We start from the raw sequence: 57,671 nt of genomic DNA, 5'->3' as shown, positions 1-57,671 counted from the left end.
ATCGTTTGAATGAAACGCGGGGCTGTATTTGTGAATAGCTTCAATAAAAGCAGCAGCATGCTCCGGATCTACTTCGGGGTGAATTCCATGCCCCAAATTGAACACATGGCCAGTACCTGAACCATAGCTTTGTAATATGCTTTGTACTTCTTCCTCAATCCGCGCTGGTTTCGCATACAGTACGCTAGGGTCCATATTTCCCTGCAGCGCGACTTGCCTACCAACACGAGCTCTGGCATCGGATAAATCGGTGGTCCAATCCACACCCAGCGCATCGGCACCGCTGGCAGCCATAGCTTCCAACCATTGCCCACCATTTTTGGTAAATAAAGTAACCGGCACTTTGCGTCCGTCGGCTTCCCGCGTAAGACCCGCTACAATTTTCTCCATGTAAGCCAGAGAAAATGCTTTGTAGTCACGTGGTGATAAAACTCCCCCCCAGGTATCGAATATCATGACCGACTGCGCACCTGCGGCAATCTGCGCATTTAAATACTGAGTAACGGACTCAGCCAGTACATTCAGCAAGGTATGCATAGCTTCAGGATCAGCAAACATCAGTTGCTTCACCTTGGAGAAGTTTTTGGTGCTGCCACCTTCAACCATGTAGGTCGCCAGTGTCCAGGGACTTCCGGAGAAACCAATAAGTGGCACACTGCCATTCAGTTCGCGACGAATAGCGCGCACAGCATCCATCACGTAACCCAGCTCGTCTTCCATATCGGGCACAGCCAGATTTTTAATAGCAGCCATGCTGCGAACCGGGTCTTTAAATTTTGGACCTTCGCCAGCCTCAAAATATAAACCCAGACCCATAGCATCCGGAATGGTCAAAATATCACTGAAGAGTATAGCGGCATCCAGGTCGAATCGACGTAACGGTTGCATGGTCACTTCACAGGCCAGTTCAGTGTTACGGCATAATGACATAAAGTCGCCAGCCTGACCGCGCACTTCTTTATATTCAGGTAAATAGCGCCCAGCCTGACGCATCATCCAGACGGGTGTGCGATCAACAGGTTGTTTTGCCAATGCACGAAGGTAACGATCATTTTTAAGCGCCGGAGCGGTCATAGCGAATCCAATTATTTATCAACATCAATGCCCGGCATTTTATCAGTCCACAGGCATTGGCTCCATGAAAACTTATGCTTACCTCTTTTGAGATAGGTCAATCAACGTTCTTGCTATGGTCCCTTCCGGCGGAATATTCGGAAGGCTGTCAAAAGCAAACCAGTCGCCTGTCACCAATTCGTGCGGATCAATATGCAATTCGCCTTCTGCCCAGTCTGCAGTGTATCCCATCATTAATGAATGAGGGAAAGACCAGGGCTGGCTTAAATGGTACTGAATGTTCTTAACGCGGATACCTGCTTCCTCATAAACCTCTCGCTCTAATGCCTGCTCCAGACTTTCGCCGGCTTCAACAAACCCTGCCAGTATAGAGTGCAACCCAGGCTTATGCCGCTTACCCTGAGCCAGTAAAATTTTGTCACCTTTGCGAATAGCCACGATAATGCATGGCGACACGCGCGGGTAACAACGGTGCTGACACTGGTTACAATGCATCGCCAGCTCCCATTCAATGGTTTGCATGCGGGCACCGCAGCGGCCACAAAAGCGATGAGTATTCAAAAAGTCGCTGAATTGCCGGGCTCTGCCTGCCATCGCAAACTTTTCCATGTCATCCACGGTAAGTAATTGCCGTAAAGGCACGAACTCACCACCAATGAACTGCTCATCCATATAGTCAGCCATGACCAAATAACAGCTACGCTCCCGCAGTTCTCCTATTTCCACTACCCGGTAGTCATTTAAGTCTGGAAAGCTCAGATCTTGCAGGCAGCCAAAAGGGACTTCTCCGCTGTCATCCAGAAAAAGATGGTCAGAGCTCACCACAAACCACCAGGCAGGTTCATCACCCGCCGGTTTTGAATACAAAGTCGCCATATTAATCCCGCGTATCAAATGCGTTTGGTTTTCTGTAAAATCAGTTGAGTTCTAATGCTTCTGAATTTACATTAGGTACTGAAACTATAGACGGAGAGTATCATGTTAAGCCGTAATGAGCAGGCAAAAAAGCGCTGGGGCGGCGCTCATAAAAGTATCGACCTATGGCTATCCGAGCGCCAGGACTTACTGGTGAATTACTTTAAACTTGCCGCGCTCCCGCCTTATGAAAGCATTCGCTCGGGCTTACCCGACGTCACTGATATCCGTAACTTTTGCGGTCAATTAGTCGACTACGTATCGAGTGGTCATTTTGAAATTTATGACCAAATTGTGCGCGAAGCTTCATCTCAGGGAAACTCAGTTGATGATTTGGCTGATGAGTTATTCCCTTTAATTTCTGACACAACCGAAATAGCGTTAGATTTTAACGATAAGTACGGTGAGATAAGCTCAACTGACCACTGTGAAACCTTCGATAGAGATTTATCGGCACTTGGTGAAGCATTGGAATTAAGAATGGAGTTTGAAGACAAACTTCTCAACCATTTAGACGAGCATAATTTAATAACAGCTTAAGCTGACTTTTATTGAATTTATAAAAACGCCGGTAATTCGCCGGCGTTTTTGTATAGATGAAAACTCAACTGAGCTTATTCGGTATCCGGTTCGTCTTTTTGTACGTTAAGTAATTCAACGGTAAAAATCAGCGTTGAATTTGGTGGGATTTGACCATCACCCAATTCACGATCTCCATATGCAAGTTCAGACGGGATCACAAAACGGTACTTAGCACCTTCCTTCATCAACTGCAGACCTTCAGTCCAGCCCGGAATAACTCGGTTTAGCGGAAAAGATGTAGGCTCGCCACGTTCATAGGAGCTATCAAAAACTTCCCCATTAACCAACGTGCCTTCGTAATGAACTTCTACCATATCGGTTTCGGATGGACTAACACCGTCACCCTCTTTAAGAACTTCATACTGAAGACCTGAATCCGTTGTTTGAACACCTTCTTTTTTCGCGTTCTCGGCTAAATACGCTTTACCTTCTTCCGCCGCTTTCTTACCCAATACGTTTTGACGTTGCTCCATAACTTCTTTGCGCATAGTGTTCAGGATTTTTTCAGCTTCCTCATCACTTAACTGAGGATCACCTTTAACCGCATCCACAAAGCCAGCAATAACAATATCGCGTTCCAGCATGAAATCCGCTTCTTCCTGACGTTCTAAGTTACGTGCAATAAACCCGCCAACAGAAGAGCCTAGAGCGTAAGCCTGCTTGTCTTTGTCTGTTTTTAATTCCGTATCATTCGCCGGAAATTTTTCTTGTGAGCAGGCCGCCAGTACCAGCGCGATAGCTGAAATAGCTAACGGCTTCATCAGTTGTTTCATCGTTTTCTCCAATTATCGTCTTGCATCCTTTCGGACTATGCCATAATAGTGTTATCTAACAGAACCATACTACACAACCACAAGGAACTTGCCTATGCCTTTTCTTAAGCTCTGCGGTGCGTTTATTTTGCTGGTTGTAATTACCGGTTGCCAACCTGCACCGGAAAAGGTCAAGAAAACGATTCACGCTGAAAACGGCACCTACGCCGCTGATATTTCCGACGACGGAAACTATAGCCTAGTCTCTACAGATGAAACTGGTTTACTGCTGTGGCCACGTTATGCCACCAACGCCAAGTACCAATGGCAGCATAATGAAAACACCGTCTCTCAGATTATAGACGTTGATATTAGCGCCGACGGGGAAGTGGCGGTTGCAGCATCGCGTAAAGAATTCTCCATGTGGGATATTAATAACGGCGAAAATCTGGGGTTCTGGCAAATAGGTTCAGGCGAGATACAAAAGCTGGTGGTCAGTAAAAAAGGTGGAACGGTGGTGCTTGGAAAGCAAGACGGTACACAGGTTGCTTTCAACCCCGCCTCGGGTCGACGTATTGAATTTTATGGGCATACCGAAAGTATTAATGTTCTTGATATTTCGCCCAATGGTTTTTATGTTCTAAGCGGTTCAAACGACCATTCGGCTATACTGTGGGATACCCGGAGCGGGCAAATTGTGCACCGTTGGCCACTGGAAGGGCGGATCACACAGGTTGCTCTGCACCCTGATGGTCACTTCGCGTTTATCTCAGATGCAATCGATAATTCGATTATTCACTCACTACCAGATGGCGAAATTGCCTCAAAACTTAAATTCATAGAGCGCCATAAAATTTTTAGTGCTGCGCGTTTTAGCGCATCCGGTGATTATCTCATTACCGGCTCGCCATCACGTCAAATTGCAATCTGGGACACCTCGACAGGAGAAGAGCTCACGCACTGGCGGGTAGATTTACGCGACGGAGGACGTCCCAGCAACGCTGCGGTGTTAGCCGTCGTCTTTGATGAAAAACAGCAACAGGTCATTAGCGAGAGCTCTGCCGGTCTTGCTGAGTGGTGGAATATTGATTTAACAGGTAGTAAAGAATGACAGTAGAGAAGATAGAAGCACAATTAACTAATCTGGAAATGCAGTTAACATTCCAGGAAGACACTATTCATTCATTGAATAAACTGGTTACTGAGCAGACTCAGCAAATGAGTGAAATGCAAAAGCAAATTCGCTGGTTAGGAAAGCGCCTAAAACAAATGCAGGAGAATCAGTCGACTGACTCAGATCCGGCAGACGAACCACCCCCTCCTCATTATTAAAGCGTTGGGTTTACCTTGACCTTAGTAAATCAGGTCAGTATAACAACTGTTCTTATTTAGTTTGCGAGAATGTTATGTCATCAAAGCACCCGATTATTGCCGTTACCGGTTCATCAGGAGCAGGAACAACCACCACAGGTCAGGCCGTACGCCATATCTTTCGTTCGTTAGATGTGAGTGCAGCGTTTGTGGAAGGTGACAGCTTTCATCGCTACTCCCGCCCTGAAATGGACTTGGCTATTCGCAAAGCTCAGGAACAGGGTCGTCATATCAGTTATTTTGGTGCCGAAGCCAACGACTTTGACCGGTTAGAATCGTTATTCCGCTCTTATTCGCAAACCGGCAACGGTAAAGTCCGTCGCTATTTACACAGCTTTGATGATGCGGTTCCTTATAACCAAATGCCCGGTACTTTCACGCCCTGGGAAGAACTGCCTGAAAGTACCGATGCACTTTTCTATGAGGGCTTGCATGGTGGTGTTTGCGGAGACGGCTACGATGTAACTCAATATGTTGATTTATTAATCGGTATGGTGCCCATTGTTAACCTTGAGTGGATCCAGAAATTAATTCGCGATACCTCGGAGCGGGGGCACTCACGTGAAGCGGTTACCACCAGCATTATTCGCGGCATGGAAGATTACATTCACCATATTGTTCCGCAGTTTTCGCGTACTCATATCAACTTCCAGAGAGTACCTACGGTTGATACGTCCAACCCTTTCAGCGCCAAGGATATTCCATCACTGGACGAGAGTTTTGTTGTTATTCGTTTTCGCGGTATTAAGAACGTCGACTTCCCATATTACCTGCAGATGATAGACGGCTCGTTTATGTCACGTACCAGCACCCTAGTTGTGCCCGGTGGGAAAATGGCCTTAGCCATGGAGCTTATTCTGACACCGCTGATTGAACAAATTATGGAAAGGAAAAACCAGGTTCGCCGTCAGGTTGACTGGATATCAAGTAAGTAACTACTCACCAACTAACCAGCGACTGTGAAAGTTGGCACCTTTATCCTGAGCCAGAGTCTTGCACAACACGGGTAACAGATGCTCGCTGTCCTGTACCACGCCATAAGGCGGATTAACCCAGAGAAAGCCACAGCCGTGAAGCCCTTTACGCTCATCATTGGTGCGTATATTCAGCTCCATGATCAGAGTCTTAGGCAGATCCGACAAAGCGCCAACGTCGCGATGAAAAGCCGCCGTTTTCAGCTCATCTTTAATGGGATACCAAACCGCAAAGCTGCCGCTTTTCCAGCGTTTTAAGCCCTGTTCAAGCGCGCTGACCACATCGTCAAACTCCGTGGTGTTTTCAAAAGGCGGGTCAATAAGTACCAAACCACGCTTTTCAGCCGGGGGCAGTTGCGCACGCACAGCCTGATAACCGTCCATAGGAGCCAGTATTTGCACTTGTTTGTGTCGCCCCAAGGGGGTGTTTTTAAGAGTCTCTGCGTCTTCTTTATGCAGTTCACAAACAACTAACCGGTCATTTTCGCGTAAAAATTCAGAAGTTATGACCGGTGAACCGGGGTAATACCGAAGCTTATCCTGCTCTTCGTTTAATTGACGCACGGTGCTTAAGTATGCGGCGGCTAAAGGCTCTTCAGCTGAGTGCTCAGCAAAACGAACAATGCCCTGCTCAGCTTCAGCAGTTCTTATTGCCTGATCGCCTTGCAAATCGTAGTAGCCGATACCACCGTGGGTATCGAGTACAAAGTAGGGCTTATTCTTTTGCTGAAAATACTCTAGCGCCCGCGCCAACAGCAAATGCTTAAAAACATCGGCAAAATTGCCAGCATGAAAAATGTGTCGATAATTCAAAGATCAGTCGTCTTGTTGAGGGGATTCAATACGGTAACTGTGGGTAATATTAACCGAAGCTTCCAGCATCTTAGCCACCGAACAGTACTTGTCGGCTGACAGTTTCACCGCACGCTCTACGTGCTTTTCGTTGATATCGGTGCCCACGACCACGAACTCCAGGTGAATGTCGGTAAAAACCTTTGGTACTGAATCGGCACGTGTCCCTGACAACTCACAATAGCAGCGCTGAAAGTTCTGCTTAGCTTTTTGCAATATGCTGACCACATCAACCGATGCGCAACTTCCCGCAGACATTAGCACCATTTCCATAGGGCTGGGCGCCTTGCCCGGGCTGTCACCATCCATAACCACTTGATGACCACTACCTGAGGTAGCCACAAAAGTCATGTCCTCTACCCAGGTGACCTTTGCATTCATGCTATTTGCTGACATTGAAGATCCTTGCTGAACTCAATAAAAGACTACAGTCGGTAACTTTGCAGACGCTCATCGAAAAGGTTTTTTACCAGACCGACAAACTCGTTAATGAAGGCTTCCTGCTGCGGAGTCGGGTGTGTATCCAGAACTTTCGATAACACCTCTTCTAAATCGTAAACGATAGCATCCGTTTCCCGGACAATATCCAGCCGCACAGCCTCATCAAGCTCATTCTGCTCAAACACTGCCATCATGCTTTCTGACAAGCGCTCTTCCATAAAGTCGCGCAAAGTGTAATCCGCAGTTCTTGCGCTGCTACTTTGTTCAGTGAAGACCGGTAACTGACCTGTCAGGTACTGGATTAACTCAATGTATCCGTCTGTTTCAACTATCATCTGTTTCTCTTTGTCACGCGGCCAGGCAACCCATACGTTGCCCAGCCACTAAACTAGCACAGATTGCGATTAAAATTTAAGCCCTGGTGCTAAACTCTCAGGTAAGCTCATGCTGTCAGCTTCCACAGAGGCGACCGGATACGCGCAATAATCCGCCGCATAATACGCACTAGCGCGATGATTACCGCTTGCGCCAATACCACCAAAAGGTGCGGCACTGCTGGCACCAGTAATCGGCTTATTCCAATTCACAATACCTGCACGAATGTGTTTAAAGAAGTAACGATAGGTTTGTTCATCGTCACACAATACACCAGCAGACAAACCATAACGCGTGTTGTTCGCTTCTTTAATAGCCGCATCGATATCTTTAAAACGATACACTTTCAATAATGGTCCGAAATGCTCCTCGTCCGGTAAATCTTCAACTCCGGTTACATCCACAATACCCGGAGTGACAAAGCCTTTCTTCGAATCGGTCTGCTTCATACGAACTAATGACTTAGCTCCTTTATGTAACAGCTCATTCTGTGCATCGACCATTTCGCCCGCAGCTTTAGCAGAAATCATGGCACCCATGAATGGCTGTGGATCAGCTTCGTAGTCGTCGACCAGAATATTCTCAGTCACTTCAATGAGGCGTTCCAGTACAGCACGACCTTGCTCAGAATCTTCGATGAACAAGCGACGTGCACAAGTGCAGCGCTGACCAGAAGTGATGAAAGCCGATTGCACAATATTGTGTACCGCTGCATCAATATCAGCCACATTAGTCACCAACAATGGGTTATTACCGCCCATTTCCAGTGCCAGAATTTTATCCGGACGACCGCCAAATTGTTTATGTAGCAGGTGACCGGTATTTGATGAGCCGGTGAAATACAGACCATCAATTTGTGGATGCGCTGACAATGCTTTACCGGTTTCCACTTCACCCTGAACCAGGTTAAGAACGCCCGCTGGGATGCCTGCTTTTTCCCATAATTTCACGGTTTCCTGAGCCACCATAGGGGTCAGTTCACTTGGCTTGAACACCACGGTGTTACCCGCAATAAGTGCCGGTACAATGTGCCCGTTAGGCAAATGCCCCGGAAAGTTGTAAGGGCCATAAACAGCGACCACGCCGTGCGGCTTGTGGCGGATAAAGGCTTTTGCACCCGGCATGTCGTTTTCAACGGTACCGGTGCGTTCATGGTAGGCTCGTTCTGAAATAGCCACTTTCCCCATCATAGCGCCCACTTCGGTACGAGTTTCCCAAATAGGTTTACCGGTTTCTTTGGCCATGGTACGAGCCAGGTGCTCTTTATTTTCTTCCAGCAATTCAGAGAATTTTTGGCAGATAGCCAGGCGTTCTTCAACACTGCGGCCAGACCAATCCGGAAATGCCGCCCGTGCTGCCAAAATGGCTTTTTCAACCTGAGTTTCACTGGCAGCTTCGCCACTCCAGATAACTTCGTTTCGTGCTGGATCAATCGATTTGAACAGCTGGCCTTCACCAGCTTCCCAACAACCGTCTATAAATTGAATACTGTTCGTCATACAAATACTCCTGCTTAGAGTGCAACAATGCGGGCTTCATCGCCGCTTTCTAAATGCATTGCCTGGGCTTGTTCTGTCGTCAATATGAGTTCGTCTGCACCTGCTGGTAAAGACAGTTTGGTTGCGCGGAAGTTCTTCAGTTGCGTGTTGCAGACAATATGAGGAATACCTTCATCTTCCGCTGTAGATCCGCTGACAGTTACCGTCACTAAACGACTGTTACGGACACTATTAAGATTACACACTTCGGCTTCAACCGTTGGCCCTGCGTCAAATATATCGACGAAGCCTCTGAACCGGAAACCTTCCGACTCCAGCAATTTCAGTGCCGGGCGGGTATTGTCGTGAACTTTACCGACAACCGCCTGCGCTTCCTTACTCAACAAGTTGGTATAAATAGGGAAGCGTGGCATCAATTCAGAAATAAAGACTTTATCACCAATGCCGCTTAAGTAATCGGCTTTAGGAAAGTCCATCGAGAAAAAGTTCTCTTCCAGCCAGTTCCAGAATGGCGAATCCCCATTTTCATCTGAAACACCGCGCATTTCGGCTATTACCCAGTCGCTGAAACGCTGTTTAAACTGCGCTAAAAACAGCATACGGAAACGAGATAAAGTACGTCCGTTCATATTGTGCCGGTAGGGTTCACGCAAAAATAGAGTGCATAGCTCAGAAACACCTGTGTAGTCATTACACAAGGTTAAGGTTTCCAGCGCATTATAAATATTAAGCTTTTCTGAATGATGCACAACTTTACCCAAACGGTAATGCCAGAAGGCTTCATTCAAACCCACCGCAGCTTCAATACCACTGACACCTGCAATAGTACCGGTTTCGGTATCTTCCATAACAAACAGGTAGCTTTCATCGCCCGGTGTTTCAACGGTGTCTTTAGCGAATGCTTTTTGCGCCGCATTAATGCGGCGCTCCAGCAGCGACTGGTCTACCGGTAAGGAAGTAAAACCATGACCGGATTCAATCGCGCACTGATATAACGCTTCGTAATCTGACGGCTTAATGGGTCTGATTAGCAACATAAAACAGCCTCAGTTATTGACCGACGACCTGAGCAACAGCTTTTTCAAAGCGCTGCAGGCCTTCTTTAATGTCTTCTTCAGAAATAACCAGTGACGGGGTAAAACGCACCACATTAGCACCGGCAATCAGTACCATCACGCCATGCTCCTGACCGGCCAGCAAGAAGTCGCGCGCACGCCCTTCGTACTCTTTATTCATTGCCGCGCCAAGTAATAAGCCCTGACCTCGAATTTCGCTGAACACGTTATATTTTTCGTTAATTGCGGCCAGTTGCTCTTTGAACCACTGCTCACGTTGCTTCACGCCGTCCAGCGTTTCTTTCGTATTCACAACATCAAATACCGCTTCTGATACAGCACATGCCAGTGGGTTACCGCCGTAAGTACTACCGTGAGTACCAGGTTTAAGATGCTCAGCAATTTCCGTTGTTGTCAGCATAGCGCCAATAGGGAAACCACCGCCTAAAGCCTTGGCTGAAGTCAGAATATCCGGCGTTACGCCCAGCTGTTCATAAGCATAGAGGCTACCGGTACGGCCAAAGCCTGTTTGTACTTCATCAAAAATCAATAACGCGTCGTTTTCATTACACAGTTCACGTACCGCCTTCACGAATTCCACGTCAGGGCTTACTACGCCGCCTTCACCTTGCAATGGCTCCATCATTACCGCGCAAGTTTTGTCGGAAATCAGTTCCTTAAGCGCGTCGATGTTGTTGTAATCCACATGCTCAATAGCACCAGGTTTTGGACCAAAACCGTCAGAGTAGGCTGGCTGGCCACCCACGGTTACGGTAAAGAAGGTGCGTCCGTGGAAACCTTTGGTAAAAGCAATAATTTGTTGCTTATGCTCACCGTGCTTTTCAATTGCCCAGCGACGCGCCAACTTTAATGCCGCTTCGTTGGCTTCAGCACCTGAGTTAGCGTAGTAAACGCGATCAGCAAAGGTGGCTTCGGTTAATTTCTTCGCCAGACGAATTGCCGGTTCGTTGGTAAAAACATTACTTAGATGCCACAACTTCTGGCTCTGTTCCTGTAGGGCTGACACCATCGCTGGGTGGCAATGACCAAGACAGTTCACAGCGATACCACCGGCAAAGTCGACATACTCACGACCTTCTTGATCCCAAACACGAGCACCTTCTCCTTTAACTGGAATCATCGATGCCGGGTTGTAGTTTGGAACCATTACATCATTAAACATTTCACGGTTTACTGTCTTATTGTCTGTCATTACTCTCGTCCTTATCGCCTTAGCGAGTTAACAAAGGTGTCAACAAATTCATCTCTAAAAGTAGCCGGCTATTATGCCAAAATTTGTGCAGTTTGTCTGTGATAATTCGGTTATAAATCCCTAATCCCGAGGGTTTACGCTTTTCTTGCATAAGATACGAATAGTTATGCTAATGCATACTGAAACCATGAATCTTTAGTCATTATTTTTTAGGTCACGAAAATGTTTTCTCCGAATTAACATTTAAGTACGCAGAATTACATTGATCTTTAACTGGTGTTAATTTAGCCTGACTTATTGAATAAATGTTCGGCAACAGAAGACGTTATGGAAAATCAGACTCCGCCCCTGAACGCCTCATCTCAACCACAGTTAAAGCTTACCTACTTACGTCCGGGCGACGTAATTGATGTTGAGTTTTCTTCGGCGACCAAGGTGCGCACCAAGCTTCAGGTTGTGGGCTTTGATACCGGTAACTATTTATTGTTAAAACAGCCGAATCCACGCACTGACGGCAGCTATGCCGATGTGTTATATGAAGGCAACCCGGTTATTGTTCGCTTGGTTTTAGAGGGAGAAGCGGGTGAATGCCTGGCGTTTAAAACAAAGATCCGGGCCGTCTCAAATATCCCGTTCAGGTTGCTGTATCTGGATTATCCGAAAGAAATTGAGAATCGCGCACTACGCGCACAGCGGAGGGTTCGAACACACATTCCAGTCGATGTTACTGCTGACGGCAGCCAGACTAACACTAAAAAGAAATTGGCCAGTGGTGTTATCGTCGATATCTCTTCTGCCGGGTGTCGAATTGTGTTTAAGGCGCAGAACCAGACAGGTAATGTCACTCATATGAATATAAAAATCAGTATTGGCTCGGGTTCTCAGAAAGAGCCTCTGACTCTTTCAGGTCAAATTATGAATCAGCGCAAAGAGCATGGAATGATAAGTGTTGGCGTGCGCTTCACTGACGAGGAAGCGCATATCGGTAAAGTGTTCGAGCATTTATTAATCGACACCGAGTTTGAGTGCTGACCTCTCTATTCCGGCACGACAATTGGCGGGCGTTTTAAGCTCACATTGTGCAAGCGAGCAACAGTTTCTGACGTTATTGAATGCTTATTGAGTAGATGTTTACCCTCTTCCAGACTGGCAAGGTCCACTTCCCGCAGCATTCTGAATTCGCAATAAGCATTAGCTTGGGCTAAGGCTTCCGCGTATTCAGATTCATAGCCTTTGTCTTTCGTTTTGCTTTGCGTAAAAGCCAATAAGTGTTTGCTTACCGGAACACGCTTTAACCCCCAGCCTTCAGCAACCAGATAGCTCACGTCTTTATCCTTTTCCAGCATTAAGTCGCGTAGAAAGCGTTCGTCCGGAGTTAAAGTGACAATAGTATTGTGGCGCTCGGGTGACTTATCGTTAACGCTTTGCATAGCGAATTCGCGCTGCACATCATCAAATAAACGCAAATACAGCTTGGTTAAGGCAATTTTTCCCAGCTCATGGAACATACCAATGGTATAGGCTAGAACCGGATCTCGCAGGTTACGCTCTACCGCAATATTGTGTGCAGCAATAGCCGTACCCAGCGAATGCTCCCAAATTTTGCGGCGGAATAAGGTGAAGGGTTGCGTTGCCGGCGGCAGCCAGTTTTGCATAATATAAGCGGGAGCCAGCAGGCGTAGGTTTTCGGTGCCCACAAAGCTCATGGCTACCCTAAGGTTATCAATTTTCACCTGCTTATTCCGGTCGATAAACGGTGGTTGATTGACCGTACGGATTAACCCCGTATGAAACCAGTCCATACCTTGCACAACGGATTCAATCCGGCGCATAGAAGCAGCTTTCATGCTAAGCGTATCGAGCAATTCAGGTAGCTTTTCAGGTAATGGGATCAAGCGTTCGCGAATGTAGTCACCATCTTCGATGCTTTTCAACGCACGATGATAAATCTCTTCATGCAATTCATCGGAAATACGATCGGCGTAACGTTGGCGCGCTTGCGCTTTACGGTCGCGCTCTTCGTAATTCAGACGCTCAACTTCTAAAAGCTTACGTCGCTGCTCATGCTCTTCGTCGTCGGTACCATCTTCTTTTGAGCGAGTTTTACGCGCAAACGGAAAGCTTATCAGATAGTTGATAAAGCGTTTTTCTAAGCGCAGGGCGGGATCATTACTACCGCCTTCTGTGGTACCCGCAAAAAAGTGGAACATGTTACCTCGGTATTAGCTGAACTGCGGCAGTATTATGTTGAATAAGCAGAGAAAATACTACTTACTGATTATCGTATATAACGTAAAAAATTCGCTAACAGATTATGTCCTTGTGCTGTCATCACAGACTCGGGATGAAACTGAACACCAAACAGCGGCAAATGCCGGTGCCTTATTGCCATAATCTCGCGCTGGCCTTTTTCGGTTTCTGTATCGGCATCAATGACAAAATCTGTTGATAAGCTTTCAGGAGAAACAACAAGGGAATGGTAGCGGGTCACTTCTAAAGGGTTATTTAGCTGTCGGAAAAGTCCCTCGCCGGAGTGTTTAATCACACTGGTTTTTCCATGCATAACTTTTTCTGCCCGAATAACATTTGCACCAAAAACCTGCGCCAATGCCTGATGACCAAGACACACACCTAATATTGGCAGTTTAGTCTGAAAGTGCTCAATAGCAGCTAAAGATATTCCCGACTCGTTGGGAGTACAGGGGCCAGGTGATATAACAAGTGCTTGCGGTGCTATCTGCTCTATGTCGGTAAGGGTTAATTCATTATTCCTGAAAACACTAACGTCTTCGCCTAATTCCCGAAAGTAGCGTGCAAGGTTGTGAGTAAATGAATCAAAGTTATCAATTAAAACAATCATACTGCTAGGACAGCCGCTCGCTTAGCCAGTCTTTAAAATGGACTGGCCGGGCGAAGTAGAACCCCTGCAATAAATCAGCGCCATTTTCTTTCAGTAATTTAACCTGAGTTTCAGTTTCTACGCCTTCTGCTACCGAGGAAACCGATAGAGATTTAGTCATATTCAGCATAGCCAGCAGCAGCCCCATATGTTTGTCATTCACCTCTGCGAGCTGAACAAACTCCCGGTCTATCTTTAGCTCGCCTATTGGCAGTTGCTGAATGCGCATGAAATTAGAATACCCAGTCCCAAAGTCATCAATAGAAAATACGACGCCGAGCCCGGCAAGCCGCGACATTGTTTGCTCGACTATTTCAGGGTCAGCTAACAGTAAGTTTTCAGTAATTTCAATGGTCAGTTGATTCAGCGGTGCATTTTGTTCGGCAAATATTCTTTGTACCGTCTCGACATAGTCGTCTTGTAAAAACTCAATTGGACTGACATTCACCGCTATACGATCATTAAGCCCTTTATCGCTCAGCTGCCGCACAACGAAAGCGACCTGACTCAACAATTCTTTAGCCATAGGAATAATCAGCTTAAAACGCTCCGCAATTGGAATAAATTGATCTGGAGGAATGATCTCTCCGGCTTCGTTGCGCCAACGCATTAGAGCCTCTGCACCATGAACAACACCGTTGGTATCCACTTTAGACTGCAACCAGCATTCGAACTGCCCTTTACCCAAAGACGCTCGTAAGGCCACTTCGGTTTCGGCATCGGTTACAACCGAGTTAGATATTTCAGCTCGGTGTACCGCAACTTTATCCCGGCCGCTATGTCGTGCATTAGACGTTGCCGTATCGGCCTGTGACAGCAGTCCGGAAGCATTTTCATCACCTCCACTTAAACTGACATCGACACTTGCGGTGAGATAATGCGTCTGGAATGCCGTTTTAAACGGCTCGCGCAGTACGCCGTGCAGCTTATCAATAATAGCCAGACTGGTTTCGGTAGAGTCCTGCATAACCCCCACCCAAAATCTGTCACCAAGATCTCTCGCTATCCAGCCCGAATCGCCAATAGTTTTTCTCATTCGCTGTGCAATTAACTGAATAACACGATCACCTTCCTCGTGTCCGTGAATTGTATTAACGCGATTAAAGTAGTCAATATTAACGGCTGCGACAGCAATGGGTAACTGACTTTCAATACGTTTCTCAACCAGATCAAGAAAACGATGACGATTTGGCAACCCCGTTTGCTCATCGAAGTTTGCTAAATATTCAAGCTTACGGGCATTTTCTTTTTGCTCGGTAATATCCCGTATAATGCCAACATATTGCGTTTCACCAGAATGCGTTATCTCGGTTACCGCCAAATCGATAGGAAACACTTCTCCAGTTTTGCGCTTAGCCTGAACTTCGCGGCCAATACCAATAATGCGGGCGCGGCCTGTTTTTTGATAAGCACTAATATAACGGTCATGTTCACGGGCATAGGGTTCAGGCATTAACACGCTAACATTTTTACCCTTCACTTCAGCGGCGCTGTAACCGAACATGCGTTCAGCCGGCACACTAAAGTTAATAATCATGCCGTTATTGTCGATGGTAATAACTGCATCCAGTAAATTGTCCAGTGTGCTGCGTAAGGTGTTGGCTTGCTCTTGCAACTGCTGCAAACGGTACTTTTTAACCGTAATATCCTGAATGGCACCAAACAGTGCCATGTCACCATTTTTCAGCGTTCGGGTAATGCCCGTAATAGCAACCCAGTGAATTATTCCGCTTCTGTCTTTAAGACAGCTTTCTGCCGACCAGCTATGGTGATTTTGAAAGCTTTGCTCGACCAGGTGCTCAATATTTTCACGGTATTCAGGAAGGTGAAACGCCATTGCCTGTTCATAAGTAATGGGTTCATCCTGGGCTACACCATGAATTTCTCGTAACTGAGGGCTCCAATATAAATCTCCGGACGCGGGTTCATACCAAAAGCTGCCAATGTTAGCCATGGTTTCAACACTGGTTAGCAACTCCTTTTCGCGCTGTTCCGGAGATTTATCCACCATAGTTAAATTTATCCCGGGTAAGGTACAAAACCTACCGCTTTATAAACATCTGACAAAGTTTTTGCTGAGGCTTCACGTGCCTTATCAGCGCCTTGTTTCATAACCTGTTGCAAAAATGCCTGATCATTACGCATTGCGTGATACCTCTGCTGTATCGGTTCCAGCATGGCAACCACAGATTCCGCCACATCCACCTTTAGATGCCCGTACATTTTGTCTTCGTACTCAGGTACCAGCTCGTCTATCGACTTACCTGTGGCAGCTGACATAATGCTAAGCAAATTCGAGACGCCCGGCTTTTCTTCCTGATTAAAGTAAATGCGCGCCTGCTCATCAGAGTCGGTAACGGCTTTCTTAATTTTCTTCAGAATCTTCTTCGGCTCTTCCAGCAAGCCGACAAAATTATTTGGATTATCGTCCGACTTTGACATTTTCTTAGTCGGTTCCTGCAGTGACATCACCCGCGCCCCGACTTTTGGAATCATTGGTTCCGGAATCGTAAAAATATCGCCATACAAGTTATTAAAACGTTCAGCAACATTACGCGTCATTTCCAGGTGCTGCTTCTGGTCATCTCCCACCGGCACTTCATTCGCCTGGTACAACAGAATGTCTGCCGCCATTAGCGCCGGATAAGTGAACAAACCCGCATTAATATTACTAGCGTGACGCTGAGACTTATCCTTAAACTGCGTCATGCGGTTTAGCTCGCCCATTTGCGTGTAGCAGTTAAGCACCCAGGCTAATTGAGAATGTTCCGGCACGTGCGACTGAATAAACACCGTACTTTTTGCCGGGTCAAGGCCACAAGCCAGGTACAAAGCCAGTCCATCAAGAGTTGCTTGCTGCAGTTTCTCGGCGTCCTGGCGTACAGTAATGGCGTGCTGATCAACCAACATAAACTTACAGTCGTGAGTGTCCTGCATCTTAACCCACTGACGTAATGCGCCAATATAATTACCAATAGACAACTGTCCCGACGGCTGACAACCACTTAACACAATTGGTTTCGACATTACTGTTTCCTCTAAGAACCTGTTACCGCAGCGATTTCATCGCGCATTGTCTGGATGACACTGGCGTAATCATCCGCATTAAAAATAGCTGAACCAGCAACGAACATGTCCGCGCCAGCTTCTGCAATTTCACCAATATTTGAAACCTTAACACCACCATCCACTTCCAGGCGTATGTCGCGCCCACTTGCTTTAATTCGTTTACGCACCGCTCTGAGCTTATCAAGCGTTGACGGAATAAAAGACTGCCCGCCAAAACCCGGATTAACCGACATCAGTAAAATGACATCCACTTTATCCATAACATGATCAAGGTAATGCAGCGGTGTTGCAGGGTTTAACACTAAACCCGCCTGGCAACCCTGTTCGTGAATAAGCTGTAAAGTCCGGTCAACATGGTCGGATGCTTCCGGGTGGAAAGTAATGATAGAAGCCCCGGCTTCGGCAAAGTCTGGAATAATACGGTCAACAGGCTTAACCATTAAATGCACGTCAATTGGCGCTTCAATTCCGTAATCACGTAACGCTTTGCATACCATAGGACCTATCGTCAGGTTAGGCACGTAGTGGTTATCCATCACGTCAAAATGCACGACATCGGCACCAGCGTTCAATACCGCGTCAACTTCCTCACCTAACCGCGCGAAGTCCGCAGACAGTATCGACGGTGCAATTAGTGGTTTCATTGTTCGTTTTCCTGACCTATTTCAAAATGATGCTTATTGTAGCAGTTAACCCATGACAAAAAAATTCGCAATGATGACTAGAATTTTTACAAAATCGCTGATAAATTAGTCAATCGAGACTTGAGAGGGACTTTCATGCGATTACTAACAATAATAACATCACTAGCATTAGCTGCGTTTACTGCGCTTGCTATCGTGAGTCCTTCCTCGCTCGTTGCTCAGCAAAACCCCACTCAGCGCTGCCAGCAGCTTGTCACTGAAATAGAACCCAGTAACACCTCTGTTGAGTGTCAGTTAGCTGCAGAGCAAGTGACATGGTTTAGCTGGTTAAAAGGCGACAGCCGGTCCGTACAATTTCACTTCTTCGACTTGATTGAGTTAATCTCGAGTTCAAGCCACAGCAACAAAAAACATTATCAAAACGAATACACTGATTAATGTCTGAATCTACCGAAAATAAAACCTCTAAACCAGGTGTCTTTAGTATGGTTATGAGTGTGTTGGCGGCATTTTTGGGTGTGCAAACAGAAAAAAACCGCCAACGAGACTTCCAGCATGGTAGCCCGAAAGCCTACATCATCATTGGCGTTATTCTTACCATTCTATTCGTGTTTGGTTTAATTGGTCTCGTCAACTTGGTTATGGCTATCGCAGCCTGATGTGAACATCAGGCTGTTATGCCGCTATGACGTAACAAAGCTTCGGCATTCGGTTCGCGACCACGAAATTCCTGGAATAAATCTGCGGCTTTACGGCTGCCACCACGTTCCAGAATGACATGTAAAAAGTCGCGCCCGGTTGTAGCGTTAAATATGCCCTCTTCTTCAAAGCGCGCAAACGCATCAGACGACAGCACTTCAGCCCATTTGTAACTGTAATAACCTGCCGCATAGCCGCCAGCAAAGATATGACCAAAGCTATGCTGAAAACGGTTGTACTCCGGTGGAATACGTACCGAAGTTTGCTGACGCACTTCACTCAGAATTTCACTAATACGCGCACCCGTGTTTTCGTCAAACTCGTGGTGAATGCGCATATCAAACAGCGAGAACTCCAATTGACGCATCATTTGCATAGCCGACTGATAATTGCGCGCAGCCAGCATTTTTTCCAGAAGCTCCTGCGGCAGCGGTTCACCGGTTTCATAGTGTCCGGATATTAATGCCAGCGCTTCCGGTTCCCAGCACCAGTTTTCCAGGAATTGACTGGGCAGCTCAACAGCGTCCCATTCAACACCGTTAATACCAGACAAACCAGCGGTATCGACCTGAGTTAACATGTGGTGCAAGCCATGACCGAATTCATGGAATAATGTCAGCACTTCATCGTGAGTAAAGAGTGCAGGCTTACCACCCACCGGCTTGCTAAAATTACAGGTTAAAAAGGCCACCGGGTTTTGCAATTCGCCATCGGCGTGCACTCTGCGGCCGACAAAATCCGCCATCCAGGCGCCTCCTCGCTTGCCTGAACGCGCGTAGAGATCCAGGTAGAAGCTGCCACGCAAATGTCCGTCGGCATCGTGAATGCGGAAGAAACGCACATTCTCATGCCAGGTTTTTACGTCTTTTTGCTCGCTAACCGTCATGCCAAACAGGCGCTTAACCACCTCAAACAAACCGTTTAGCACTTGTTGCTCAGGAAAGTAGGGGCGTAATAATTCATCGGAAATAGAGTAGCGCTGCTGCTTTAACTGCTCACTAAAGTAAGGAACATCCCAGGCTTCCATTTTCTCCACGCCTTGCTCTGCCGCAAAGGTTTCAATTTCAGCATACTCGGCTTTCGCCTGTGCTTTGGACTTGTTAGCAAGATCCTGCACAAAATCTAACACCTGCTCCGGTGACTCGGCCATTTTCGTCGCCAGCGACATTTCAGCAAAGTCGTTAAAACCTAACAGCTCCGACATTTCATGACGCAAAGCCAAAGTTTCGTTCATAACCTCAGAGTTATCGAACTCCCCGCCATTAGGTCCAGTTTCCGACGCGCGGGTCACAAAAGCCTGGTACATTTCTTTACGCAGCTCCCGGTCTTCGGCGTACAACATGACCGGCAGATAACTTGGAATATCTAAAGTGAACAACCAGCCTTCTTTTTCCTGGTCTGCTGCGGTTTCTTTTGCAGCTTCTTTGATGCTTTCCGGCAAGCCAGCCAGGCGGCTTTCATCGGTAATCAGGCAAGTCCATGCGTGGGTGGCATCCAGCAAGTTGTTGCTGAAGGTTGAAGACAAGTCAGACAGCCGCGATGAAATTTCAGCATAACGTTTCTTTTTGTCTTCGGGTAAATCCACACCCGACAAACGAAAATCACGTAGGGTGTCGTTAATGAGTTTTTGCTGAGCTTCGGTCAAACTGTCGAACTCGTCACTTTCACGCAGTGCCTGATAAGCGTCAAACAAGCCTTTGTGCTGTCCTACATAGGTTGCGTAGTCAGACAACAATGGCAGGCAGCTGTCATGCGCTTCACGCAGTTCCGGCGTGCTTACTACCGAGTTCAAATGCGATACCGGCGCCCAGACATGCTCAAGCTTTTCATCCGCATCGGTCAAAGGTTCAATCAAACCATTCCAGCTAAAATCACCATGTTCCAGTACTTCATCAATGGTTTTTCGAGCGTGCTGTATGCACTCTTCAACAGCGGGTTGTATATGTTCGGGTTTAATTTGCTCAAAGTCCGGAAGCTGGCTCTGTTCTAATAGCGGGTTATGGCTCATTTTTACCTCAATTTTTCAAAATGCTTACAATGGATATTGGGGCTTTGCGCTAGTCTTCAACCACGCTTATGTGGTTTCCTGCGTTTTTTGCGGTATTATCAGTTCGTTAATAAATCAGAATAAAGGTAAATGTCATGTCTGACACCTCTTTTCGATCTTTGCGCTTATTGGCCGGATTAACGGCCATTATCACCTTAAGTGCCTGTAGTAACCTGGGTGGACAATCCACTGCGGACTCCGATAAAGCTGACGTAACAGGCGTTAGCCAGCTGACAGCGGAAAAAATATTCGCCAGCGATACCTTCAGTATTGACCGCCCGGCTCCAACTCGCTGGCTTGAAGACGGCTCAGGTTACACGACTTTAGAGCAGTCCGACTCAGCCGATGGTCGCGATATTGTTCGTTACCACCCGGAAACCAACGAACGCACGGTTTTAGTCAGTGCTGAACAGCTTACCCCTAAAGGTAAAAGCAAAGCGCTGGATATTGCCAATTACGTCTGGTCAGACGATGGCGACAAAGTACTCATTTTCACCAATACCAAGCGTTCGTGGCGTACCCATACTCTGGGCGACTACTGGGTGCTGGACCGCAGCAACAATGAATTACGCCAACTGGGTGGTAATGCGCCCGAGTCGACTTTGCAGTTTGCTAAGTTTAATCCGCAAGGTACAAAAGTCGCGTTCGTTATGCAGAACAACATTTACGTGCAGGATCTTAGCAGCTTCACTGTCAGCGCGCTGACCAGCGACGGCAACGACACTATCGTTAACGGTACCTTCGATTGGGTTAACGAAGAAGAGTTTTTCCTGCGCGATGGTTTTCGCTGGAGCCCGGATGGGCAGCACATTGCGTACTGGCAGCTGGACACCGAAGGCACGCCGGTATTCACCATGATCAATAACACCGACGAACTCTACCCAACGTTAAAAGAGTTCCCTTACCCGAAAGTGGGTGAAACTAACGCGGCTATGCGCATTGGCGTTATGCCGGCCAGTGGCGGCAAGACAAAATGGATGGATATTCCCGGTGACCCTCGCCAGCATTACCTGGTGCGCATGAACTGGGCTGGCAACAGCGAAAAACTGTTAATTCAGCAACTGACCCGCAAACAGCACATTAATCGCGCTTTTATCAGCGATATTGAAACCGGTCGCAGTCAGGAGCTGTTACGCGAAAGCACCGACTCGTGGGCCGAATATGTCGACGACATTCACTTTTTAAATGATGGTCGCGAATTTACCTGGTTAAGCGAACGCAGCGGTTATCGCCATATCTATCGCGTGCATCGTGATACCGGCAGAACCACAGCGATTACCCGCGGTAACTGGGACGTGGTTGAAGTGCTGCGGGTAAACGAAGAAAACGGCTGGGTCTATTTTATTGCTTCACCGGAAACACCTCTGGAGCGTTATCTGTTCCGCGCCAGCTTAGACGGCAGCGGCCGCTTAGAACGTCTGACCCCGGACATGGACGGCACCCACAGTTACAGCATTTCGCAAGATGCCAAATACGCTGAACATACCTTTAGTTCGGTTAACCAGGTTCCGGTTACTAATATGATTTCACTGCCGGATCATGAAGTTATTCGTACCGTGGTTGACAATAAAGAAGCACAGCAAGCGGTTGAGCAGGTGCAGAAACAACCGGTTGAATTTTTCCGGGTGGAAGCTCGTGACGGGTTAGAGCTGGACGGCTACATTATGAAGCCGACTGACTTCGACCCCAGCAAAGAATACCCCATTTTGTTCTACGTTTACGGCGAACCCTGGGGGCAGACAGTGGCCAACCGCTGGGGCGGCTCATTGTATTTATGGCACACCATGCTGACACAGCAGGGCTATATTGTTGCGTCTATTGATAACCGCGGCACCAAATCACCACGCGGCTTTGACTGGCGCCGTTCTATTTACAAGAACCTGGGCGTTGTTACCGTACGCGACCAATACGATGCGCTACAACAAATGCTGGAACGCTGGGACTTCATTGATGAAAACCGCGTAGGCATTTGGGGACACAGCGGCGGCGGTTCACAAACCCTGAATGCGCTGTTCCGCTACCCGGACAGCTACCATATGGGTATGGCGCTGGCACCGGTACCTGATTTAACGCTGTACGACACCATTTATCAGGAGCGTTACTCTGGTTTACTGCCTGAGTCTGCCGAGCGTTATAAAGAAACCTCTGCCATTACTCACGCTGAAAACCTGAAAGGCGACCTACTGTTAGTGCACGGTACAGGCGACGATAACGTTCACTTTCAGGGCAGCGAGCGCCTGGTCAACGAGCTCATTAAACACGGTAAGCAGTTTGAGTTTTTTGCTTACCCGAACCGCTCTCATGGTATTTACGAAGGTGAAGGTACAACCCTTCATTTACGCACCATGATGACCGAGTTTGTGAAAGAGAACTTACCAGCCGGCGAACGTTCGTCATCTGAGTAATGAACTGATCTTTCGATTACCGCTATCGGTATAAAAAGCATGACAACCCCGTGTCTTTATTTGCAAGATACGGGGTTTTTATTCAAGATATCCGCAGTTTTTGAATTAAGTACAGGAGTTAAGCAATATGACCAGACATTATGACTATCTTGCGATAGGCGCAGGTAGTGGCGGCATAGCCTCAGCCAACCGCGCAGCGATACGTGGCGCGAAAGCCGCCGTTATTGAAGCGAAACACGTTGGCGGCACCTGCGTAAACGTGGGCTGTGTTCCCAAGAAAGTCATGTGGTACGGCGCTCATATTGCTGAAGCCATAAAATACTCGCCGTCATACGGCTTTGAGCTTGAACAAAAAGCTTTTGACTGGGCAACTATGGTTAAAAACCGCGAAGCCTATATTGAACGCATTCACGGTGGTTACCATCGCGGCTTTCAAGGCAATGGCGTTGAGTTTATAGAAGGCTTTGCTAAATTCGTTGACCACAAAACAGTAGAAGTTAACGGAGAAAAGATTACCGCTGACCATATTACCATTGCCACCGGCGGGCGCCCTATGATCCCTGAAATTCCGGGCGCTGAGCATGGTATCGACTCCGACGGCTTCTTTGCCCTGACGGAACAGCCTAAAAAGGCAGCCGTTATTGGAGCCGGCTATATTGCCGTTGAAATTGCCGGTGTGTTCCATGCATTAGGCACCGACACACACTTAATGGTACGTCGTGACCGTCCGTTGCGCACCTTTGATAAAGATATTACCGATGGTTTGCTGGAGCGCATGAAGCAGGACGGCCCTGAACTTCACACCGAAACCACCGTTCGCGAAGTGGTTAAGCAAGACGACGGTAGATTAACCCTGCACTTTGAAGGTGGTCAGACAATGGATGGTGTCGACTGCTTAGTCTGGGCTATAGGCCGCTTACCGGCAACCGACAAAATTAACCTAGAATGCACCGGCGTAGAGCTGGACAACGACGGCTTCATCAACGTCGATAAGTTCCAGAATACCAACGTACAAGGTATTTACGCTGTAGGCGATAATACGGGGGCCGCGGCGCTTACACCGGTTGCTATAAAAGCAGGACGTTTATTGGCGGAGCGCTTGTTTAACAACATGCCAAACGCACACATGGACTTTGAGAATATTCCGACAGTGGTATTCAGCCACCCGACCATTGGCACCGTTGGTCTGAGCGAGGAAGACGCTAAGCTCAAATTCGGCGAAGACAACATTACCGTGTATAAGTCATCGTTCGCGGCCATGTACAACGCCGTTACCCCGCACCGAGCTCTTAGTTATTTTAAGCTGGTATGCCACGGCAAAGAAGAAAAAGTGGTCGGCATTCACGGTATTGGTGAAGGTATGGACGAGATATTACAAGGCTTTGCCGTTGCTTTGAAGATGGGGGCAACTAAAGCTGACTTAGATTCGACTGTGGCTCTGCATCCGACCAGTGCTGAAGAGTTTGTTTTATTTAAATAGCTAGTATCAAACAATCATCAAAACACGCTTTTAAGGGGATTCTGAAGGCAGCGACAACAGAAATTTTTTAGTTGAACGTTGCTTTCGAATCGCTCAAAAAAATCAATCAGCGGATTTAAGGTGCCAAATTCGTGCCCTTATCTAAGATTGGTGAGTAAAAAAGCGAGGCATAATTGAGCCATTAATCTTTTACGAGGATTGGCTCATGGCTCAATTACGCCGACACAAGCAATTTATCATCTACAAGTCCGTTAAGACCGTTGATGATAAGCTGGTGTACTGCAACGGACACACCACCGACCAAATGCATTTTCTCGATGACTCCAAGGGGAGAAGGGTCGAGATAGCAACATCCTACTTTCAATATCTCATCCTCGAGAAAACGCAAAAAGCGCTGTACCCGTCCGCTTTCGGCCTGAAACGATACTGGGAGTTCCTTGAGCAAAATGATATGCGCTGGGACGAGATGCCTTATGACAAGAGTCAGCGCCCAACGTACGCCTACCACCGTTCGCTGAAAAAACAGCTTCACCAAGGCGAAATAAAAAAATCAACGGCCAGTGCCTACATGCGGTGGGTCATTCAGTTTTACAAATACGTCATGTCAGAAGGGCTTGTCTCATTTTCAGAGGACTGCATGCCGTTTCGTGCTTACCAAACGAAAGTGCCGGCCAAATCCGGCGCCGTCTTTCAAATCTTCACCACTGATCTGCGGTTCCACGGGTTCCAAAGCTCCGAGCCTCAGCTCGCAGCCATGGGCGAGGAGACGCAACGAGCGTTCGAACAAGAGCTTAAACGTCAACCGCCGGTTTTTCGTATGCTCTGCGAGCTTGCCACCCGCGCCGGTCTTCGTATATCCGAAGCCACCAGCTTAACGCTGAGCGCGGTGAAAACGGCAAGGCAAAGCGTAATCAGACCGGATCACGTCAAAATTAATATCGGTCCTGAATTTGGCATGAAGACGAAATTCTCAAAGTCGCGAGAGGTTGAGATACCGAAGGCTCTATTTTCAGCGATACAGCGCTACATCACCAGTGAGCCGTATCTTGAGCTCAAGCATAAGCTCCAAGACAACGCCAAGCACGCCCCGGTTTTCATCACGAAACGCGGCACCCGGTACAGCCAGCACACGCTCTATGCGCATTGGTACAAGTTCAAAGCCAAACTAGCGTCTTTGTTTGAATTGGGTTTTAACGTGCGCTTTCACGATCTGCGAGCCACCTTCGCACTTAATTTCATGAAATCAGAAGAGTTAAACGGTCTGGGCGAAGAGCACAAAGCGTCCTACCTGCAAAGACTGCTCGGGCATAGCAGCGGCTTCACAACATTCATATACACGCTGTTGATCAGCAATGATTTGCTAAAAGCTAAAAATAACGAACGTAAAGAGCATTTGATGGATAAGCTTTGCGGTGGCATGAGGATCCGCAATGCGTGGTGACAACGGCGTTCGCGTCTGGGAAATGCCCGGCGGTAAATTAAAAACGCATGACTTCAATCGACTGCGTTATGCACTCGTACCCGACTCAGACGAGCTCAAAAAGCTCACACCGATACGCTCACGTGATTTCATGCGTGAATGCCTAGATGCTTTTGACCATATGCTAGGCTCAGCAGCCTCGTGGTCGAGTAAATTTAAACAACTGGCGTCATACGTTAGGTTTTGCGATAAAATCGCTCAGAATCCGTTTGAGGCGGTTTCAGTCAACGCTTACACCGAGCACCTTTTTGATAAACAGCTGCAAGGTAATATTCTTGACTCGGTTTATGTCAAAGCCGTATCTGAGTTGAAAGCGACGCTAGAGGCCATCAACAGCAATTACGCCGAATACTTTGACTTCGTACGCCGGCTCAAGCGCTCTCAGGCAACTTCCCATGAAGGATATTCTCAACGGGAGCTTGAACTGCTTGTTGTGACTCTCTACGACTTGTTCAGTCAGTTATTCACCGCCTATAAAGCCGACCCGACCGGGTTTATCGGCACCAAGTGGCAGTCTATCGCAACCGTGCAGATTCATGGAAAACAGCACCAGGTGACCGGCGCATTAAGTCGCTTCGTTGCCTGTGGCGCCTATCTCGTGAGTTTTTTTACCGGGCTCAACAGCAGTGTTTTGTTGAAAATGACGCGAGAGCTGGAGACGACGGTTATCGACGGTAAGCGATATCTCAAATACACACAGGTAAAACCCAGGGCGCGCTATGCGCATGTTTCGACGCCCATCCCGGAGGAATCGGGCTCTTATCTCAGTCAAATTTTTCGTTGTTTAGCCGAAGTTGCTCATCAGACAGCGCCACAAACCCCATGGCTATTTGCATTCCCGACACAGCAAGCAGAGAGACTGCAAAGTGCGCACCTCAGCAATTTTAATAAGTGGTTCAAAAAAAGCTTCGCGCTTAAAGCGGATGATGGCTCGGAGCTATTCCCGCTGATTTCAAACTTTCGAGTCAACGTGAGCCTTGAAGAAGCGAGAAGAAACGGCGCTCACTCATCAGCGCGTATGCTCGATAACCAAGTCACTCAAGTAACAAACAATTACTCTCGTACCAGCGCATTTGAGAGCGAGTCTCGCATGGCAAGTAGCCTGAAGCATATCTATCAAAACGTGACGCAACCCATTGAAAGCAAAGCGGAGTCACAACCTGAGACTGCGTCAGAAACCAAACACTCGCTTCAGTTAGAGTCGATTTTTAAGTGTTTCAGTTGTGAGCACCAGGCGTTAATTGACGAGCCCTACTCGGCCTGGCTCTACCTCAGTCTAATAAAGCAACTTGAGAGTCAAACATTAACATCCAAGTGGCCACTGATATCAGAAATGGCTGAGCGAAACTTTGAATGCTTTTCACAGGGCATCCGCAATGAAGCGCATGCCTTGTTCGAAAAGCTCGGTCCCCACCCGCTGTGGCAAGGAAACAGCTTAAAGCAGGTAACAGACAAATGTTAGCCGAAGACCGATTCCTGGAGCACACGGACAAGCAACTAAGGCTCGACCCACTGAAAGAGTTTGTCGGGCTTGTTCGGCGCATGGATACCGATACATTGCCCAATATGCCCGTTTTTTTAAGCTGTGAGTCCGTATTTAAAGATAACTTCTGGCAGCTGAAAAAAATGGTGCCGGGACTGCGTGATAAAAACGCTTACTCATTCGACTTCTCGCTGCTAAAGGACCATCCGAAACTTTTGTTTCAGACCAAAGTTATTGTCTACTTGTGGCTTAACTTTGAAGACCGAACTAAGATTTCCAGCAAGGCCACGCGCTTTGGAAAATTTAAGTCAGCGTTAAACTTTCTGATCGAACAACGGGCAGAATGTTTAAGCGAACTCCAGCAACCGATGTTACTCAACGAGTATTTTGAGCAACTCGCTGCAGCAGACGAAAGTGTCAGCACAATAAGACAAAAGCTCATTGCACTGAAAAAGGCGAGTCACTTTGACACGCTGTTGCCGTTTCAAGTCGGTCTTCGCGACCTTCCGCTGAAAGAAACACTTCGAAGAGTTAGCCACAAAAGACAGCAGCAGACGCTCGTCATACCACCACGACTGATGACCTGCATTTACTCAGAGTCAGTAGCGCTTATTGAAGAAGCGTTCAGTGTTAAAGATGAACTCTCATTTATCAAACAACAAGAATTAACGATTTATAACGACGCCAAAGAGAAAATTGAGCAAAAAATAGAATCTGGCATCTGGAAGTGGCTTCAGCCCTCAAGGTTCACATCAAAAACCGCGCACCAAAAAACAGTAACGGAAGAAATATCGCGTGAAGCAAGGATCGGGCGCAAGAAGCTGTATGAATCTGCTATAAAGCAGCTTTCAATCAGGCGCTTTAACATCAACTCGTACGCCGACTGGCTGGAGTATAAACGACAGTTAATGAATGCTTCTCTGCTCGTAACTCAGGCTTTCTCTGGTATGCGAAGCTCAGAGCTTTTAAGTATCGAAATCGGCGACTGGTTCTCGACTGAGCGTGACGGTGAAACCATTTATAAAGTACGCGCAGACAGCTATAAGTTCATTGCGGGCGGCGTAAAAAAAGCGACGTTCGTAGTCGCTCCCGTGGTATTTAGCGCACTTGAACTCGCAAAAGCACTCACTGAGTCAGAAAGATCAACACTCAAGTACAATGAGCTGCCCTATCAAAACCACCTATGGCTCAGCCAGAATAAACTAAGCAGAGTGCCTGTACCGGTGCGAAACAGAGGTCTTAACTCTCGCTACAATAATTTAGTCAGACATATTAACGCTGAAATAGAGCCCGGCGACTTAGAAGAGTTAAATATAGTGAACCCGGGCGCCTCAATGAAACTTTCAGTTGGTCAACTGTGGCACATCACCAGTCACCAGCTCAGACGGACTATGGCGGTATATCTCAGACGCCACGACCTGGCATCTGCGCATGACATTATGTATCAGTATAAGCATTTATCGTTAACCATGGCGCTTCATTACGCGAATGGCGCGACCGATGCCGCGCTTAATAACTACAAACCACCAACCAGAGTGCCTGAAGAGGGCGTCATTGCTTATTGGGAAGCAAAGACATTTAGTAGCCAAAGTACTCTCGAGGAGAGCGCTAAGCTTCTAGGTCACGAACATTCATGTTCATTGATCACTAATTGCATGCATGCCAGAGCGTGCAATTCCGGAATTCTGTCCTCCAGTACATTATCGAAAGAACTAAAGCACTGGGCACAAGAGAGGCTGCAGGTAATTCGTGACCAGCGCGACCAAGCTGATAATAACGCGCTGAATCAGCACTTCATTCAGATAGAAAACGTTTTGATGAAATTATTAGCAGAAAAGGAGTAGTAAAATGGAAAGACGTTTAAACGATACAGAGAGAAAATTGACCGATGCATTTAACCGAATTTTGCGTGGATGCCCGCAAATAATATCGAAAAAGAGAAAGCTGTCTGTCAAAGCAGTTGAAGATGAGGCTGGCTTGGGCCGAAACTCAGCGTTTCATTATGAGCAGCTACGCGCCGAAATAGCAGAGACGGTAGCCTCTATGTACGGTGCTAAACTGCCACGACCTGCTTATTCGGCAGGGAAAAGTGAAGGTGACCTGGCTCTTCGACGCGAAATAACAAAACTAAAAGCAGAAAACAAAGAGTTAAAACTAAAGAATGAACGGCAACAGCAAGAGTCGGATAAATTGTCATCGCAGCTCGCAACGTTAGGACAGCATTATAAACTGCTGCAGAGAGAGCACGAAAACAACAAAAGTTTATTGAAGCAAGCAAACGACGAGGTCGCTGAATTTAAACGCGCGAAGCTTGTGGCGATAAATGAAGGGTAGTTGAAATACTACATGTTCTAGAATACTCTGAAGTGTACTAAGAGTTTAGTGGTTTACACTGAATACACCCTATTTTCTTGCTGAGATAATACATACAAATATTTCACCAATGAGATCTTCAACTCTAAGATTAATTACCCATAGTTCCACGCAGAAAATATTTAAGGTTGACGGTGGTATATTACCTAAACAGGGATTTTTATTTTATTTAATAAAAAATTAACGAATAGAAACTACATCCCTGTTTTAAATGTTAAATCTTAGAGGATGATGATGCAAAACAACTTAAAACTCCAAGAAGAGACTAAGCTAGAGCAGTTTAGATCTGTAATGCAAATGGCCGCTATGGCTCTGAAAAGCGCCATGATAATTAATGGTGGCGCCGCAATATCATTACTAACATTCCTCGGCAATGTAAATGTTGCTTCAGGTATGGACTACTTTACTTGCGCTTTGAAATACTACATCTCGGGCGTAACGCTAGCCGCTCTAGCCACTGGAGTCTCATACTTAGCCCAGTTTAGATATCTACACGAAGTGAGAAACCCTCAAGGTATGAAGATCGGCAAGTACATTACACTTTTGACCGTAATCATCGTGCTTGCTTCTTATCTGGCATTTCTGGTGGGTGGGCTCCAGGCTTCGTCAGGATTTGATTCCAGGGTTTAACATAAACGACATTAGAACGCCTGCGCCACCAATATTTAAAACGTTAAGGAAACAGGTAACTTGGACATAATTCTCAATCCTCCATTACCAATTGCTCTTGAAGATTTCTACAGAACCCTGCTCTCAGTATCTGGAGTTCTATTTGGTATTGCTTTCGCTGCGATGCTATTCGTTCTACAAAGCGGGTTTTCTTCATTCAAATTCTCTAGACGAATGTTTTTAGAACTGTATTTGCACTTTGGCCGGCAATTGCTCTACTCACTGGCATACCTTACTGCGGCTCCCTTCTTAGCCCTGTTCTTTTCCGATAATTTAGCTGTGGCTTCTTGGCTATACGGCCTATATTTAATATATTTCTTGAGTGCAACGTTGGATTACGCTAAAGAAGAAGGATATATACTTACCATACATTCTACAAAATTCGTGCCCAGACATTATGGAAAAATACGAGCTTACTTCAGATATATATCTAATCGTGGAGCATTGAAGAATATCCTGTTGTTACTTCCAGTAATTCTATTTTTGCTGTACCCCTACGTTATATCTATAGTCAACTCTCATTCTTTATACCTTACGAAAACAGCCATCTTTTATAGCTGCGTCATACCACTGTTCTATACTCTTTATAAAATCACGAAGTTTATTCCAGAGTTCTTCATCTACACTGGAATGGAAATGTCGGCAAACTCGCAGGAAGCAGCAGAAGAACAGTCCGAGGACGAAAAGCAAAAAAATATCGTAGAGAAACGCGCGTTAAGAGAGTTCCTTAATAATCACGGGCTCTATGAGTTAAATCCAACGACTCCACGAAAGTTTATTGACGGCGAAATTTCCGTGAGCTTCCTTGATAAAATTGACAATGGTGAGGGGTGGTTTAATATCGATGTCAATATTTCGAACGTCACCCCAAAACAAGTTCGAAATAATGTATTTGAATACGCACACGAACTTGCAACGAGACTGTATGAATCCAAAGTCTCCATTAACACTTTTGTTTTGTCATTTCACATCAGAATTGGAAACCAGTCATCAAGAAACATGTTTTTTCGAATGTCTCGCAATGAACTAGATGAAATTTTTTCATTGGGAAGAGATCAACCAGAGGATATGGGTAAACTTAAGAATGTCGTATTTGATGAGCTGTTTAGGGAGTAACCTATCGTTAAGGGATTTGTTATGACTCAAAAAGGGATTTTCGCTTTTTTATCGGTTTTGGCTATTTCTTCTTGTGGCGAAAGCAGCGAGGAAAGAGTCGCGCGCGAAGCTAAGGAAAAAGACACATATAACCGCTGTGTAAGCCTTGGAGTTCAGTACTTTAAGGAAATAGGTTCTTATCCAACTTTAAAGTCAGCACCGAACGCTGGGAGGCACGCTATTGAGGTTGCTCGAGAGCGATGCGAAAGAGCGCCGGAAACCGCATTCCGGAAATAACTGGTTCTTACGTAGCTATCTAACAGCGATTCCCGCGCTACTTTAAAATTAAGGAATATCGATGAAGAAATTGTTGATTTGCTCTGCTTTATTACTGACGGCCTGCAGCAGTACTGGTGTCGTTCCTATGGATGACGGTGTTTACATGATCGCCCAACGAAGCGCTCAAGTTGGCTTTGGCCCTCCAGATGCAGTCAAGGCTGAAGTCTATGAAGAAGCAAATGCATTTTGCGCTAAGTCCAATAAGAAAGTAGAAACTGTGAATTTGGAAATGACAGATTCAGGCTTTGCAAAACCAGGGAACGTTTCACTGGAATTTCGGTGCAAATAACAGCCCGCAGTGAAGTCGAGAACCTGACTTACCTAAAACGCCTTTTATTTTTGCTTTAACAACCAGGTACTCTATGGACAGTCAAAACTTTACAGCATGGTGGGGAGCGATACTCTCAACCGCTTTACTTGGATGGAGCATTTTATCGTGGGTACTTTCTAAACCAAGGATTAACGTCACAACCTCCCCTAACGTATATGACTGGATGGGAAAAATTGAATACGAGCCAGGAAAAAAAATCATTGAAGGTGGAGCTGAAATGCGGCAGATGAAACCTTTTATAGCAGTAGAAGTTAAAAATCTCGGAAAATCAGCGACCACAATTCTTGAGATAAGGTTTTCCCAAAACGATACGCCCAAAGGAATGAAAAGGGCTATGGGTGTAATGACTGAGTATCAACCGTTTACCCAACCTCTCCCTTATGTAATTGAACCCGGTCACGTTTGGTTATGCCGTTTTGATCAAGCAAGGGCGACACAAAACCACAAAGAAAACGGGATGCCCTATTTTTCTGTTGATATTAGATATACACACTCAAAAAAATGGATTCGAGAATCTATACAAATCAGATAGCTAGTCACGATTCAAACAGCCTTTCTTAAATAGAGTAACCTTCCCAACCAACGGCTAAATTAGAAAACGTTCAGTATCATTAACTGAATAAATCTTTACTTTATCTGTCAAGTTCGATTAACAGAACTCAATCAAATCTGACAGTCGCAAACGTGCCAAGAGCGGAAATAAAACGGGCGAACGTTAGCGAGGCCCGGCGACCGAAGGGAGGGAGTTTGATCGCCTTGCGATGCATTTTCACTTGAGGCCGTAATATTTCAGCGCAGCTTCGGTGAGAACTTTCGTGGCCACAGAGACCCCTACGCTCCATGTGCCTTCTGCTGCCTTGTTGAGATTGTTACCTAGCCATTTTCTGGCCTTCTCGCCAAAAGGCTCTTCGACGCTAGACGGTTGCTCCGTTGCTATAATTTCCGCTAATTCAGCTGCATCTTTTTCTGGGATTCCAGACTTAACAAGGTGGTTAATAAAAGACTCGCCATCTTTTTCGTTCACCGCAACGGCTATTTGGGAACCACCGCCACCGGCTACGGCGGTTGAGACATTTCCATAGATGATTTGCTGTGAAATTTGCTGAACTTGCTCAGCATCCTTTTTCTCTGCCTTGGCTGTTCCAAATGCCACATGGGCAGCACCGGGCACTGATCTCTCTAATTCGAGAGTAAGTTCAAGAATTCGGCTTCGAACAGCTTGCCGAATTTCATAGAACGAGGTGGGGGAAATTGACCCACTTATATCATTGCAGGCGTGACCCTCATATACCTTGCCTTGAAGTAGCAAAATTAGATTTGAGGAATCTATGCCGAAAGAACTTCCATCAGAGGCATTCTTTTTAACCATCTCATCCACAGCAGCAATGCTCTCCCGAACTTTGTACTTCGTCCAGTCTTCACCGGCGTGCTTTTCGATGAGATAAGGCGGTATTTGTGCGTTTTTGATGCCAGCACCAAATGCACCTGAAAAGGTGCCACGGTAGGTAACGCCAACCACTCGATAAGAAGGAACATCGAAATCTCTCGGATAACCCTCGGATTCGTGCTTCACCCACTCTTCAAGTATATCGCTACCAAGCCTCGCAGCAAGAAGGCGCAGCTTTAATAGAATTGACCCGAGATCGACTCCTTCTTGAACCACGGACTCCTGAATCTGTTGGAGAAGTGACAATTTAAACCTCCGTTCCCTTTATTGCATAGTGCTTGGTTTTGCGGCGCGCCGGAGCGCCAGTAGAGACGCTTGTGACAACAGCTACTCGTTATGACCGACCATGCATAAGCTCATAGTACTGCTGGTCGAACGATGTGACTTTTTCCGATACCCACCTTACAATAGACTTTTCTGAGAGAAGATCAGTAATCCAGCTGGAGCAGTCATCTTCGATCCATGTGGCTTTGCTTTTAATATTTAGCTGCCGCATAAGACCGGCTATTTTTCTCGATGGCGCTTCGTCTTTGCCAAGTAGATCGCCCTTGAAATGTATAAGTTCGTTTCTCAATGATGAGATGGTTTCAAAAGACTGAAACGGGTCTACCCCTGAATCCCAACGACAGCCGCCCGTAAGCGCGGCTATTTGACTCCATTTTTGAGGAACCGAATAGCTTCGTTCGCTTTCCTTAAGCTCGTCCCAACACTTCCGCTCATCCGAGCCCTTATCAAAGCAAATCCGCGCGACCGCAATCTCTTCATTTAGCTTTGCCTCCAAGAAACAAGCGGCATTCACGATGCAAGATGTGGCGTAAATCATAACTTCTTGCCCATCGTCAGTCTCTTCGGCTAAATCAGAAAACTTTCGACAACCCGCCAAAAATTCAACCGAAAATGGATGCATTGCAGCCCTAATTCGACGGCCTGCATAGGTATCTTCGCTACTATCGTCTAATTGTTCAGGCATAGAGTACTTTCGTCATAACATTTATAAAGTGTGCTTACGCACTTCAGAATTCGTTCAATAGAGTGCCAGGCCTTGTTAAGCATTCTTTTCTTTCGTTGAAATGGATTCGCTAAGTAACTGGAAATACGATTCATAGATGCCGACAACGTAAGAAAGAAAGCCACTTTTAATGACAACTTCTTCCTCACCATCTAATGAATCAACTTGCTTTATGAAGTCCTTTGCCGCCTTGATCGAGTTTCCCTGATAGTCACTGAGCTTCCCGTCCTGATGCACTATGACATTACGTATTTTTTGTATTTTTTTTATCTCGTTCCACTCTGATGATGTTTTATGAACATCTATACCTGCAACCTTTTCTAGATAGTTAGTTGATCTATCGATTCCTTTACGTTTTATGTCAGAAAGTGATGACTGGTAAGACCTTTCAGACTGGTAGAGCAAGCATAATTTATCAAGCTCGTGTTCAAAATAACCTGACAGTGTAAGCAGAGCTGACCGCCTTTGAAGGCTCGGAAAGTAATTAATGAATAATTCTGCAAGATCCCATGTTTCATCATCAAGACCTTGATGAACGTCAACCACTCGAGTATGGTTTTCCTCAGGCACTTCATCAAGTACTAGCGTTTTTTTCTTTTTTTCAAATCTAGCTACCGACTCATCAGCCTGAGTTTCAATACCTTCGATGAAGCTCTTTATAAGCTCTAACGAGAACGATACGTCATACAGGTACCAGTTAAGAACTACTTTCCTTGGTAAGTATAGTGGCATTTTCTCTTACTCCCTTGAGGTTTAACGCCAGCCTCGTGCGCTGGTTGTGAGGCGCGAGACGTCCAGCGATTCGAAGAATCTCCAGCCCTCACTCTCAACAGACTGCCAGATTAGTGCAAGGAACGGACGTTAAAGCCACCAACATGCGCAGATTTTTAGTGGAGGCGAAACCGCAACGAAAAGGCTGTCGCTCTGCTTGGCCTAGTTATGTCTCAAAAAATGCCCGCGGATAAGGCCAGCCCAGCAATTGCAACTATCAGCCCTATAACCGCTATACGTCTATCAAAGTTTTTCCACCATGGTTTTAGCGTTTCGCTTTCTTTTCCATCCTGCTCAGGATCCACTGATTCGATACCATTCTCCAGCTTATATAAGCGCGTTTTCTTTAGCATATCAACAGTCTTGCGTGCAGCGTCAACTAGCCTCAGTTGGTCTTCGTACAAGACGATCATTTGCTCGACAGCCCATGGGGTATTTTCAATCGATGCAGCAACTTCCTTAGCCTCTTCGGTGACCTTCTTTAAGTCATCCAATTGATATAGCCAACCCTTTTGTAGTGAATCGACGAAATCGGTAAGTGTTGGGTTTTCTTCTGGATAATTAAACCTTATTAGTCTGTCCGAAAGGGCTACAGCGCAGTCTCTACCTTGAGAATATACATTTTCAAAAGCACGACGCTCATTCCAATCCATCCTATAGACACGATCAAAATCTTCATTGTTTTTTAAACCTGGCCATGCTTCTAAATTATTCTTACGAAATGCTGCCGCATACTGGACAAGCCGATCAAGGTACTCAGATACCGATGTGAAATCCCTTCTAATTTCCACTATTTAACCTCGTTGACATAACGTTTGCAGCATGCGCGCAATGTAGTGGGTGTCGCCGTGCCTGCACTTGTTAGGCATTTTCACACCAAAGCCCGCCTCTATCACTCAGGTCTACTTCAGTGGCTGGCTTGCCTCCTAAAGTGGTCGCTGTTCCATTATCAAACTCACACAGATGAACCCAAACAAATTTGTTTCCGTCACATTCTTTCGGGAATAACATAAATACAACGTCAAACACTTTATCCGGAAAAGAATCCTCACAAAATTTGGCTAAACTTCGATACTTACCAAGTTCGCCATCCGTCAGCGTAAATTTCGTACAATCTTCAGTTGAGTGATACTTAGCATCTGCAAGAATTACCGAACCAGAATCTACCTCAATCAGATAATCCGGTCTCTTTCCACCATACTTTTTCAGTTCCTCTGCAAGGTTACACTTTCCTTGGGCGATCTTTTCGAACGTCCATCCAGAGTTCGCGAGCCAGTTTTCAGCGAACTTCTCACCGTCTTCGCCTGCTGTTGTTGAGCACTGCTTTCGCAAGGTGCTCCTGATTGACTCAATGGTTGGCACTCGCTTGCTCCTGTCTAACATTTGTATATTGTGCGTGCGCACTTCGGAATTCGTTCAATTGATAGTTTTCGGTTCTTAAGTTACTGATCAAGCTAGCATTACTGCCTTGAAATGTTCAGAGTTAGCAAAGGCAATTTGAACTTGCTCAGTTACACTCTACCGAGCGCACAATATCTAACCTTTATTTTTTTTTATACCATTGACAGTAAGCGACTTAAATACACAACACCAAAGCGCGCAATATTGTCGAAGTGAACGTGTCGCGCATCAATAATCGATAACTGGAAAGAAACTAAGCGCATAGTAGGTGTCCAACACCTAAGGTGCGAAGCTCATTAAGTTGTTATCTGTGATTACTGCCAATGCCATTTTTACTACTTGCAAAGTATGCAGTGACCGCACACCGCAGTGTTACTGTTGAAACTCAAGGGAACTTACTCCATCAATTATTTACTCACTAGAAGGCTCTTAAGTATATACCTCTATCTCAACCTCTATTCATGATGTGGTCATGTCCGTCTAACCTGTGAATAATAGACGCTACTTTATCACTGGGTATACCTAACTTTTCGTATAGGGCAAAAACAAGAAGTGTCTCTATAAATATAGACTTCTTATATAGGCTATCATCACTTTCGTGATAATCATTAGCATGAGTTATATCATTTCTAAGTTTGCAAATTCCATTAATATCGCTGTTAGAAAATATCCATTTATATCGTATTTCCTCAGGTAAAGATTTATAGAAATCGCCAATACATTTCGCGGTATTGTATTTAGAACCATTATATCTAGGCAGACCTTTTAAGAAGCTTGTAACTGACTTTTGATCGTCAAATCTTTTAACAAGGCACAGTTTAAACTTATCGATTAGTGAGCCTAGAACTTCTTCATCAACATAATTTTTGGACTTGTAGGCAAGGGACTCGAGGAGTCTAAAGTAACCTAAAAATCGCTCTTCAACGCTGTTCATATCTCTATATTTTCGATACTTCTTCCACTTTGATGAGTCATCGTTGTTTAACGAGAAAAAGCGGTCAAAGGCAGAAATGTCAAATTCGGGGTAACCAAAGGTATCGAAACGTAGATCTCTACCCAGTGGGTATAAGGGGTACCTGCTCTTACGTTGGCGACAATACTTAGTATGGGGATAATACAAAGATGCTTTAACTGTCGAGTACATAGTAGTGTCGAAAGCAATTTTCAGACTGTTAACACTAATATCATTGCCAATGATAAAGGACATTAGATTATAGAATCTGTCATACAACTCTTTAAGGTAGTCCAACGGTTGCTCTTCAGAAAGCATAACATGGAGTGACGGTGGAAAATGTACACCTGAAGAAAAATCGCTCGCAGAATAATGGGCGCTAACGTTGTATGCTAAAATAATATGACCAACACCCTGAAGAGGCAGCCTAAATTGGGTAGGGTCAAAATCTTTGTCGTTAAAAAGCGACTTTTCTTCATAGTGCTTTAGTATTTTATCTTGAGTGTTCGTATGTCCAATCCAGTTTTTTGCCTCTTCGAAATCTACTGAAAAACCACTAAACTTCTGCCCTTGATGCACCCTCGATGTAAAGTATGCCAGATAGTCAACTTCATAAACATACTCAAAAAATCCAATTTTTTTGTATTCTAATACTCCAGATCGAGCGCGAAGCACCCTTAAATTTTTCAATATGAATGAGTTATTAAACCCCTCGCACCATACTTCATCAATATCTGAAAAACCAAAAGAGCACGCTCTATCCCCAGTTTCCTCACCTTTTACAGTGAGAGTTACTCTATCAGGTGATAACTCCAGACGTCCTGCAAAACGTCTTTCACCGTCCTGCACTCTAACGTCAAAACCATAGTCCTTATTGAGTTCAAGAGTTTCGATTGCTTCCATGATTATCCCGAAAGTAAAATGTTAGTCCTTGTTCTGCTGGCAAATACAAAAGCCAGAGCCCTAAGTCATAATGGCAAATGACCCAATGGTAGCTAGGAATTTTCTATTTTTTATCTCCACCACTTAGACAGATAGCATATTATTAGTGAGGTGTTTTAAGTCAACATACCATGCAAAGCCGGGATAGCACAGTCCGCTCGTCGCTCATAGCTGTCTGTCAGATGAAGTCCAAACCTATTCATCGAAACTGTAAGATCAGATATGAGGTACTACACATTAACACACTGCAAGTTGTCGCTTTTTGGCAAAAAGCGACCATTTAACGACAAGCGGATGTTCTCTTTGCTTTTATAAATTAGAAAGAAATGTCGTAAATTCGTCAAAAACCGTCATTTTCAGACAGCGAACAATAAAGCACTGCTAGCCGCAAGCGTCAAAAACCCCGGATTCACGACAAGTTACGCCTCTTACACCAGTAAGTTCTACAAATATTTGTTCAGAGTTACACGACTCACCCCAAAATGCTCGGCAACTTCAGTTTTCGTCATGTGTGGGTCGATCAACATTGCGCGTGCTTTCCTAACATCAGAGTCATTAAGAGCTGGCTTTCGGCCACCTTTCCTGCCTCTCGCCCTAGCTGCCTGTAAGCCTGCCTTAGTCCTCTCACGAATTAAGCTATGTTCAAACTCAGCTAAGGCTCCAAAAACATGAAAAATCAATTTACCTGCGGCACTGGTAGTATCAATTGATTCAGTGAGAGACATGAAACCGACACCTTTGCTATCCAGAATAGTAATAATTGAAACTAGATCTTTTAAAGAGCGAGCTAAGCGGTCCAACTTCCAAACAACAAAAATATCCCCCTGCCTTAAACTTCTGATACAAACTTCTAATTCAGGCCGGTCTGATTTCGTTCCACTGATTTTCTCCTGGTAGACTTCCTCACACCCAGCCTCTTGGAGTGCATCAATCTGAAGTTCAATATTCTGATCTTGTGTACTTACTCGCGCATAACCAACGTACATAAAAGGCACCTTTGCTTAACGTAGATTTATTTACGTAATTTATTAACACGGCTTGTTGGCTTGGCAAGCATTTTGGCAGGAACATATAGGACGGAAAGAAAACGGTCGTTTTATTTACAAAACCAAATAGAGGCTACCGATGATTTTTAGCGCTCACGCAAATTAATTACCTGCATTTAATTATTAAGTCTTATTTACGGCCAATCACTTCTTCCTTTTATAAATGCTTCTTTAATTCCTTGCAAATTATCTAATGTTGCTTCATAACAGTTAGGCAGTGATTCAAGGGCTGGATAACAATGTGTGATCCCACCTGATAGAGTAGTGTCATAGATCAACCACCGGGCCTCTTTTCCAGAGTAATAGCCAATAGTCGTCATCGTATCAACACAAATTCTGAATTGCTCTCTAGTCATCAGAACGTTCCATGCATTCTCAAATACCTGACGGTCTGAGTACTCACCTATATTTTCTTGCTCAAAAATCAACCTTACAAAGATGTCACTGATAGCAGCCCAATAAAAACGAAGTTGAGCTTCTGGGGAGAGGTTAGGTAAAAGTAGGCCAACATTATTTTTTTCAGTAGATTTCCTAACTATATCTTCAATAGTTTTGGCGGACAGAACATAGTGTTTATTTCTTTCGCTAGGTTTTTGAGCTTCCAATCTATGGTGTTTTTGACACTCAGCTTTATATTGATTTCGACAATCGCATCTATGAAGTTTGCTATTAACTGAGAGGGCGTGAAGTTCTTGTTTGTCGTAAAATTCACTTGAGAGAATATCTTCATCGGGCTCCGGCAGATAACTATCGGCAAAGACACCTTTTAATGAAAATGCATCTTGTTCTCTATTTGGCAGGCAATCCGATACTGTATAATACCACTTCTGGAGGAATATGCCCTTCTCAACTCTCCCCTCCCAATCTAACGGGCAACGTAAATTCTCTTGGATAGACTTTATTAGCTTAGCTCTAGATGTTGAAGCCATGATTTTCCTTAAGCCTAACTTCTTATTTTTCGACTTCACCCTTGCTTAATTCCTGCTGATTCCAATTGATTGCAGGCTTTTCTAATACTGTTGCCGGTTTGCTATTGTCATTTGGGATTTCTGCATTAACTAGCGAAAAGCATGAATACCCCGCAAAGGCTATAGGAATTAAAAGCTCTACACCTAAGCGAATATAAAATGTTGGTTTCGAGCGAGAGTAGATTTCTCGTAAGTGCTGCCGAAACTTCTCATCTTCGTCAACCCCAAATATTTGGTAAGATTCATTTTTACTTTGTTCTTTTATCTCTTCGATTTCTTTCGAAGCAATAACAATTTTCCAGGCCGTTAGCTCAGAATAGACATAGACCATGAAGCTTACAGCGAAATAGGCAATTGCTGCGGCCAGTACTATCATCAAAGCTCGCTGATTAGAGGAGGTAAACTCAACTCCAAAAGCTGAAATTTTTGATGGCACTAAGCCTACTTTTGTTAATACAACACCGATAACAGAAGCTGTCATAAGGTTACGACGAACTTTACGAGTTGTCTCGACTAAAGGCTCTCTTAGCCTGCTGGAAAAGTGACTTGATTCGCTCATGCTGTTTTGTCTTCTGAAATTTAAATACTGACCTAACGGATAGTTGTGCTATTGAATAGAGACTGTTTTTAATTTTTCTTTAGTTTTTAGCATATCAGCTCAGCCACTACTAGAAAATGGAGTATTTAATAGCTCACTCATGGGTTCATTCTGACTCTCTCGGCTAAAATATCGCGTTACCTTCAACAGCAGCCAATGCGGCCTCTCTTCGACCCGTTAGTTTTTTCGCTTTCCTGCCGCTAGGGACGGCCGTGTGTTTGATAGTCTAAGGTATCAAGAAACCAGTCCATCGATAGTCAACTCAGAATGCTATCTTGGCCTGCTATATGAAACAGTAGTGGTTCAGCTTGCGTTGCGGAACACAGCTGCTTAGAGTTTCCATGAACCAGCGTACCCGTTGACAAGTTACTTAAGGCTGCCTATGATCTGCGAGGTGAGCTTCGGGTATCACTACTTTTGGTAGCCCTCCGAAGACGAATGATTAAACCCGTCGAATTTGGCGGGTTTTGTTTTATAGAAGTAAACCAAATAGAACGCCCCCGCTTTGTTTACTCTCTTGCTATTGTCCTAACTATAAGAAGAATTGCATACGCAGTCCTTTCTGCTATCTGCATTCTCAGCGGGACTCCTCCCCCTGATAAAAGTCCCCTGCAACGGTCGGATTTAGTGGCTTGGCTGCCTAAAGAAACCTTTAAATGGTTGTATTACAAACTCTAAAACACTTAAAGCTGTGCTACTTATGTTTGTCTTTTACTTCAGTCCCAAACTCTAAGGGAACTTTGGATGGTCTATGGAATCTAGCCTCGCCCAAGAAATTATTCTAAACGCTCTGCTGATGCCTATGTGGCGTCCAAAACCGACCACCCGAATCTTAGTGGATTCTGATCAGGAATCACAATACGGCAGCGATGATTGGCTGCGTTTTTCTTTTACTTCAACCTCAAAATTTGAGGGGATTTAGATAAGGTGCAAAATTAGCCACCTTATCTAAAACCGGTTGCATTTTTTTATCATAAAATCAGTGTCTGCGAGGCTAAAGCATCTTATGCCTCATGCCTCGCACCGTGCTGAGTGCGGTAAACCACTCCTAAACAGAAATAATATATAAAAAGGACGGATAATATGTATCTAGAAGCACAAAAAAGTTGGGAAATTGACAACCAACTACTAGCAGCCTTAGGTGACACTGAAACAAGACAATTTCCATTGATAGAAATCTCTGTTAACACTGAAGTTTTTCATGTTGAACTCGATATTGAATACAACGATGAAGAAGAAACTTACCCACTCATGCACCGGTTTTTTTGTCTCACGCATGATCAAGCGCTGACGCTTATAAAGTCGGAGCGTGTCGTAAGTCACAAAATTTCTCTTATGACACCTCGCTTCATGAGTCAAAACAAAAAATACGCGATTCAAGATGTTGAAGAGATTTTACTCGTTGAGAGCGCTGATAAACGTCGCGCGATCTTGTATCGATTCTGCGATGGAACGGAGAGTACAAGTTGCATGTCTGATGAAATCAGTGAGTATGAAGTCAAAAAGTGCTTTTACAGCCGAAACATGCACAAAGTAAAATAGACTAACAGTATTCGCTCAAACCTAATCTGAATCGCTACTCGTTTCTAGTGAACTATTGGCGATTCAGTCTTATATCGGTTTACCCTGGAGTCTAAGCGCCCGATTAATATCTCCCAAGAATAGATTCACTCCCCACAGGATAAGCAAGAAGTATATAAACCATGCAGCTAGTCCAAGATAGAATAGGTGAGCAGTATTTACGTTATAAATTATTAGTCCCCACATACCCGAAAAAACAGCCAGTAGCCCCACCCCGACTCCAATAATTTTGAACCGTTCAATCGCACGCTTCTTAAGTGTAGATACGCGTTCAGTCAAAGAAAACTCACTTTCCTTGATGTTTATCTCGCAGTATCTGCCACCGGCTTTTTCATATTGCTCGAGTTTCGAGAATGCGCCTGGCTCATTAATAAACCACTGAATTTCACTCTTAGTTAAAACTTTTGTAGTCAGCCCACTCAAAATAAGCAATATTTCTGAGTAATTGTGATCCATATCATTTGCGAGACGTTTAATGGCAGAGTATTTACTGTGCAGCTCTTTTACTTTTTCCTCTTTGAATCTCTTCAACTTCTGAAAAGTGACAAGGCATACAACAGTACTAGACATAGCACCAATAAGTCCCCAAATAGCATTTATGTAACTATTAAAATCCATGTAAAAGCTCCTTTTTAAATAGTCATATTCGATACACTTGAATCTCTCTATGAACATGTTCGGATCACAGCGAAATGATGAACTCACTCCGTTACACCGCTCTGCTAGCACTTATGGTTAGCAAACCGAACTTCAGGAAGAGGATCTTCTTTTGCCTCCTCCAATACTCTATATAAATCATCGGCTTCAAAGCCTTTATCTATTATCTCTTGCGCTAAATTTACGCAAGTAGCCCTTACGAGCGAGTTGCTGATCGAGTCTCTGCTGCTAGGTAAAATGTTTTGGTATCCACAGCTGTCAAATATAATCGGCACCGAGTCGGTGACCGACCTAATATTATCTTTACTTAAATAGCCTTGCTTCAACAGTTGAAGAATAGTCCATAGCGGGGCACCGATTCTTGTCGGAAGATTGTAATTAATCAAATGCACTAACCGTAAAATGAGTTCGTCGGTTGCTTGACATTTTTCAAGCTCCCGCCATCTTAAAAGGGCGAATGTTGAAAAAGCGAGGGTCTCGCTTTCACCCAATTGAAAGCCTCGCCTGATAATCTCTTTAACTGAATTAGCTTCATTTATGTCAGCCGCTGCAAAATAGGAAAACGCTATTAAAATTTCGGGACTCTTAACGTCGTTGTAAAAATCTTTTAACTTCTTGAAGTTCTTTTTAGTTAACTCTATATCCGACAAAGCTGGAACTATAGAACGAGAGAGCGTTTCGCTTACTAACTTAGCCAACTCCTTTTTATACTGGTTTTTCTGGCCTGTTACATCGTCATCACTGTAACTGGGACGCCAAGCCACCAATTCTTTGAAGTAGCGTTTCGCCTGACTCTCAGAGGGAAATAACTTGACAGTACTATTCAAAGAAGCACTTATCAGATCGTTTAACAGACTATCAGATGGGTCGGCTATACTTCTGTTCTCAAATAGATAGTTTTTAACCAATTTGGTAACAGCAGCCTTATCGCGAGCCGGTAACTTTAGGAGAACATAGTTTAATAAACCCGTCGTTGGTAACTCTTCATAACATGAATGCTCGGGCCATAACTGAACAGCTAACTTATCTTTTTCGTTATCAGTTAAAAAGTCGCTTTCGACTAATGGTATTAGTCTCTCCAAAGCTACAACGCTTTGCTCAGAGAGTGGTGATATTTTTTCAATTATCTCATCGATTCGACGATCTAAATTACTGCTTGAACCCCTAACTCCCGGATGATTAACAACTGGGTTTGGCCATCGAAAATGAGGTTCAGCGTTCACTTCTGATTCAAGAGGGAATAACAAACTACCCTCTAGTATTTTGTGCTGCTGAGCTTCAGGAATACTTTTTTGCGAAAAGTCGATTAAATCCCCAAGCGCTTTAAATAGCCACCAATGCCTAAAGTGTGGATTTTTACCAAGAGAAATGGCCATCTGATAAAGTTTAATAGCCTTTTCCGGATTAGCGCGAGTAGATAATCTGGCTAGAGCTTCAATGAAAACCCTTAGCTTTTCAATTGCATAGGCTCTTTTATCATTGTCAGCTGATAATAGTACTAGCCAATAATCGATCGCCCCTTCACATTGCCTTAACGCAGAACTAACTTCAGATTCTGATAGTCGAGCCACCTGAACTCTCGAGAGAACACGGTTCAAAGAATCAGAAGTTTCGCTATTTGCTGTTCGAATAGCTAAAGAAAGTCGGTGTATGTTACCTAAGTCATCCAACTCGCAAAGCCTTTTAGCGTGATTTCCTAAAAGGTTCACATTTGACCAACGTAAGGGAATACCCACCTCATTTGTAATGCCCTCATAAATTAATAATGAATGTGAGTCGTTATTAAAAGTTACTGTATTAGATTTATCTTTATACCGGCCTGGATGGAACGATGGTTCAACGCCCTTTTTACTCTCTTGTCTCTCAAGATCATCAACCACTTTTGTTCTAACTTGCTCCAAGTAATCCCAAGGATCACATTTTAACTCCCGATAATTTACGGGGAGCTCCTCTGTTTTTTCTTCTTTCGATAGGAAATAAACGCTACGCATTAACCAACTTGCCCATGCCAGGCGCGACAGTATATGTATCGAACTCTGATCATTCCGATATTGGCTTAGTAACTTGCGGTAAGCCTCTGAAATTAATACTTTCCCTTCCTCAAATCGCCCTAATTCTGCTAACAGTGATGCTTTTCTTAACTTCCAAATAGGGTTTGCTTCTTTAAGATTTTTAACGCACAGCTCTAAGTTTCGGTAGTCAAGGTTATCCCTAGCAAGCAATGCTTGGTGATAAGCCAACTCATTTGACGCTTCCGTCCAATACTTTCCGTGTTTCTCTAAAATCGAGCTTGTTAATTCGACGATCTCCTCTTTTTCTGAGTAATCTATCCACCGAGAACTTTTTAGAAGCAGTAGAGCAATCTCAAGCTGCTGTTTTTTAGACAGCGTACATGGCTCGCTTGGATCACATAACTTTATAAACTCGCTTACTAACCAAGGTTCGACCACGTCATAAGTTACCATTCGCCTCCACGCTACTTCGTAAAGTAATTTAGCACGTTGGTCTTTGCCTAAAGCCTGTAAGATTCTCGATGATAAAATCAAGCTAGATATTTGGGATTTTAGCTCAAACCTCTTGATCGATGGACACACCAACCAACCCGGATAAGATGACCTATCTTTTTTTAGTGTTTTTGTTATTTCATTTATAGATTGCTTAATTTGCGCATCGCTAATGTTTTCTTTTAAGCCCGTTAAAAGAGAGTGTGTCTGATTTAACTGCGTTGGGCTCCATTCCCAAGCGAGCATTGGCTTTAGTTCATATAAAGCCTTAAGAAAACACCTTGTTGCCTCAAAGTGTTGAGCATTAGGATCATCGTACTCAGAAACAAGATCATATAGGTCAATAGGGGCAACGTTGATCGACTCTAAATACTTTCGCCGTGACGGAGGCAGATTCAGGGCTCCGACAAGATAGATTCTTCGCGAGTGATGAGATAAATGATCTCTCACCCAGCCTGCCCACTGTAAGAAGTTTGGATCATCACCAGAGAAGCCCAGTAAGCAGAGTTCATTCTCTATAAAAACTTGTCGCGAAAAATTCACAAAAGCAGCGTAATTACTTGGGTACTTTCTATAGTCCTCTTGGGTGAAAACCAGGTCTTTAGTCACATCAATAGTGCCATGCAACTTAACTAGTCTCGGAGCCCGTGCACTAGATAAATCTTCTTGTTTTGAAACAACACTATAAACAGGGTTATTTATATTGAGAGAGGCGCGCTCAAGTAATGTATCCCAGTTCGTCGTTAGTACCTCTGACCACGGAAGTTTCAAAACCTGCTCATGCAGCTCCCCTGGCGTGAAGGAACGATCGTTTACTGTTGCTTTTATTAGGTCATATAACGCTTGCTTGCCAAAGTAGGCCCTGTATTCCTCGGCTACTCGCAAAGGGTCGGGGTTACTTGTACCCATTTCGCCATTAATAGCTGCAGAGAAATCACTCCACAACGGTAAGTGCTTATTATCCCCTCCTGTTACTGCACCCGCTCGACTAAAGCCCGCGCCTATCATTATAGCGGCTCCGTGGTAAGCACTATCCTGTTGCCAAAGCGCTTTCGCAAGCTTTTTTAAAGCGTTGTAATCAGAAATTTGGGAAATAGCGTCCATTACTTAAATTGCTCCTGACAAACATATAAAGATACAAACTACATTCGAGCGCTTAATGAGTCAAAAAACTGATTATTCAGAGATTAAGTGTTTTTTTAGTCGGGTTATTTACCTTATTAGATAAGCAGCTATACAATCTTTTGAGAGTAAGGTTTTATGTAAAAAACGAAGTAATTCCCACCTGCTCGACTGAAAATCGCTTAGTAGCTCTACAGCCCTTTAAAAGCGAGGGTTTATGCGAAAATTGAACCAGTTCCGCTCCTTATCAACTGAAAATTGCTTAACGTCTCTGCAGGCCTTTAAAAATAAGGAGTTACACAAAAATGGAACCAGTTCCACTCCCACTCCAAATAATAGTCAGGAACTGTCGGTTATTCTCGGTCCGCTTCATAGAACCTGTTGATTTTTTAAACAACACCCCAATATAAGTATTGCCTTAATTGAAGGCGATATTTGGAGAAATAAGATGTCTGACGATGATTTTAATGTGTATCAAGGTGAAGATGGTAAGTGGCGTGGAAAAAGGCAGAGTGCATCACGAGCTAGTGTTGTAGCAGATACACAAGCAGATGCCTTTAAGCAAACCAAAGAGCTCGCAATGCGATCCGGCTCGGAGATATCGATACATAGAGGTGATAACGGGAAAATCCGGGACAAACACTCCTATGGCAACGATCCCGAATCGACAGAAGGATAATGACATGAGCTGGAAAGTTTATATTTTAAATACCAATACGGAAAATGACGACCAAGAAGTTCACGTAGTAAATGAATGTAACCATTTACCTTCACTAGAAAACCAGGAAGACTTGGGCATACACGATTCATGTCATTCTGCCGTAAAAGAGGCCAAACGAAGGCACCCTGAGTGGTCTATAAATGGATGCTACTATTGCAGCAATGCATGCCATACTGGGTAGTTTTTGTTTATTGGTGGTGAGTTTATAGCTCAAGCTGTACCACCTAATTCGGTTTACTAACATTTCAGTCCACTCCAAGAGCTACTGCTAAGTTTCTAATGAACTAACTGCGATTCATAACCTTATTAACCAGCTCCATAAAACATATTTCGCACAGGTCAAAATGAAAGCTCTCGCCGTCCCGACCTGAACCGTAGCCAAACGATGCTTTGAGTACACCAAAGTCAGCAAAATCATTCAGATTCTCTTGATAGTCTTTTTGTATTTCGGGAACTAGCGATTCTCCACATTTGTCGCAGACGATATCAGTGACGACTTCCACTGACATTTTAGCCGTTTTCTTCATTGGAGCTTCTCCTTATAAATTTCCTATAGCATACTGATTTTGCAACCTAAATAGACTTTGGGCGGCGGCGCTAGTTCAAGGGAAAGGTCAGTTCAGTTAGCGCACTACAACTCAGCATTAAATCATAGCTAAGGTATGTTTTGCGAGAGTGTCTACACTACTTGAGGTGAGGCAAGGGTAAGTGGCATAGTTAATTAATGCCGATTTATACATAAAGAGGGATAAATGGATAACATGCTTGAGCAGCTTTTCTCAGGACTAATACCAGTTGCGATTCTTAGCGTTTTTGTTATATACGCTATTTATGTGTTTAAGACAAAAGTGCAACCAGACAATGAAAGAAATCAGAATAAAACCGGGTCAGAAAATGAACAAAAAAACTAAAAGTGTAAAGGTCAAAACAGCAATCCAAAGCACAAAACTAAATCAAAAGGCGTGGGAGAAGTTAAACAAAGTAATCAATGAGCCAGCCGAGCCTACAGCAGCACTGAAAACCTTGATGAAAAACAGCTAGCTTGTTGCTTCTGAGCAGTAGAACCGGTCCCACAAGCAGTGCTTGTTCATTCACACAGCGACGGTCAAAAACTAAAAAGCCTCCGAGAGGAGGCTAAATCATTGCATCTTGGTCACCGCCGCATTGACTTGACTCGAAGTGAATAGCAACAGATCTAAATCCCAAGTGCTTACTGGATTAATTTTATTGAAGCTAATTAAAATTAGCAGCCATAAAGATCGGGAAAACCTGACTGATCGGCGGGGCTTCTAAAATTAAACTAGCAAGCAATCGCTGCCATAGCTGACTCATAAATGACACCCGAGAACACTCAAACTCAACATTATCAGGCAATCTTTTAGACACCAGTTGCAGAACTTGCCATAAAAGTTTATGGCGCTCCCTGCATAGACAACTCAAAAAAAGCACAGCCTTGATACTTTCTTAGAAAATGAAAAAGGCACTATTTGGCGCAAATACAGTACTTGCCATAAATATTTATAGCGAGTACTGCAGCTCAACCTAAACGCAAATATTCCATACAGCTGTGCCGCAGGTACTGTACATGCCATACAGATAAATATTATAGAAAAAGCCTGCATCACGTAATCTTCTCATAACGCAAAACTAACTGACTATAAGCTTAGAACTTTAAGCCAGGTGCAGCACCTGCGACACAGATCTGTATCACAAGACATGTAACGGCGACTGCTATATTTAGTGTGTAAATACCGAAATAGCCAAGTTATTAAGTCAGTTTCTCAAGCAAGATGCAGCACTTGCGACACAGATCTGTGTCGCAACACATGTAATTGAGTTAAGAAGTTGGTTGATTGAAGCACGTGTCGCAGATGCTGCGCCTGCGACACAGATAAATATTATATAAACTGCATGCATCAGCTAACTTTGTTGTAAAATCGAATTATTGAAAAATACATGGCTCAAAACCAAGTTTTGAAATTAGTTTGATACTAGAAGTCAAACTTCGTTCGTTACTCTGAAATAAGAAGGGTACAGGAAGCCCCGCAAATTCTCTCGCGGGGCTTATTGTCAACAGTATAAACATGTCAAGCTTTAGCGCCAGAGGCATATTCCCAAGGATCCCGAACGTTTTCGTCAGACTCCGCCGGCGGAATATAAGATGACACCACTTTTTCCAAGTCTTCCAGGTATTCCCATTTGGTCTTCGGCACGTAGGAACGCCCGCTTCTCCGGTCCTCACCCTCGCGGGCTTCATAAACAGCCTGCAAAGCATCTTTACTACTTAAAACGGACTGCAGTTTATTCATAGCCTGGGGCTCTGCTTTCATGTCTACAAGTTCATTGGTGCTGCTCGTTTGTATACCTAATAGATTATCGAGGCCGATGACCGCAGCTTCCAGGTAGCCGATTTGTTCCTTTCTATTTAGGTCGTTAAGTTGGTCACCCATTTCTACGAGCTGTTCGTCACTGAAATTATAGGTTGTCAGCAACTCCCCCATATTCTCAAGCATTTTTTTCGTTGTCTCGAATAGGTTATCGCCAAACCCTTTGCTGATACTCACCACATGTTCCGAATCACCAAAAGCGCTCATTTCAAAGAAAGGGTTTGTTTTAAGTGCTACTTTACCAATAAAAGACAATATGCTCGTTCTGGCCTCATCACTTTTATCCAGAAGACCGTCAAGCAGTTGCTCACCTTCAATCCGGCTCATTCCAAGCACATTTAACAAGCTACTTTGCTGTTCCCGGCTGTATTGATCGAGCTTGTTAACAAAATCAGCGGGCGATTTGGTATCTATTACGGTCGAAACAAAGTTCTGCAGGTCGTTCGCGCTCGATTTAACGTCGAAATATCCTCCTAGAGATTCATAGGTATCATTGTTCTCACGCTCAGCTTTGTGAATACTGATTTTTTCATCATATTCAGCCGCCTTTTCAATCAGTTGATCCCGGGCAATTCGCTGAGTGTCTGATAGCACTTCAATAAATTGTTCTACTTTTTCTTCGTATGTTCTGGAGGGATTAAATTCATTAACATGGGTAAAAAGCATGTTTGCAGAAGCCGACAACCCATAAAATGTATCGGTTAACTGCGAAAGTTGTTCTTTGTCCAGGGTTTCAACCATAGACAAGAAATCATCGTTCGATGTAATGCCTAACCTACCCAGCCGGATAAAATCTTCCTCAGACATTTTTGAGTACAAATCTTTTAGTTTTTCTATTTTCTCCGCCGAGAATTCTGATTGTATTGGCTCTTCCAACCATTTATTAAAATTAAAATAGAGTTTATCTAGCTCACTAAGGAAGACCCCCTGGGTATTTTCAGGCTGGGTATCCAGAGGCTCCGACACATGGCTCTGTAGCACCGTTATCGGCTGCTTAGCGGGTACCGGCTTGGTTAAGGATGAATAGTGATTTGTTATTGATATTTTCACCTTTAGTCTCTTATTAGTATGAGATACCTACTATAATCATCGGCAGTAACGAATAAATATTGAGCAAAATTTGAGGATTTCTTCCTTGCGCCCCGGCACTTTGCGGTAATCTTTAAAAAAGATAACAAACGAACTTAGATAACTTTGAAGGCAGCCAGTATTCCATGAGCAATATTCTTAACAATGCTGAACAAGGTTGTGACTCGCACGAACAACCGTCATCTGCAATAGAAGTTATTATTGAACCTCGCGACAGCGACTTAGGCGGCTTTTATGTCCGCCGCGCATTACCCACTCGCCAAAAGCGTATGGTCGGACCGTGGATTTTCTTTGATGAAATGGGCCCAGCCGACTTCCCACAGGGAGAAGGTGTCAATGTCGCACCACACCCGCATATTGGGTTATCCACTGTCACTTACTTATTCGATGGCGAAATGCTGCACCGGGACTCCATTGGCAGTTATCAGATAATTACGCCCGGCGATATCAACCTGATGGTCGCAGGCAAAGGCGTTACGCACTCAGAAAGAGAGCGCCCGGAAATTACGGCCCGCGCTCACAGGCTACATGGCTTGCAACTCTGGTTAGCTATACCCGAACAGTACGAGCAGACAGAGCCTGCCTTTTATCATATTCCGTCAACCGATATTCCGTCGGCTAATGTGAATGGGGTTTCGGTTCGCGTCATGATAGGTGAAGCTTATGGCGTAAAGTCACCTGTTCCTACCTTGTCTGAAACTTTGTACCTAGAAGCCAAGTTGGACTCTGGCCAAGAACTGACGTTACCGACAACAGAAGAGTTGGCTGTTTATATCGTTTCTGGTCGCTTAAATTCAGAAGGTAAAGAACTAGCGGCAAGAACATTGGTTGTATTAAAAACTGAAGAGCAACCCGTTATTACAGCTCAGGAACCATCACATATTGTCATTATTGGCGGTAATGCATTGGGCAACCGGTTTATTAACTGGAATTTTGTGTCCTCTAATAAAGAACTAATAGAGCAGGCAAGAAAAGATTGGCAGAATCAACGCTTTGATAAAGTTGTTGGCGATGAAGATGAGTTTATTCCTTTGCCTTAGTGGTTCCAGCCAACCGCTATAATAGCCATTCCGGTTAAAGTGAAAGCAGCGCCTACGGCATCGTAAGTCGACAATGAAGCTCCTTCAACAGCCTTTAACCACAGCAGTGCAGTTACCACGTAAACGCCCCCATAAGCCGCATAGACCCTGCCACTTTCAGCCGGATGCAATGTAAGCAGCCAGGCAAATACTGCCAAACTGATAGCTGCAGGAATCAATAACCAGGCACTTCCATCTTTTTTCAACCACAGGTAAGGTAAATAGCATCCGATAATTTCGGCAATTGCAGTAATAAAGAAAAGCCCTAGCGTTTTGGCTATCAACAAAACAGACATGTTCAGCACCTTTATTTAGCAGGAGAAGACATTATGCAGTCTACTACAAGCAGTTTCACTATGCGGGCATTACTCGTTACCGGCTTTCTTTCAATAACCATTGCCTCTCCGTTTTCCGTAGCCAAAGATACAAATACAGAGAGTGAAACTTGCTCTTATAACGAAGTTGAAATGTTAAAGCTATCTCCCAGGGAGTTTGACCAAAACCTGGAAAAAGGCTGGCGAGAAGTAGCTAAAGCGGAAGCCTGTCGTGAAGCGGCAGCCGACCTTATCCATACCTATTACACAAAGAACGAGATTTCCAAAGGGGCTATGAGAACCTTTGTCTGGCATGAGGGTCAGCTTAGAGCCGAAGTCGGTCAGTATCAACGCGCTATTAGCTTAATGAAGCAAGCGCGCAAGTCGCCCGAAAAAGACATGTCTGGCTGGAACTATTACGTTGACGCCACTATCGCCTTTTTACAGTCAGATAGAGAAAAGCTAAAAAATCAAAGGGAAAAACTGGCTGCAGTTCCTAAGCCCGAAGGTTTTAATCCGACAGATGCAGACGGAAACCCTATTGAAATACAATGGCCGCCAAACTTGAATATTGTTGATAAGTTCATTCGTTGTTTCGACCAGCCTTATTCTGAAGTCTACACTGAATGTACTGCAGAAAAATAACCTCTGCTCGTTATCGGATCTAATAGTGAATGATCATGAACTCGCAATTTTCTGGTAATACTTTATTGTCGCTGTTCGTAACGACTATTTTGTCTGCGGTTTTCATTCCCGCATAGGTTTCTACAGACACTTTAGAAAGCCTCAGTGTTACGGGGCCTTCCAGACTCTCGAAGTTAGCATGAATAGTGTCAGGTAATATGGACTGATAGCTTCCTTTGTACGAGGTTATTTCTTCTTTTTCTACGTCAATATGTACCCGTTTATTATTCTTAAATTCAAGAATCATACGCTGGTTATTACAGGTTTGGTGGTTACCGCGAAGAACCGGTGGAAGCCTTAATTCAGGAGCATTACCTCGCACGTATAACCCAACATTACGCCCTTTATAATAATGTTTCTGCTGATAAAACTTTTGATAAGCTACAGGCTCAAGGTTTTGTTGCCTAATAACCTGTTCAAGTTTAGCGAAAAACTCAGGGTTTTCATTGGCGGGGTTTGTTGCTACAACCACATCTGGGAATTCTTCCGGAACCATCACGCCCGAAGTTGCTTTAACTTTGAACCCATTTTCAGACAATGCAGAAATTAATTCCTGACGCTCTTTCTGTGGCAGCCGTTCTGTTGTGAGAAATACGGTGGGTGAACTGCAGCCAACTAATAAAAAAAGCATCGCTATTATAATAATTGCTTTCATTTTGACATCCCTGTACCAAAAGTATGTTTTAACTCTCACAATCTGTTACAAATTAGTCAACAAATAATTAAAAACCACCCTCAACAAGCAGGGTAGTCCTCGTTATTATATTGAGGTCATTTTTTTAAGGGATATTTTTATGAAGAAGTTATTACTCGCAAGCTCTATTAGCTTCGCTCTTTTAGCCGCAGGCTGCAGTCAGCCCGTTACCGAAACCGGCACCACTCAAAATGCCGTGGCGGGCGAAGTCATTAAAAGCCCGAACGACCAGCGCGAATATCGCGTAGTGACTTTGGATAATAATATTGAAATTATGTTGGTTTCTGATCCGAATACAGATAAGTCGGCTGCCGCTTTAAGTGTTGGCGTTGGTTTATTGCAGGATCCCGAAGCTCAGCAAGGACTGGCGCATTATCTTGAGCACATGTTGTTTCTGGGAACCGAAAAGTATCCCGATACCAACGAATACAGCGAATTTATGAGTAATAACGGTGGTAGTCAAAATGCCTCTACCTGGCTGGATGTCACCAACTACATGTTTAAAATTAATAACAACGCCTATGATGAGGCTTTAGATCGCTTCTCTGATTTTTTCAAAGCACCAAAACTGTACCCTGGGTACGCAGACAAAGAGCGCAACGCAGTGAACGCCGAATGGTCAATGCGCCGTGAAATGGACTTTTTCGGCCAGTTTAAATTAGGCCGCTTATTATTGGGGGAGCACCCTTCCAACCGTTTCCTTATTGGCAACCTCGACAGCCTGAGTAACAAAGAGAACAGCGAGCTGCATAAAGAAACCGTCGATTTCTACAACCGTTTCTATTCTGCCAACATTATGAAAGTTGCCATGATAAGCAACCGTTCGTTAGAAGAGATGGAAACCTTAGCTCGTAAACACTTTGCCAGCATTGAAGACGACGGTATTGAAGAACCCGAAGTCACGGCTCAAATTAATTTCGATGACGTTGGCAAGAAGCGCATCCACTATGTACCGAATGAAGACGTTAAGCAGCTAAAGCTGGAATTCATTATCAATGACAACCAGGAACAGTTTGCCGTTAAGCCCAACCGCTATGTCAGTTACTTGCTCGGCTCAGAAATGCCTGGAACGCCAGCACAACAACTCAAAGATGCAGGCCTTATTGCTAGCTTAAATGCATCGGCACAACCCACTTTTTACGGGAACTACGGTGTTCTGGCCATTGATGTTGAGCTCACTAATGCCGGCATGCAACAGCGTGAAGAGATTGTCGCGCTTATTATGCAGTACATCGATAAAGTACGCACTGAGGGCGTTGATGAAAGTTACTTTAAAGAAATAAAAACTAGCCTGAGCAATCGTTTTCGCTTCTTAGAAAAAAGTGATGAGTTCAGCTACGTTTCTTCTCTGGCTGAAACAATGCAGAACTTCCCTGCCGAGTATGCTATCAGCGCCCCCTATGAATACCGTGAATTTGATCCTGAAGCCATCCGCTCGGTACTGTCACAACTAACACCCGAAAGACTGCGCGTTTGGTATATTAGTCAGGACGAACCGCACGACAGCGAGCTCGATTTCTATGAAGGCAAATACAAGGTTGTTGACATACCGCAAGAAGAAATCGCGAGCTGGGATAACGAACCGAAAATGTCCATTAACCTGCCAAAAGTGAATACCTTGTTGCCAGAGAGTTTTGCCATTAAGCAGAACGACGCTTTTGATAAACCCAAAGTGGTTATCGAAGAGGAAGGCATTCAGGTCTGGCAATATCCAAGTCAGTTATACAGCGACCAACCGCGCGGTGTGTTTTATATTCAAATAAACAACGACGCACCTATTAAAAGTATAAAAGCGGACGTTTTAACTGCTTTATGGCGCGATTTATACAATATGAATGTTAGCGCTCTGGACACCGAGGCGAATATTGCGGGTATGAACCTGAACCTTAATGATGGCACCGGCCTGTCACTAACGGTGTCCGGCTTTACCGATAAGCAGCCTCAGTTGCTTGAACGAGCTATCGATAATTTGAGCTTCAACGTAGAAGAGCAGGCCTTTAAACAGGCCGTTGATCGCTATATCAGAGAACTGCAGAACAAAGGTCAGCAATTTCCTATTTATCAAAGTTTTGACGCCTACGGACAGTTGATTCGTGAAGGTGGTTTTAATCAAACGGACTTAATTGAAACAGCAAAAGGATTAACTTCGGCAGATTTGTCTGACTTTATGAATACCTTACTGGGCAATAATGCGATACGCGTATTTGCCTTTGGTAATTATGACCGAGGTGACCTGGAGGAGTCTGTTAAAAACATTCAGGCCAGCTTACCCGAAGACCGTAAGGTTACTGACTTTAAAATGGCTCAATTCTGGAAGCCTGAAACAGGAAAATCCATTGTACTACGTCGTGACCTGGACGTTGCTGACGTAGCGGTGGTCGATGCGCACATTCACCCTCAACCGGGTTTTGCCGCGTTAGCGGCAGGAACGGTTCTGCAAAGTCACTTCCGTACCGTAGCCTTTGATACCCTGCGTACAGAAGAGCAACTGGCCTATGCTGTGGGCTCTTTCGCACCGAGCCTGGATAAGTACGCAGGTTTTGGGCTGTATATTCAGACGCCGGTTAAAAGCGTTGCCGATATGCAGGAACGCTTTGATAGCTTCAAGGAAGAATACTGGGAAGACTTACAGGAAATGACGCCAGAAGAGTTCAATCAAATCAAACAAAGCACCTTGATTACATTGAACGAACAGCCGAAGAACTTGATGGAGGAAGTTTCTCCATTTCTGGCTGATTTGAGCTTGCAGCGCTTCGAATTCGACAGCAAAGAGCAATTAATTGATGCCGTTGAAAACGTAAACCTTGCGGACGCCAAAACGTTTTACCAGCAAACCATGTTAAACCCCGATGCGGCGCGTATTTCGGTGCAACTGCGTGGTACTAAGTTTGCTGAACAACCCTACGCGGAATTGCCAAACCAGAAAGTTATTTCCGATTTGGCAGAGTTTCACCAGGAGATGGAAAAGCAGTAATTAACCAATGAGGCAACAAAATGAAGACCTTTATTAAGTGGTTTATTTACTCAACTATTATGGTGGCAGCCTTCTGCCACCATTCTTTACAAGCTAAAGAGTACCAAAAGGAACTGGAAGGAAAATGGCGTGGAGAGCTTGTGCTTCAAGAGGGAGTCAGTATTACTCTTGGCATCAATATCAATAATGGCCAGCTAACTCTAGACAGCCCAAATCAGGGCATGTTTGATCACCAACCCACGAAGTTTTCAGTTAAGGATAATAAGGTAGAATTCACTGATACAAGCTTAAGCGCCAGTTATCAGGGTCAACTGAATAATGGCCAATTAGAGGGGTTATTCGTACAAGGTAAAAAGCGCAGTATTACCCTACATAAGCTGACCCAGGATGACAAAGCCCGCCTTACCTACGAAGCAACCTATAAAGGCGACTTGCCCGTCAGCGAAAACTCGAATTTACCATTACAAGTGAATATTGCCGTTGTACACGAAGGGTATATTGCGACCTTAGACAGCCCGGCACAGCAGAGCTTTGGAATACCTCTAACAGACGTTCATATCGATGACAAAAAACTCAGCTTTAAGTCACCTATGATTCAGGCGAGCTTTAACGGCA

Annotated in this window: 54 protein-coding genes (2 of these 54 running past the window's edge); 24 read left to right on the top strand and 30 right to left on the bottom strand. The window is 44.7% G+C overall.

Annotated elements, in window-relative coordinates:
- Positions 1-1,074: the 5' portion of a uroporphyrinogen decarboxylase gene (gene hemE / locus ACP7H9_RS08480; RefSeq protein WP_034822598.1), read on the bottom strand. It extends 3 nt beyond the left edge of the window; the window shows 1,074 of its 1,077 coding nt (coding positions 1-1,074); it begins with the start codon at positions 1,072-1,074; the stop codon falls past the left edge of the window.
- Between the two features lie 78 nt (positions 1,075-1,152).
- The gene (gene nudC / locus ACP7H9_RS08475; protein WP_034822599.1) at positions 1,153-1,950 is read right to left on the bottom strand and encodes an NAD(+) diphosphatase; all 798 of its coding nucleotides are present in this window, start codon (positions 1,948-1,950) and stop codon (positions 1,153-1,155) included.
- Between the two features lie 102 nt (positions 1,951-2,052).
- On the opposite strand from nudC, the gene ACP7H9_RS08470 reads away from it, so the two are divergent.
- Entirely contained in the window at positions 2,053-2,529 is a 477-nt protein-coding gene (locus ACP7H9_RS08470; RefSeq protein WP_011235534.1) for an Rsd/AlgQ family anti-sigma factor, read from the top strand.
- A gap of 74 nt (positions 2,530-2,603) precedes the next feature.
- Here ACP7H9_RS08470 and fkpA read toward each other — a convergent pair whose 3' ends face one another.
- Positions 2,604-3,344 carry an FKBP-type peptidyl-prolyl cis-trans isomerase gene (gene fkpA, locus ACP7H9_RS08465; protein WP_011235535.1) on the bottom strand — a complete coding sequence of 247 codons (741 nt, stop codon included), beginning with the start codon at positions 3,342-3,344 and terminating at the stop codon, positions 2,604-2,606.
- Positions 3,345-3,438: 94 nt separating this feature from the next.
- Here fkpA and ACP7H9_RS08460 point away from each other — a divergent pair, with 94 nt between their 5' ends.
- The 3 genes from ACP7H9_RS08460 to ACP7H9_RS08450 all read left to right on the top strand — a co-directional run bounded on the left by ACP7H9_RS08460 (position 3,439) and on the right by ACP7H9_RS08450 (position 5,629).
- Positions 3,439-4,434 carry a WD40 repeat domain-containing protein gene (locus ACP7H9_RS08460; RefSeq protein ID WP_114982408.1) on the top strand — a complete coding sequence of 332 codons (996 nt, stop codon included), beginning with the start codon at positions 3,439-3,441 and terminating at the stop codon, positions 4,432-4,434.
- A complete protein-coding gene (locus ACP7H9_RS08455; RefSeq protein ID WP_114982409.1) occupies positions 4,431-4,655 on the top strand; it encodes a SlyX family protein in 225 nt (74 codons plus the stop codon). Before ACP7H9_RS08460 ends, ACP7H9_RS08455 begins: the two co-directional genes overlap by 4 nt.
- 74 nt (positions 4,656-4,729) lie before the next feature.
- Positions 4,730-5,629, top strand: coding sequence for a phosphoribulokinase (locus ACP7H9_RS08450; RefSeq protein ID WP_011235538.1), 900 nt, complete (start codon positions 4,730-4,732; stop codon positions 5,627-5,629).
- Here ACP7H9_RS08450 and ACP7H9_RS08445 read toward each other — a convergent pair whose 3' ends face one another.
- The 6 genes from ACP7H9_RS08445 to ACP7H9_RS08420 form a co-directional block, all read right to left on the bottom strand.
- Positions 5,630-6,481 (bottom strand): 23S rRNA (adenine(2030)-N(6))-methyltransferase RlmJ, encoded by an 852-nt coding sequence (locus tag ACP7H9_RS08445; RefSeq protein WP_011235539.1) that lies wholly within the window; start codon positions 6,479-6,481, stop codon positions 5,630-5,632. It abuts the gene before it with no gap.
- Between the two features lie 3 nt (positions 6,482-6,484).
- Complete coding sequence (locus ACP7H9_RS08440) at positions 6,485-6,916, bottom strand: OsmC family protein (protein ID WP_114982410.1); 432 nt, start codon at positions 6,914-6,916, stop codon at positions 6,485-6,487.
- A 29-nt stretch (positions 6,917-6,945) separates the two neighbouring features.
- Entirely contained in the window at positions 6,946-7,296 is a 351-nt protein-coding gene (locus ACP7H9_RS08435) for a DUF3802 family protein (RefSeq protein ID WP_011235541.1), read from the bottom strand.
- Between the two features lie 69 nt (positions 7,297-7,365).
- Entirely contained in the window at positions 7,366-8,835 is a 1,470-nt protein-coding gene (gene astD / locus ACP7H9_RS08430; protein WP_114982411.1) for a succinylglutamate-semialdehyde dehydrogenase, read from the bottom strand.
- Between the two features lie 14 nt (positions 8,836-8,849).
- Positions 8,850-9,872 (bottom strand): arginine N-succinyltransferase, encoded by a 1,023-nt coding sequence (astA, locus tag ACP7H9_RS08425; RefSeq protein ID WP_110013401.1) that lies wholly within the window; start codon positions 9,870-9,872, stop codon positions 8,850-8,852.
- 13 nt (positions 9,873-9,885) lie between these two features.
- Complete coding sequence (locus tag ACP7H9_RS08420) at positions 9,886-11,103, bottom strand: aspartate aminotransferase family protein (protein WP_011235544.1); 1,218 nt, start codon at positions 11,101-11,103, stop codon at positions 9,886-9,888.
- Positions 11,104-11,430: 327 nt separating this feature from the next.
- On the opposite strand from ACP7H9_RS08420, the gene ACP7H9_RS08415 reads away from it, so the two are divergent.
- Complete coding sequence (locus ACP7H9_RS08415) at positions 11,431-12,135, top strand: flagellar brake domain-containing protein (RefSeq protein ID WP_034822618.1); 705 nt, start codon at positions 11,431-11,433, stop codon at positions 12,133-12,135.
- Between the two features lie 5 nt (positions 12,136-12,140).
- On the opposite strand, the gene ACP7H9_RS08410 is transcribed toward ACP7H9_RS08415, so the two are convergent.
- The 5 genes from ACP7H9_RS08410 to rpe all read right to left on the bottom strand — a co-directional run bounded on the left by ACP7H9_RS08410 (position 12,141) and on the right by rpe (position 17,715).
- On the bottom strand, positions 12,141-13,313 hold the full coding sequence (locus tag ACP7H9_RS08410; protein WP_114982412.1) for an HDOD domain-containing protein: 1,173 nt from the start codon (positions 13,311-13,313) through the stop codon (positions 12,141-12,143).
- A 68-nt stretch (positions 13,314-13,381) separates the two neighbouring features.
- On the bottom strand, positions 13,382-13,963 hold the full coding sequence (locus tag ACP7H9_RS08405) for an anthranilate synthase component II (RefSeq protein ID WP_114982413.1): 582 nt from the start codon (positions 13,961-13,963) through the stop codon (positions 13,382-13,384).
- A 4-nt stretch (positions 13,964-13,967) separates the two neighbouring features.
- Positions 13,968-16,013, bottom strand: a complete 2,046-nt coding sequence (locus tag ACP7H9_RS08400; RefSeq protein WP_439222571.1) for a sensor domain-containing protein — start codon at positions 16,011-16,013, stop codon at positions 13,968-13,970.
- Between the two features lie 8 nt (positions 16,014-16,021).
- On the bottom strand, positions 16,022-17,029 hold the full coding sequence (gene trpS / locus ACP7H9_RS08395) for a tryptophan--tRNA ligase (protein ID WP_034822624.1): 1,008 nt from the start codon (positions 17,027-17,029) through the stop codon (positions 16,022-16,024).
- Between the two features lie 11 nt (positions 17,030-17,040).
- Complete coding sequence (gene rpe, locus ACP7H9_RS08390) at positions 17,041-17,715, bottom strand: ribulose-phosphate 3-epimerase (protein ID WP_034822626.1); 675 nt, start codon at positions 17,713-17,715, stop codon at positions 17,041-17,043.
- 135 nt (positions 17,716-17,850) lie between these two features.
- Between rpe and ACP7H9_RS08385 the strand changes: the two genes are divergently transcribed.
- Positions 17,851-18,153, top strand: a complete 303-nt coding sequence (locus ACP7H9_RS08385; protein WP_114982414.1) for a hypothetical protein — start codon at positions 17,851-17,853, stop codon at positions 18,151-18,153.
- A complete protein-coding gene (locus ACP7H9_RS08380) occupies positions 18,153-18,374 on the top strand; it encodes a DUF2970 domain-containing protein (RefSeq protein ID WP_114982415.1) in 222 nt (73 codons plus the stop codon). Before ACP7H9_RS08385 ends, ACP7H9_RS08380 begins: the two co-directional genes overlap by 1 nt.
- Before the next feature lie 8 nt (positions 18,375-18,382).
- Here the strand turns inward: ACP7H9_RS08380 and prlC are convergent, their stop codons facing one another.
- On the bottom strand, positions 18,383-20,422 hold the full coding sequence (gene prlC / locus ACP7H9_RS08375) for an oligopeptidase A (protein WP_439222570.1): 2,040 nt from the start codon (positions 20,420-20,422) through the stop codon (positions 18,383-18,385).
- Between the two features lie 134 nt (positions 20,423-20,556).
- Between prlC and ACP7H9_RS08370 the strand changes: the two genes are divergently transcribed.
- The 10 genes from ACP7H9_RS08370 to ACP7H9_RS08325 all read left to right on the top strand — a co-directional run bounded on the left by ACP7H9_RS08370 (position 20,557) and on the right by ACP7H9_RS08325 (position 32,648).
- Entirely contained in the window at positions 20,557-22,866 is a 2,310-nt protein-coding gene (locus ACP7H9_RS08370) for a S9 family peptidase (RefSeq protein ID WP_439222569.1), read from the top strand.
- 127 nt (positions 22,867-22,993) lie between these two features.
- Complete coding sequence (gene gorA, locus ACP7H9_RS08365; protein ID WP_439222568.1) at positions 22,994-24,346, top strand: glutathione-disulfide reductase; 1,353 nt, start codon at positions 22,994-22,996, stop codon at positions 24,344-24,346.
- Positions 24,347-24,551: 205 nt separating this feature from the next.
- Positions 24,552-25,787, top strand: coding sequence for a tyrosine-type recombinase/integrase (locus ACP7H9_RS08360; protein WP_114982419.1), 1,236 nt, complete (start codon positions 24,552-24,554; stop codon positions 25,785-25,787).
- Positions 25,777-27,288: a hypothetical protein gene (locus tag ACP7H9_RS08355; RefSeq protein ID WP_114982420.1), complete on the top strand. Its 1,512-nt coding sequence runs from the start codon at positions 25,777-25,779 to the stop codon at positions 27,286-27,288. Before ACP7H9_RS08360 ends, ACP7H9_RS08355 begins: the two co-directional genes overlap by 11 nt.
- The gene (locus ACP7H9_RS08350; RefSeq protein ID WP_114982421.1) at positions 27,282-29,153 is read left to right on the top strand and encodes a hypothetical protein; all 1,872 of its coding nucleotides are present in this window, start codon (positions 27,282-27,284) and stop codon (positions 29,151-29,153) included. Before ACP7H9_RS08355 ends, ACP7H9_RS08350 begins: the two co-directional genes overlap by 7 nt.
- Before the next feature lie 4 nt (positions 29,154-29,157).
- Complete coding sequence (locus ACP7H9_RS08345; RefSeq protein ID WP_114982422.1) at positions 29,158-29,643, top strand: hypothetical protein; 486 nt, start codon at positions 29,158-29,160, stop codon at positions 29,641-29,643.
- A gap of 273 nt (positions 29,644-29,916) precedes the next feature.
- Positions 29,917-30,312, top strand: a complete 396-nt coding sequence (locus ACP7H9_RS08340; protein WP_114982423.1) for a hypothetical protein — start codon at positions 29,917-29,919, stop codon at positions 30,310-30,312.
- 60 nt (positions 30,313-30,372) lie between these two features.
- Entirely contained in the window at positions 30,373-31,467 is a 1,095-nt protein-coding gene (locus tag ACP7H9_RS08335) for a hypothetical protein (RefSeq protein WP_114982424.1), read from the top strand.
- Positions 31,468-31,804: 337 nt separating this feature from the next.
- Complete coding sequence (locus ACP7H9_RS08330) at positions 31,805-32,074, top strand: hypothetical protein (protein WP_227016392.1); 270 nt, start codon at positions 31,805-31,807, stop codon at positions 32,072-32,074.
- A gap of 73 nt (positions 32,075-32,147) precedes the next feature.
- Positions 32,148-32,648, top strand: a complete 501-nt coding sequence (locus ACP7H9_RS08325) for a hypothetical protein (protein WP_114982426.1) — start codon at positions 32,148-32,150, stop codon at positions 32,646-32,648.
- 237 nt (positions 32,649-32,885) lie between these two features.
- On the opposite strand, the gene ACP7H9_RS08320 is transcribed toward ACP7H9_RS08325, so the two are convergent.
- The 9 genes from ACP7H9_RS08320 to ACP7H9_RS08280 form a co-directional block, all read right to left on the bottom strand.
- Complete coding sequence (locus tag ACP7H9_RS08320) at positions 32,886-33,809, bottom strand: AbiTii domain-containing protein (protein ID WP_114982427.1); 924 nt, start codon at positions 33,807-33,809, stop codon at positions 32,886-32,888.
- 88 nt (positions 33,810-33,897) lie between these two features.
- Complete coding sequence (locus ACP7H9_RS08315; protein ID WP_114982428.1) at positions 33,898-34,533, bottom strand: hypothetical protein; 636 nt, start codon at positions 34,531-34,533, stop codon at positions 33,898-33,900.
- 75 nt (positions 34,534-34,608) lie between these two features.
- On the bottom strand, positions 34,609-35,304 hold the full coding sequence (locus tag ACP7H9_RS08310; protein WP_114982429.1) for a hypothetical protein: 696 nt from the start codon (positions 35,302-35,304) through the stop codon (positions 34,609-34,611).
- A gap of 212 nt (positions 35,305-35,516) precedes the next feature.
- Positions 35,517-36,134, bottom strand: a complete 618-nt coding sequence (locus ACP7H9_RS08305; RefSeq protein ID WP_114982430.1) for a hypothetical protein — start codon at positions 36,132-36,134, stop codon at positions 35,517-35,519.
- A 70-nt stretch (positions 36,135-36,204) separates the two neighbouring features.
- Entirely contained in the window at positions 36,205-36,705 is a 501-nt protein-coding gene (locus ACP7H9_RS08300; RefSeq protein ID WP_114982431.1) for a hypothetical protein, read from the bottom strand.
- A 487-nt stretch (positions 36,706-37,192) separates the two neighbouring features.
- The gene (locus tag ACP7H9_RS08295; RefSeq protein WP_439222567.1) at positions 37,193-38,599 is read right to left on the bottom strand and encodes a HEPN domain-containing protein; all 1,407 of its coding nucleotides are present in this window, start codon (positions 38,597-38,599) and stop codon (positions 37,193-37,195) included.
- Positions 38,600-39,081: 482 nt separating this feature from the next.
- Entirely contained in the window at positions 39,082-39,624 is a 543-nt protein-coding gene (locus ACP7H9_RS08290) for a recombinase family protein (RefSeq protein ID WP_114982436.1), read from the bottom strand.
- Between the two features lie 194 nt (positions 39,625-39,818).
- Complete coding sequence (locus tag ACP7H9_RS08285; protein WP_133493660.1) at positions 39,819-40,613, bottom strand: hypothetical protein; 795 nt, start codon at positions 40,611-40,613, stop codon at positions 39,819-39,821.
- 22 nt (positions 40,614-40,635) lie between these two features.
- A complete protein-coding gene (locus ACP7H9_RS08280; protein WP_439222566.1) occupies positions 40,636-41,211 on the bottom strand; it encodes a hypothetical protein in 576 nt (191 codons plus the stop codon).
- Positions 41,212-42,333: 1,122 nt separating this feature from the next.
- Between ACP7H9_RS08280 and ACP7H9_RS08275 the strand changes: the two genes are divergently transcribed.
- Positions 42,334-42,792, top strand: a complete 459-nt coding sequence (locus tag ACP7H9_RS08275) for a hypothetical protein (protein WP_114982439.1) — start codon at positions 42,334-42,336, stop codon at positions 42,790-42,792.
- A 69-nt stretch (positions 42,793-42,861) separates the two neighbouring features.
- Here the strand turns inward: ACP7H9_RS08275 and ACP7H9_RS08270 are convergent, their stop codons facing one another.
- On the bottom strand, positions 42,862-43,449 hold the full coding sequence (locus tag ACP7H9_RS08270) for a hypothetical protein (RefSeq protein ID WP_208107278.1): 588 nt from the start codon (positions 43,447-43,449) through the stop codon (positions 42,862-42,864).
- A gap of 104 nt (positions 43,450-43,553) precedes the next feature.
- Positions 43,554-47,096, bottom strand: a complete 3,543-nt coding sequence (locus ACP7H9_RS08265; protein WP_114982441.1) for an SIR2 family NAD-dependent protein deacylase — start codon at positions 47,094-47,096, stop codon at positions 43,554-43,556.
- 466 nt (positions 47,097-47,562) lie between these two features.
- Here ACP7H9_RS08265 and ACP7H9_RS08260 point away from each other — a divergent pair, with 466 nt between their 5' ends.
- Positions 47,563-47,793: a DUF2188 domain-containing protein gene (locus ACP7H9_RS08260; protein ID WP_114982442.1), complete on the top strand. Its 231-nt coding sequence runs from the start codon at positions 47,563-47,565 to the stop codon at positions 47,791-47,793.
- A gap of 326 nt (positions 47,794-48,119) precedes the next feature.
- Here ACP7H9_RS08260 and ACP7H9_RS08255 read toward each other — a convergent pair whose 3' ends face one another.
- Positions 48,120-48,362 (bottom strand): hypothetical protein, encoded by a 243-nt coding sequence (locus ACP7H9_RS08255; RefSeq protein WP_114982444.1) that lies wholly within the window; start codon positions 48,360-48,362, stop codon positions 48,120-48,122.
- Positions 48,363-48,696: 334 nt separating this feature from the next.
- On the opposite strand from ACP7H9_RS08255, the gene ACP7H9_RS08250 reads away from it, so the two are divergent.
- A complete protein-coding gene (locus tag ACP7H9_RS08250; protein ID WP_133493659.1) occupies positions 48,697-48,876 on the top strand; it encodes a DUF1778 domain-containing protein in 180 nt (59 codons plus the stop codon).
- A gap of 1,046 nt (positions 48,877-49,922) precedes the next feature.
- Here ACP7H9_RS08250 and ACP7H9_RS08245 read toward each other — a convergent pair.
- Positions 49,923-51,272, bottom strand: coding sequence for a hypothetical protein (locus tag ACP7H9_RS08245; protein WP_114982446.1), 1,350 nt, complete (start codon positions 51,270-51,272; stop codon positions 49,923-49,925).
- Positions 51,273-51,436: 164 nt separating this feature from the next.
- Here ACP7H9_RS08245 and ACP7H9_RS08240 point away from each other — a divergent pair, with 164 nt between their 5' ends.
- Positions 51,437-52,351, top strand: a complete 915-nt coding sequence (locus ACP7H9_RS08240) for a pirin family protein (protein WP_110013412.1) — start codon at positions 51,437-51,439, stop codon at positions 52,349-52,351.
- Here the strand turns inward: ACP7H9_RS08240 and ACP7H9_RS08235 are convergent.
- Entirely contained in the window at positions 52,348-52,686 is a 339-nt protein-coding gene (locus ACP7H9_RS08235; RefSeq protein ID WP_011235558.1) for a YnfA family protein, read from the bottom strand. The two genes, ACP7H9_RS08240 and ACP7H9_RS08235, sit on opposite strands and share 4 nt — an antisense overlap.
- A gap of 33 nt (positions 52,687-52,719) precedes the next feature.
- Between ACP7H9_RS08235 and ACP7H9_RS08230 the strand changes: the two genes are divergently transcribed.
- Positions 52,720-53,349: a hypothetical protein gene (locus ACP7H9_RS08230; RefSeq protein ID WP_051018793.1), complete on the top strand. Its 630-nt coding sequence runs from the start codon at positions 52,720-52,722 to the stop codon at positions 53,347-53,349.
- Positions 53,350-53,368: 19 nt separating this feature from the next.
- Here the strand turns inward: ACP7H9_RS08230 and ACP7H9_RS08225 are convergent, their stop codons facing one another.
- Positions 53,369-54,043, bottom strand: coding sequence for a hypothetical protein (locus tag ACP7H9_RS08225; RefSeq protein ID WP_110013413.1), 675 nt, complete (start codon positions 54,041-54,043; stop codon positions 53,369-53,371).
- Between the two features lie 139 nt (positions 54,044-54,182).
- On the opposite strand from ACP7H9_RS08225, the gene ACP7H9_RS08220 reads away from it, so the two are divergent.
- Entirely contained in the window at positions 54,183-57,056 is a 2,874-nt protein-coding gene (locus ACP7H9_RS08220) for an insulinase family protein (RefSeq protein ID WP_114982447.1), read from the top strand.
- 20 nt (positions 57,057-57,076) lie between these two features.
- Positions 57,077-57,671, top strand: partial view of a serine hydrolase domain-containing protein gene (locus tag ACP7H9_RS08215; RefSeq protein ID WP_114982448.1) — the start only. 1,025 nt of this gene lie beyond the right edge of the window; 595 of the gene's 1,620 nt are visible here — the first part of the coding sequence; it begins with the start codon at positions 57,077-57,079; its stop codon lies off the right edge, out of view.

It is taken from the genome of Idiomarina sp. ST20R2A10 (genome assembly GCF_051842345.1).
GTDB lineage: Bacteria > Pseudomonadota > Gammaproteobacteria > Enterobacterales > Alteromonadaceae > Idiomarina > Idiomarina loihiensis.
The sequence above is the reverse complement of the archived record's forward strand: the minus strand, read 5'-3'. Positions and strand labels throughout refer to the sequence as shown.

Excerpts from the sequence above, each read along its gene's own strand:
- nudC (WP_034822599.1), bottom strand. The coding sequence starts at position 1,950 with ATGGCGACTTTGTATTCAAAACCGGCGGGTGATGAACCTGCCTGGTGG.
- ACP7H9_RS08470 (WP_011235534.1), top strand. The coding sequence starts at position 2,053 with ATGTTAAGCCGTAATGAGCAGGCAAAAAAGCGCTGGGGCGGCGCTCAT.
- fkpA (WP_011235535.1), bottom strand. The coding sequence starts at position 3,344 with ATGAAACAACTGATGAAGCCGTTAGCTATTTCAGCTATCGCGCTGGTA.
- ACP7H9_RS08460 (WP_114982408.1), top strand. The coding sequence starts at position 3,439 with ATGCCTTTTCTTAAGCTCTGCGGTGCGTTTATTTTGCTGGTTGTAATT.
- ACP7H9_RS08455 (WP_114982409.1), top strand. The coding sequence starts at position 4,431 with ATGACAGTAGAGAAGATAGAAGCACAATTAACTAATCTGGAAATGCAG.
- ACP7H9_RS08450 (WP_011235538.1), top strand. The coding sequence starts at position 4,730 with ATGTCATCAAAGCACCCGATTATTGCCGTTACCGGTTCATCAGGAGCA.
- ACP7H9_RS08440 (WP_114982410.1), bottom strand. The coding sequence starts at position 6,916 with ATGTCAGCAAATAGCATGAATGCAAAGGTCACCTGGGTAGAGGACATG.
- ACP7H9_RS08435 (WP_011235541.1), bottom strand. The coding sequence starts at position 7,296 with ATGATAGTTGAAACAGACGGATACATTGAGTTAATCCAGTACCTGACA.
- astD (WP_114982411.1), bottom strand. The coding sequence starts at position 8,835 with ATGACGAACAGTATTCAATTTATAGACGGTTGTTGGGAAGCTGGTGAA.
- astA (WP_110013401.1), bottom strand. The coding sequence starts at position 9,872 with ATGTTGCTAATCAGACCCATTAAGCCGTCAGATTACGAAGCGTTATAT.
- ACP7H9_RS08420 (WP_011235544.1), bottom strand. The coding sequence starts at position 11,103 with ATGACAGACAATAAGACAGTAAACCGTGAAATGTTTAATGATGTAATG.
- ACP7H9_RS08415 (WP_034822618.1), top strand. The coding sequence starts at position 11,431 with ATGGAAAATCAGACTCCGCCCCTGAACGCCTCATCTCAACCACAGTTA.
- ACP7H9_RS08410 (WP_114982412.1), bottom strand. The coding sequence starts at position 13,313 with ATGTTCCACTTTTTTGCGGGTACCACAGAAGGCGGTAGTAATGATCCC.
- ACP7H9_RS08405 (WP_114982413.1), bottom strand. The coding sequence starts at position 13,963 with ATGATTGTTTTAATTGATAACTTTGATTCATTTACTCACAACCTTGCA.
- ACP7H9_RS08400 (WP_439222571.1), bottom strand. The coding sequence starts at position 16,013 with ATGGTGGATAAATCTCCGGAACAGCGCGAAAAGGAGTTGCTAACCAGT.
- trpS (WP_034822624.1), bottom strand. The coding sequence starts at position 17,029 with ATGTCGAAACCAATTGTGTTAAGTGGTTGTCAGCCGTCGGGACAGTTG.
- rpe (WP_034822626.1), bottom strand. The coding sequence starts at position 17,715 with ATGAAACCACTAATTGCACCGTCGATACTGTCTGCGGACTTCGCGCGG.
- ACP7H9_RS08385 (WP_114982414.1), top strand. The coding sequence starts at position 17,851 with ATGCGATTACTAACAATAATAACATCACTAGCATTAGCTGCGTTTACT.
- ACP7H9_RS08380 (WP_114982415.1), top strand. The coding sequence starts at position 18,153 with ATGTCTGAATCTACCGAAAATAAAACCTCTAAACCAGGTGTCTTTAGT.
- prlC (WP_439222570.1), bottom strand. The coding sequence starts at position 20,422 with ATGAGCCATAACCCGCTATTAGAACAGAGCCAGCTTCCGGACTTTGAG.
- ACP7H9_RS08370 (WP_439222569.1), top strand. The coding sequence starts at position 20,557 with ATGTCTGACACCTCTTTTCGATCTTTGCGCTTATTGGCCGGATTAACG.
- gorA (WP_439222568.1), top strand. The coding sequence starts at position 22,994 with ATGACCAGACATTATGACTATCTTGCGATAGGCGCAGGTAGTGGCGGC.
- ACP7H9_RS08360 (WP_114982419.1), top strand. The coding sequence starts at position 24,552 with ATGGCTCAATTACGCCGACACAAGCAATTTATCATCTACAAGTCCGTT.
- ACP7H9_RS08355 (WP_114982420.1), top strand. The coding sequence starts at position 25,777 with ATGCGTGGTGACAACGGCGTTCGCGTCTGGGAAATGCCCGGCGGTAAA.
- ACP7H9_RS08350 (WP_114982421.1), top strand. The coding sequence starts at position 27,282 with ATGTTAGCCGAAGACCGATTCCTGGAGCACACGGACAAGCAACTAAGG.
- ACP7H9_RS08345 (WP_114982422.1), top strand. The coding sequence starts at position 29,158 with ATGGAAAGACGTTTAAACGATACAGAGAGAAAATTGACCGATGCATTT.
- ACP7H9_RS08340 (WP_114982423.1), top strand. The coding sequence starts at position 29,917 with ATGCAAAACAACTTAAAACTCCAAGAAGAGACTAAGCTAGAGCAGTTT.
- ACP7H9_RS08330 (WP_227016392.1), top strand. The coding sequence starts at position 31,805 with ATGAAGAAATTGTTGATTTGCTCTGCTTTATTACTGACGGCCTGCAGC.
- ACP7H9_RS08325 (WP_114982426.1), top strand. The coding sequence starts at position 32,148 with ATGGACAGTCAAAACTTTACAGCATGGTGGGGAGCGATACTCTCAACC.
- ACP7H9_RS08315 (WP_114982428.1), bottom strand. The coding sequence starts at position 34,533 with ATGCCTGAACAATTAGACGATAGTAGCGAAGATACCTATGCAGGCCGT.
- ACP7H9_RS08310 (WP_114982429.1), bottom strand. The coding sequence starts at position 35,304 with ATGCCACTATACTTACCAAGGAAAGTAGTTCTTAACTGGTACCTGTAT.
- ACP7H9_RS08295 (WP_439222567.1), bottom strand. The coding sequence starts at position 38,599 with ATGGAAGCAATCGAAACTCTTGAACTCAATAAGGACTATGGTTTTGAC.
- ACP7H9_RS08290 (WP_114982436.1), bottom strand. The coding sequence starts at position 39,624 with ATGTACGTTGGTTATGCGCGAGTAAGTACACAAGATCAGAATATTGAA.
- ACP7H9_RS08285 (WP_133493660.1), bottom strand. The coding sequence starts at position 40,613 with ATGGCTTCAACATCTAGAGCTAAGCTAATAAAGTCTATCCAAGAGAAT.
- ACP7H9_RS08280 (WP_439222566.1), bottom strand. The coding sequence starts at position 41,211 with ATGAGCGAATCAAGTCACTTTTCCAGCAGGCTAAGAGAGCCTTTAGTC.
- ACP7H9_RS08275 (WP_114982439.1), top strand. The coding sequence starts at position 42,334 with ATGTATCTAGAAGCACAAAAAAGTTGGGAAATTGACAACCAACTACTA.
- ACP7H9_RS08270 (WP_208107278.1), bottom strand. The coding sequence starts at position 43,449 with ATGGATTTTAATAGTTACATAAATGCTATTTGGGGACTTATTGGTGCT.
- ACP7H9_RS08265 (WP_114982441.1), bottom strand. The coding sequence starts at position 47,096 with ATGGACGCTATTTCCCAAATTTCTGATTACAACGCTTTAAAAAAGCTT.
- ACP7H9_RS08260 (WP_114982442.1), top strand. The coding sequence starts at position 47,563 with ATGTCTGACGATGATTTTAATGTGTATCAAGGTGAAGATGGTAAGTGG.
- ACP7H9_RS08255 (WP_114982444.1), bottom strand. The coding sequence starts at position 48,362 with ATGAAGAAAACGGCTAAAATGTCAGTGGAAGTCGTCACTGATATCGTC.
- ACP7H9_RS08250 (WP_133493659.1), top strand. The coding sequence starts at position 48,697 with ATGAAAGAAATCAGAATAAAACCGGGTCAGAAAATGAACAAAAAAACT.
- ACP7H9_RS08240 (WP_110013412.1), top strand. The coding sequence starts at position 51,437 with ATGAGCAATATTCTTAACAATGCTGAACAAGGTTGTGACTCGCACGAA.
- ACP7H9_RS08235 (WP_011235558.1), bottom strand. The coding sequence starts at position 52,686 with ATGTCTGTTTTGTTGATAGCCAAAACGCTAGGGCTTTTCTTTATTACT.
- ACP7H9_RS08230 (WP_051018793.1), top strand. The coding sequence starts at position 52,720 with ATGCAGTCTACTACAAGCAGTTTCACTATGCGGGCATTACTCGTTACC.
- ACP7H9_RS08225 (WP_110013413.1), bottom strand. The coding sequence starts at position 54,043 with ATGAAAGCAATTATTATAATAGCGATGCTTTTTTTATTAGTTGGCTGC.
- ACP7H9_RS08220 (WP_114982447.1), top strand. The coding sequence starts at position 54,183 with ATGAAGAAGTTATTACTCGCAAGCTCTATTAGCTTCGCTCTTTTAGCC.